The sequence below is a fragment of the Exiguobacterium sp. s160 genome (genome assembly GCF_018617575.1).
Classification (GTDB): Bacteria; Bacillota; Bacilli; order Exiguobacteriales; family Exiguobacteriaceae; genus Exiguobacterium; species Exiguobacterium aestuarii_A.
The window spans coordinates 1-57,671 of sequence record NZ_JACSKK010000003.1 but is presented as its reverse complement, the minus strand read 5'-3'; the positions used below and the strand labels follow the sequence as shown (position 1 = coordinate 57,671).

The following is a 57,671-nucleotide window of genomic DNA, read 5'->3' as shown; positions in this document are numbered from 1 at the left end:
GTAATTGTCTTTAAAGCGATACGCCGCTTTGTTCGACCAGACGAGCGTACCATCGTACATCCCGTTGAGCGTCAAACGGTGTGGGATGCGGTTGTAGATCCCCATCCATTTGCCCATTTGCCAGAATAGCAACGAACCGAGAAGAACGACCCCGATCGTCATGAACAACTCTGGTGTCAAACCATGCCAGAAATAGATGTGAACATCGACTTCTTGTCCTTGCGCAACGAGTGTCGGATAAATCGACTCGACGGCTGGTTTGATGAGCGAGTTCGACAGGACGTTCGGGAAGAACCCGAGACCGACAACGAGAAGCGCGAGGATGGCTGGCGAGATCAACATGCCAATCGGCGCCTCATGCGGTTTCTTCGGCAATTGATCGAACTTCGATTTGCCCATGAACGTCCGGGTAAACAGCATGATGCTGTAGATGAACGTGAACACACTTCCGATGAACGCGATGACCGGAAGTAAGATTCCAATCGTATCGAGTGCGAAGAAGTCGGCCGAGAAGACTTTCGTCGTCGCCTTCAAGAACATCTCTTTACTTAAGAAACCATTAAACGGCGGAAGACCTGCCATCGATAACGAACCGATGACGGCAATCGTGAACGTGATCGGCATGACAGTCATCAGACCGCCAAGCTTACGAATGTCACGTGTGCCCGTCTCGTGGTCGACAATCCCAGCCATCATGAAGAGCGAACCTTTGAATGTCGCGTGGTTGATCAAATGGAAGATTGCTGCAATCGTCGTGACCATAAAGATGTTGTCATCCATACCGTCATAGTGGAGCGCAGCCGCACCTAGACCGAGGAGTGACATGATCAACCCGAGCTGACTGACTGTCGAGAATGCCAAGATTCCCTTCAAGTCGGTCTGCTTCACGGCGTTGAACGAGCCCCAGAACATCGTAAACATCCCAACCCCGGCAATCGTCCATAACCAGACTGATGACTCTTGGAACACCGGGCTCATACGGGCCACAAGATAGAGACCCGCCTTGACCATCGTCGCCGAGTGGAGGTACGCACTGACCGGAGTCGGTGCTTCCATCGCGTCAGGCAACCAGATGTGGAACGGGAACTGCGCCGATTTCGTGAACGCCCCGAGCAAGATGAGAATCATCGCGACAAGGAAGAACGGACTCTCGGCGATGACGCCAGAGTTCGCGACCATATCACGGATGCTGTACGAACCAATCATCGACTCGAGTAAGACGATCCCCCCGAGCATCGACAATCCACCGAATACGGTGAGAAGCATCGACTTCTGTGCGCCGTAGCGTGAACGCTCTTTCTCATACCAGTAACCAATCAACAGGAATGATGAAATCGATGTGAGCTCCCAGAACATATACATGACAATCATGTTGTCCGAGAGAACGACCCCGAGCATCGCACTCATGAACATCAAGAGATACACATAGAAATGCCCGAGTGACTCTTTGTCCTTATTCAAATAATAAATTGAATATAAGACAACGAGTGCGCCAATCCCCGTGATGAGGAGGGCGAACAGTAGACTGAGTCCGTCAACGTATGCCGTGAAGTTAATCCCGAGGGACGGCATCCACGCAATCGTCTCTGTCACGACGTCCCCTGCACTCGTGATCGGAATAAATCCGGCGAAGTAGGTGACGAGCACGACCGGAACGATCAAGACGAACCAGCCTGTATGAATTTGCTTCATCCCCCGAAACAAGAACGGGATGAACGGTGCCGCGAGAAGCGGCAACAAAATAGCTAAATGTAACACCGACAAGAAAATTCCTCCTTCGAACAGAGTCGTACAATAGATTGAGCCGTAAAGTAAGGTCACTTGACTCCATCATGTCTTCCTCATGAGTATAGCGTAAATTTTCAGTCTGTTTCCATGATAAAAGCTTCCAGTCCGCGCACGCCCTCACTAAAATTCCGAATCTTTTAAATATGAAGGAAGCCGACGGAATTTCTTCAAAAAAAATTTGAAATCAGACGATATGTATCGGATTTTTCCGTAAATGAGGGTGTGTGGAATAACTCAACCTATTCCCTACTTGCCTGTCCTTTTCCTTCTTTTCCGTTCGACAAAACAAAAAAGCAGCCGATTTCAATCGGCTGCTACGCAATTATTGTGCTGTTGCGATAAACTCTTTCAATGCTTCTTTTGGTTGGAAGCCCATTGTTTTCGAAACAGGCTCGCCATCTTTGAACATCATGAGTGTCGGGATACTTTGGATTTGGAAAGCACCTGCGACTTCAGGGTTTTCGTCAACGTCGAGTTTCACGATTTGAACTTGGTCACCCATTTCTTGATCGAGTTCTTCGAGAACTGGCGCGATCATGCGACATGGTCCACACCAAGTTGCCCAGAAATCAACGAGGACTACGCCCTCTTTTACATCTTGTTCAAACGATTGAGTCGTTGCGTGTTTAATAGCCATTTGTAAAAACCTCCCCAATAAGATGAGAGAGTCCTGATGTAGAACTCTCATGCAATTCATGTTCAGAGTATACCACGGAGGGTAACAACCCCAAAACGTTTTGCTTATTAGCTATTGACGAGGTGCTTGCGGAACTCTTCTGTCAACATTGGGACGACATCGAACAAATCACCGACGATACCATAGTCCGCCACACTGAAGATGTTCGCTTCCGGATCCTTGTTGATCGCGACGATGACCTTCGCATTACTCATCCCTGCCAAGTGTTGGATCGCTCCAGAGATTCCGCATGCGATGTAAAGGTCTGGTGTGACGACTTTACCGGTCTGTCCGATTTGAAGCGCGTAGTCGCAGTAGTCGGCGTCACATGCTCCACGTGAAGCACCGACCGCTCCTCCGAGAAGTTCAGCCAACTCTTCAAGTGGTTTGAAGCCGTCCTCGCTCTTCACGCCACGTCCGCCTGCGACGATGACTTTCGCTTCCGCCAAGTCGACTTTCCCAGTCGCCTTACGAACGACTTCTTTGACGATCATCGCGAGGTCTTTCAATTCGACTGCTGGCGTTTCAACTGAGACGCTTGCACCTGCTTGACGCGCAAGTGCGTCGATGTTGTTCGGACGAATTGTGAAGAACATGACCGAGTCTTTGAACTTCACTTTCTCGAACGCCTTCCCTGAGTAGATTGGGCGAACGAACTCAGCGTCACGACCTGTTCCCTCGATAGAGACGACGTCACTGATGAGTCCGGCATCGAGACGTGCCGCGAGTTTCGGTGCGATGTCTTTCCCGAGAGCCGTGTGACCGAGGACGATCATGTCTGGACTTTCTTGTTCAATCAACTGACGGAGCACTTGCCCGTAGCCGTCTGGCGTATAGTGTTTGAGGCGATCGTCTTCAACGACGAGGACACGGCTTGCGCCATACTCCCCAAGTTCTTGCGCGAGTGATTGCACGTGATCCCCAATCACGACTGCCGTCACATCGTCTGTCAATTGCTTCGCCGCAGCGATGGCTTCGAATGATACGTTACGTAACGCGCCTTCACGCGCTTCTGCGAGTACTAAAGCTTTCATCTATGATCTCCCCCTTAAATGACTTTCGCTTCCGTGCGAAGAAGTTGTACGAGCTCGCTCACTTGTGTCGACATGTCGCCTTCAAGGATACGGCCGGCTTTCTTCTCCTCTGGTAAGAATCGTTCAATCGTCTCGATTTTCGCTTCGATTTCATCTTCATCGAGGTCGATGTCCATGAGTTCGAGTTCTTCGAGTGGTTTCTTCTTCGCTTTCATGATCCCAGGCAAGCTCGGGTAACGTGGTTCGTTCAACCCTTGTTGCGCCGTCACGAGAAGTGGGAGTGCGACTTCGATGACTTCTGTATCCCCTTCGACGTCACGTGTGACCGTAGCCATCGTGCCGTCGATTTCAAGAGCCGTGATCGTCGTCACGTAGTTCATGTCGAGAAGTTCTGCGACACGTGGTGCGACTTGTCCGCTACCGCCATCGATTGCAACGTTCCCTGCAAAGATGAGGTCTGCGTCTTGTTCTTTCAAGTATGTGGCGAGCACTTTTGAAATCGTGACGTGGTCCGCATCTTCGACATCGTCCTCGATCGAGATCCGAACAGCTTTGTCCGCTCCCATGGCGAGTGCCGTACGAAGCTCTTTGTCCGCGTCTTCCGGTCCTACCGTGACGACCGTGACCTCTCCCCCGAGTGCGTCACGTTTTTGAATCGCTTCTTCGACCGCATATTCGTCATACGGGTTGATGATGAACTCAGCGCCGTCTTCTTGAATTTCCCCATTCTCGAGCTGAATCGCTTCCTCAGTATCAAACGTACGTTTCAGCAAAACAAAAATATTCATGGTTGATCCCCCTTTAGTCAATTCTTTCCCATCATTCATGAATCAGCATTCATTTTTTGAGCTAGTGATAGGGCTCACTGTTAAGTAAGCCCCTTCTTTAACATATGGTGCACATTCGGAAGCGTCGACATCAAGTCATACTTGAAGCCGCTCGCCATCCAGCTCGTCACAACTTCATCGATTGTGCCGAAAATCATCTGACGGGCGAGTCGATAATCTAGATCCTTGTCGAACTCTCCTGTCTCGATTCCGTGTTTGACGACCGAATCGATCAAATTCAAATACGGTTTGAGCACTTCTCCGATTTTTTGGCGAAGCACCAAGTTCGACTGTCGCAGTTCGATTTGTGTCACGACGGCAAGGTCGTAATCGGCCGACAGTTGTTTTAAATGTGATTCGATCAACTGATACAACTGATCTCCGGCTGTCGTCTCGTTCCCGATTTGTTGTTTCGAGTAATCGATGAACAGCCCCATCTTCGCTTGGAACAACTCGATCAAGAGATGCTCCTTGTTTTTGAAGTACAAATAGATCGTGCCGTCCGCGACACCCGCCTCTTTGGCGATGGCTGTCACCTTTGCACCGTGATAGCCATGATTGGCAATTACTTTGACCGCCGCATCAATGATTCGGTCACTTTTCGAAATATGATTTGTCATTAACCCCAAGCTCCTTACCGCTGCAGAAAAATGAATGATGGTTCATTCATTTATTATTCTATCATGCGTACGCTTGGTGTCAACTGCTTTGTTTCACTTGTTTCGCCTTCTCTTCGTCGACGAGGACACGGCGTAAAATCTTACCGACGAACGTCTTCGGCAACTCGTCACGGAACTCGTACAGCTTCGGCACTTTATAGGCCGCGAGCTTCTCACGACAATGTTTATCGAGCTCTTCTTCGGTCACACTCGACCCGTCACGAAGGACGATGAACGCTTTGACCGTCTCACCACGATACGGGTCAGGGACACCGATACAGACCGCTTCCTTGACGGCCGGATGTTCGTAGAGCACTTCTTCGATTTCACGCGGATAGACGTTGAACCCACCTGCGATGATCATGTCTTTCTTCCGGTCGACAATATAGAAGAATCCGTCCTCACCCATATAACCGAGGTCACCCGTCGCGAGCCATCCATCTTTCAAGACGGCTGCCGTCTCCTCCGGCTTTTGCCAATAGCCTTTCATGACTTGTGGACCACTCAACATGATTTCACCGATCTCCCCGATGTCGGCTTCCGTCTCTCCGTCTGCTTTTACTATTTTAGCAGAAGTATCCGACAGCGGCGCACCGATTGAGCCGACAATCCGTTTATCCCATAAGAAGTTCGCATGCGTGACCGGAGATGTCTCAGACAATCCATATCCTTCGACGATGCGACCACCAGTGATCTTCTCGAACTCCTCTTGTACCTCAATCGGAAGCGGTGCCGAACCTGAGATACACGCCTCAATCGAAGACAAGTCATATTTTTTCAGTTTCGGGTCGTTCAAGATCCCGACGTACATCGTCGGAGCACCCGGGAAGAAGTGCGGCTTTTTCTTTTGAATCGTCTTCAGGACATCCGTCACTTCGAAGCGCGGCACGAGGACAAGCTCATACCCGTTCGTGACACCGAAGTTCAGACAGCACGACATCCCGTAAACGTGGAAGAACGGAACGACACACAAGACGCGCTTCTCATCCCCGCGATTGTATTTATAGAATAAGTTCGTGATTTGGTCCGCATTCGCCGTCAAGTTGAAGTGCGTCAACATGACGCCTTTCGGAAGTCCCGTCGTCCCTCCTGTGTATTGAAGAACCGCGACGTCTTCTTTTGGATCGATGTCGAGCGGCGTGACCGGATTAAAGTCTTTGTAGTCTTTAAACGGCGTCGAGCCGGTCGTATCGATCACGATATTATTTTCACGTTTCACTTTAATCGGATACAGCTTGTTTTTCGGGAACGGTAAGTAATCGGCGATACTCGTCGTGATCACGGTCTGAATCTCCGTCTTCTCACTGACACGAAGCGTTTTCGGATAGAGCAAGTCGAGGGTGATGACAATTTTGACGCCCGCATCCGTGATGAGGTTATCAAGCTCCCGTTCCGTATAGAGCGGGTTCGTCTGGACGACCGTCCCTCCTGCATAGAGAACGGCATAGAACGAGATGACATATTGAGGACAGTTCGGGAGCATGAGGCTGACGCGGTCCCCTTTTTCAAGTCCTTTCGCTTGGAGCATCGTGGCGAGTCGACGTGCGGCATCATCGATCTCCGCGAATGTCCACTCTTTCCCGATAAAGGAGACGGCCGTACGATTCGGATAATCCTTTGCTGCGCGAGACAATGCCTCATAGAGCGGCTTTACCTCGTAATCAATCGACTGGGGCATACCTTCTGGATAATCTTGTAACCACGGTTTGTTCATCGCTGTTCCTCCTTGGAAATGAATACTCATTCAGTTAACTCTATTATAATGCTAAGAAAACGCTTTCATCTACCCTTTACCCGATAATTTTCAGAAAATATCAAAAAAAGCGATTGGATTTGTCATCCAATCGCTGTCATACCCGCCTAAAATAGGAATCTTTTGAATCCAGCTGTTCCAACTTCTGATTCATCAGTTGATGCAACTCATTCTCGTGACGAATGTTCGAGAAATCCGTTCCGAACCACGCTTCCATCTCTGGCCGGGAGAAGGCATACGTCCGGTTCGGGAAAGCGAAGCGTACGATCTCCGCATTCGGAATGAGCGTGAAGTAAGTAGCCGCATTCCGAATCGCGAGGCGCTCTTGCTCCGCTCGCTCCATTTCTGGATCTTCATAACGGACGGTCAACCCATAAGGACGCTTCTTCGTCTGCAATTCGACCGAGCGATAACATTCGTGTAGCGGTAAGCTCCCGGCAATCCCGACGACGGCCGCATTATCCCCGACTTTCGAACCTCTATATTCAAAGGCGTTTGGTTCCGGATTCGTGCAACCTGCCAATGTGATGGCGAGAACGAGCAACAGACAGAAGCGTTTCATAGGTGTCCCTCCTTACGATTTGAGTTTTAAGTTGAAGCGGTAGAGCAAGCGTTTGGCGAGTAAGTGCGCCAGGAAGGCCGCAATCACGAAGCCAATCACATACAAGATCATGTTTTGCGGGTACGAGATGACCGAGAACAATACGCCACCTAACATCGCGAAGCAAATGACGATGACGATATGGATGAGCCACAACCAGCTCGAGAACATGAAGAAGCGTCCGTTGTTCTCTTGTGGTGCTTCCTTGAACATCCACAACCCGAGACCGAATGTGAGCACGATGTTCGCGATCGCAAGAATCGGGGCGTACGTGATAAAGTCATTCCACACCGACTGATCCGTATACACTGAATACATATCGACATTGAAAATATTGTTTAGCGGTGACAAAATTCGCATCGGGATACTTTCAAACGCTTCTTCAACGAACAAGAAGAGTCGATCTGGGAAAAAGGCATAGAGTGAACCTTGGACGAGGAGTAAAATCCCCATCGGAAAGATGAGCGCGACAAACGTCCAGATGACTTGTGAGATGGACTCTCCGCCAAACGATCCCATCCATAATGAGAGCGAGAAGAACGAAATTCCGGACAGCATCAAGAATAGAATCATCGCAATCACCTTGAACTCTTTCCCTTCCATCAAGAAGGAGTAATCGGAGAAGCGGATGATGAGGAACATCAACGCCCCACCAATCAAGGTCGATGTTACAATTCCTGTCGCACCGAGCACCCATTTCGATATGTATAGCTGGGTACGCGTGTACGGTAACGACATCGTGAAATCGGACATTTGGCTGTTGCGTTCACTTCCGATCAACACGGACGCCATGAGGGCACCGAAGATGACAAACAAGAAAATGACACCGCCTGACGGAATGAGTCCGTTCAGACCTCCGAGGTATCCGTATCCAGATCCATCCCCGAAGAAGTCTTCCGGCACCATCTCGTTCACATCACCTGTCACGATATCTGGGAAGTCGCTCGGGTTTTGTTTAATTTCAAGAATCTGTTGTTCGTACGCATACATATCCGTCCATACCGGCACTGTGAAGGCGACGATACCTAAGAAGACGAGCAAGATCCAAAGCAGCGACACTTGTTTCCAATCTTTTTTCAACAACACTTTAGACGGCATGAGCTTCTCCTCCTAACTGGATACGGAACACGTCTTCGAGAGACATCGGGATCTCTTCGATGAGCATCGGATTGTATGAATCGATGAACGCCTCGAGCTCGTCCGTCCGTTCTTTTGCCATGAATAGCACGACACGTCCTGTCACACTAATGATTTCGATATCTTTTCGTTCGAGCAACTCGACGGGGACATGATCGTTGAAGACGACTTGCCACTTGATGCTGAGGGCACGCGCCTCTTCGAGCGACATGATCGCTTTGACGCGCCCTTTCTCGATCATGATGATGCGGTCGGCGATTCGTTCGAGTTCGTGTAATTGGTGGCTCGAGACGATGATCGAGCAGTTCCGCTTCTCAACCTGGGCGATCATGAGTTTCAACACGTCTGACTTGGCGACGACGTCTAGACCGTCCGTCGGTTCATCAAGCAGGTAGTATTTCGCTTGGACGGCGAAAGCGAGTGATAACGTGACGAGCGCCTTCTGTCCTTTTGACAGTTGACGAATCTTTTTGTTCTCAATGTTGTAACGCGTCAACGTCTCACGGAAAGCGGAACGATTGAACGATGGATAGATTGATTCGTATAAGTCCGTCGCTTCGTTTACCGTATAATGTTTGAGCGCATCTGCCGAATCCGGTACGAAGATGACGTCCCGCTTCAATCCTGCGTCTTTAAAGATACTTTTCGTTCCATATAACACGTCTCCCTGGTCGGGGCGGATGATTCCGACCATTGTCCGGAGAAGTGTCGTCTTGCCGGCACCGTTACGCCCGACGAGCGCAACGATTTCTCCTGATTCGACGGTAAAGTCAATTCCGTCCAAAATCGTCTGACGGTCGATTTGTTTACTCAGTTGCTCAACTTTCAGCATTGGCTTCCCCTACTTTCTCATATTCGGTCCGCAATACGTCGATGGCTTCTTCTAACGGCACATTCGCATAATGGCAATCAATCGCAATCTTCTTGATCGATGCGATGACCGGTTCTCTTGATGCATCATCGTCTACCCAGTCTTCGGAGACGAACGTCCCGCGCCCGCGTCGCATCTCGAGGAGTCCGAGTCGCTCCAACTCCTGATACGCTTTACTGACTGTGTTTGGATTGACGACGAGGTCGGTTGCGAGTTCGCGCACAGACATCACCTTGTCTCCCGGACGTAAAATGCCGCGGATGACGAGCTCTTTCGTTTGATTGACGATTTGTTCGTATAGCGGTTCTGAACTCTTCATATCGATTTTGTATAACATGGGTCACACCCTCTCATAGTCAATGTCACTCTTTAAGTGTATTATATGTATTAGTACACGTAATTGCAATAGTATCTTGAGGGCACTTTCAGTTTACAGGGAAATGGAAATGATTTGAATAAGACTTTGGACCGAGGTTTCTCCTCGATATATGAGGTACATTGGGAAAGAGGTGACGAATGGATGAAAAAACGAATCGTGGCAGGCATTGTCGGCGGGCTTCTCGCTGCTAGCTTCTTTACGTATACGACACTTGAGAAATCCGAGGCACGAGATGCATATAGTACTTATGTAAAAGAAACGTATCAGGAACAACCCGACATCGAACTGTCACGGGATTGGAAGATGGGCGGTTATGTCGGGGAAGTGATATTGACGAAAGAACCATTCGCCGGCACTTATTTTCTCGAGACGTATGGTGACGGCTCGATCCATGACAATGTGCTCGAGACGTATTGGGAACGTGAGGCGGAACGAACGATTCACGAGCAGCTCGTATCGGAAGGAATCCTAAAAGAAGAAGAGACCGTCCGTGCGGAGGTGCCGATCGGTGTGTCCGATGAAACACAAGCGAACGTCAGCCCGACCCCGACGTCTATCTATGAAACGAATCCGGAAACGTATCTCGACGTCTCGATCATGTTTCATGAAGACTGGAACAACACGGACGAACAAAAACAGCGCATTCTCAACGTCATCCGCGAAATCGAGTCTGACGTCTACTGGATCCATTTCTCGTTCGACGGGAAGCCAGGTGGCAATGACGACTATACGGAACGGTATATGATGTTCACGCGTGAAGCGTCTGATATCGACCCGTCATTCCTCGACGTGCGGACGATTGAGGATTTGAACGCCTACGACCGTCTGTACGGATTCGACGAGACGACGTTCATGACAGAATATCAATTTGATGGCACTCCGATCGAAGACGAGACGACACGGTAATTTCGGTGTCGTCTTTTTTTGAGCGTTTGACTTTACACACAATCCGAAACATTGTATCGTTTGACAAGTCAACGATTGATAAGTCAATTGAGAAAGGTGGGACGCAATGGACCTACGTGAAATCAGCCGATTACTTTACCAAATCAAGTTGGCAGAACAAAACGTCGCATCGTCGTTCGAACGGGAAACGGGCTTCAGCCTGACCCGCTACGAGATGCTACAAGTCGTCAAAGAACGAGGCGTTTGTTCGCAACGCGAGATAAAAGAAGAAATGAAAATCGATAATGCCGCCATCACCCGACACTTAAAGATCCTCGAAGAAAAAGGATATGTCGTCAGAGAGCGGAACGCGGAGAACCATCGCGAGATGTTCGTCCGTGTGACAGAGAAGGCAGAGCAAGACCTCGGGCACTGCGAACGAGACGAACAAGCCAACCACCTCGTCTTACAAGCCTTGTCCGCTGAAGAGATTCACCAATTATCTGGGCTGCTTCAAAAACTGAACAGTCACGCCTAAACAGAGAAAGAAGGAATTCACCAATGGCAACTACATTCGAAAACAATACATTCAAAGACGTCATGTTCGGTCGTAAATCAATCCGTGTCTATGACGAGAACGTGAAAATCTCACAAGAAGAGATGCTCGAGATGATTCAGGAAGCAACAACTGCCCCATCATCGGTCAACATGCAGCCATGGCGCTTCGTCGTCGTCGAAAGCCCAGAAGCGAAAGAGACGCTAAAGCCGCTCATCAAATTCAACACACGTCAAAACGATTCATCTTCTGCGATGCTCCTCATCTTTGGAGACATGGAGTGCTACGAGTACGGCGAACAAATCTACGATCAAGCGGTCGCAGAAGGCAAAATGCCACAAGAAGTTCGTGACCAACAACTCGGCGCAATCATCCCTTACTACAAAAACCTCTCGAAACAAGAGATGAATGACATCGTGAAGATCGATGCAAGTCTCGCAGCGATGCAATTCATGCTCACAGCGCGTGCACACGGCTATGACACGAACCCAATCGGCGGTTTCGAGAAAGAGCAACTCGCTGAAGCGTTCGGTCTCGACAAAGACCGTTATGTGCCAGTGATGATCTTGTCTGTCGGGAAAGCCGCAGAAGAAGGTTACGAATCAGTTCGTCTTGACGCTCAAACGGTCACATCGTTCAAATAATTCACCACACAATCGGAGGAATCAACCATGATCTTAGTCAACGCCACATTCGATATCCAAGCATCACAACGCGAAAACTTCTTGCGTGACATCCAAGTCTTGATCGACTCATCAAAACAAGAAGCGGGCTGCGTCGGATATGACCTATACGAGTCAACGTCTGTCGAGAACCGTTTCGTCATGATTGAGAACTGGGAAGACCAAGCCGCTCTCGAGCAGCATAACCAAAACCCGGTCCTCATCAACTTCGCACAAAACGTCGCGAACTACGTGTCTGCGAAACCGGTCGTACAAGTAGCAGCAGTCAACTAATATGTCGACGCTCACCCTTGTGCTCGGGACACTCGTCGCCATCGAATTCTTCTATATCTTCTATTTAGAAACGATTGCGACAGCGTCTTCCTCGACGTCACGTGTCTTCCGCATGTCGAAAGACGAACTGACGAGAGACTCGGTATCGGTTTTATTCAAAAATCAAGGAGTGTATAACGGATTGATCGGGGTCGGGCTCTTATACGGGCTATACGTCTCCCCCAATTCGGTCGAGATTGTCACTATGATTCTGACCTATATTATTCTCGTTGCCCTATATGGCAGTATCACGAGTGACAAGAAGATTATCCTGACACAAGGTGGGCTCGCCATCTTGACGTTGATCTCGATGGTGATGTCATGACAGAAAAAGCGTTCGACCTGTTGAAAAGGTCGGACGCTTTTTTGCTTGTATCTACTATACTAAAGAAGAGGTGATGATTTTGAGATACACATGCCCATGTTGTGGCTACCAGACGTTAGAAGAAGAACCTCCAGGCACATACGACATTTGTCGAATCTGTTTTTGGGAGGACGACGGGGGTCAATTCGACGATCCCGATTATGAAGGCGGTGCGAATACGGTGTCGCTTCGACAGGCTCAACAGAATTACATACGATTTGGTGCGAGTGAACGACTTTTTTCTGACTCTGTCAGAAAACCAAATGAACGCGACAGAAAAGACCCAGACTGGAAACCGTATCCTAACAAGCTGACATAATAGTATAAGAGGTGACCTTAATCATTCATCTCATTGAATCTTCCCCCACATCGCTTCATCGACGACAAAGAACGATTCATGAGAACATACCGCGAGCACGCACGTATCCTCCGCATAAAACATCAAGTCTTCTGGAAGTTCTGGATGGATCCATCTGAACAATGAGCCACCATGCTCTTTTAGGAACTGTGCTGTCCGATAATTCATATGGAACGAATATAAATACGCCGCATCACCAGGCAGTCTTGTCGTCTCCCATTCACTTACGATGGTTCGTTCCATCAAATCCCAACGAACCTCTTCCGTCAGTACATCCATATACGCCAAGCGCTCTTCTTCAATCTCCATTCGGCGCCTGTCTTCCACGAACGCAAAGTGAGTGCAGTGCTCAAGCAAAGTATCGATGAGCGCCTCATAGCGCTTCCCCTTTATATCCTGAGTGATCATCAGCATGCTTCAAGTCTCCTAAGGCGAAGAAACAAAGATACCCGTCTCTTCCGTAATCTCGAACGAATCTTGATTCCATCTCACTTCAATCGTCCCGACTCGTTCCGGTTCTTCGATACTTCGATATAATCGCCTTACCTCCATGTCGAAAGTGAAAAAGCCACTGGACTGTTTCATATACCCTTCTTCATTCACATATGTATTTGTCTGATCCCCAATCAGCGTAAATGCGTCACAGCTCTCATCTTCACATTGTACCGAATATGTTCCCTCGAACCAGCTCACGAAGTCATCCATATCTGGACTTGTCGTATACATCGGTGTCACCCAGGCCCAAGCTACAATCAACACAATAAAACCGAAGAACAACCACTTTTTCATGCACTCTCCCCCACTTTCACTATCCAAAGTCTACCATATCCAAATCATCAAATAAAAAACCGCCCTGACCGAAGTCAGAGCGGAATCGTATTACAGGACGAAAATCGCTGCAGATACACCGACGACACCGACGAGCGCCATCGCATATACCGGCACACGTGGCATTTCACCATTGTTGTCGAGTGCTTTCCCGAACATGTAGAAGACGATCGGGTGCACGAGGAACGGCATCGAGAAGATGAGCGGGATAAGAAGCGACGCTTCCGTCCCGAACATTCCGCCTTGAACCGCTGCGAACAAGCCGAAGTGCGAGATCGCTGACGATTGTGCCATCGTCGTGTAATCAAATGCAATCGTGCTGAACGTCAAGATGACGAGACCACCGAATACGGCCATCATCTGCCATCCAAACGAGAATTGCATGAGCGCTTTGACTTCTTTGAAGTCTTCTCCGTTCGCCGCACGTAAGTTTTTCAACGCGAGCGCCGTGAGCGCGAGACCAATCAAGACAATAATCATCGTCGGCCAAATCCAGAGCGCGCCGTTGTCGGCACTGACTGCGAGGATTGAGAAGACGAAGATGTGTCCGAAGAACGGGATGTTGATCATGATTGGCGCACGTTTCGCCGCCACTTGACCGAAGTCCCCAGCCGTACACGCACCTGTGAGACCACTGTGCGAAAGCGACCCCGCCATACCTGGCGCGAGGTTACGGATATGACCCGTACGAGCGAACCACATGATGAGTGCGATTCCACCGAACATCCAGAACAACTGACCGAAGAAACCGTACACGAGAATCGAGTTCATGCCTTCGATGGCGAACGCGTCACCGATTCGTGAACCACCAACCATGAAGTTAGCAGCCAAGACGACCGGGATCCCTGCGAAGAGAAGTGCGCGGACAGTCGGTCCATACGTCCAGTTATGGAAGATGGCACCGAGTGCTGACGAAATCAACATCGCGAAGAAGATTTGCGGAAGTGCGATAATCGGCTGAACTGCTGTCGCAATCAAGAACGAGACGAACAAGATAACAAGCAAGAGGACTGTCTCGATGACACCTTTTTGCATGTATACTTTCTTGTCCTGAATCTGTGCTTTATGGTCGATGAGTAAGAACGACACAGCGAGACCGAGAAGTGCGAGGATTGGGTAGTAAAGCGCAATCCCTTCTGCCGTACCTGGCTCGATTGCCATACGGAAGAACCCTTCCAAACCGACGAGCAAGAAGAACGAACGGAGGATGAAGATGAACTGCGTACGTCCCGTTCCGAGGAACATCTCCTCTTTTGCAGGAACGACGATGTCCTCCATGTCGAGCTCTTGTTTGCTTAAGATTTTACGAAGTTCCTGTCCACCGACGAAGAACGAAACGACTAACGCGATGATTGTCGTCCGTGACAAGAAGTCGACGAGCGGGAATTCAGGAAGACCCGGTGTCGCGATGCCGAGCTCGACCATCCCGAATCCGAGACCGAGACCGAAGATGACGATGACGAGGATCGGCGAGAAACGCGTCCCTGCCACGACCATACGAGATAAAATGACCATTGGAATGATGAAGGCCATAAGCAACCAGAATTGGTTGATGAGTTGCATTTGAGATAATTGCTGTACAAGTTCCATTGACTAACCCCTAACATAATTTTTAGCACACAATATCGAAGTGTACAGGAATGAACATATTGTGACAATAGGGTGTGATGTTTTGTAAACATTGAAAGCGGAACCAAGTGAAATTGGTCCCGCTTTCGTTAGTTATTGAATTTTCTGAGACCCCAAATGCCTTTATTTCCTGTGGAATAAAAGAGGTCCTCTTTCCCAGTAAAGCTCGCTGAATCACTGGAATGCGCACGAATCTGTTTATTAACGTGCCCTTTCCAATCTTTATAGCGATCGAGCTCGAGTTGATAATACGATTTTTCGACATATGCATAAATGTCCTTTAAAGATGCCGTCCCACCATGGTGTTGGAGAGCGAATTGGATTTTGCGTAGTAATAGGCGTTTCACATCTCTCATCTCCTTATATGAAAAGTAATTATGTATACCTAATTTATCCATACCCTTTCTAAAAAAGTTACAGGTTTTTAGGTGTATTTCCTTTATAATAGGAATATAGACCTGAATATCTCATGTTTGGAAGAAAGGAAATCGATATGACTCAAAAGCGTTACTCAAGTGAATTAGAAATTTTAGAAGAAGTATCTTCTCATCATCAGCTATCACCTAGTCTCCTTCAAAATATTCTCACCACTTCAAAAGCTAATTATTATGGTGAAGCTACGTCTCCGACTAAACGCCAAAAAGAATTAGAAGAAGAATTGAAATATCTAATTAAAAAAGGGAACTCATTAACACATTCCACATCATCCAATAAAAAATCTGGGTTGAAACTTGTTCGTATTCAATTAAATAATTACAAAACATACTTAAATTCTCAAACAATTAACTTTGATACACATACAGATGATAAAAACATCGTTTTGATTGGTGGTTTGAATGGCGCTGGAAAAACAACCATTTTAAAAGCAGTTCGTTACTTATTATATGGCAAGCGTGGCATGACCGATACGGAGTTTCAACAACAGTTTACAAATACGATTAACAATTCATTCTTCGAACAAGGTGGTCGCGAAGCTAGTGCTTCTCTCGTTTTCGAACCTGGAGACGGGCATCATTACGAAATTAAAGTCGTTTGGCAATACAATAGTAAAAAACAAGTTGTGTCTGAAAGCAAGACGTTCAGTAAGCGAACGATTGGTGCAGCTCGTCCAAAACGTAATGAACAGATTGGTTCACACAACGTAGATGATTTCAACCGTACCATCGATAAATTAATCCCATTTGAAGCTTCTCAATTCTTAATTTTTGATGGGGAAGAAATCCGACGCATTATTTCTTCTAGAAATTCTGCCGACTTTAAAGCGACAATCAGACGAATGAACGGAATGTCTTATTTTAACGAGTTAAAAGGTGACTTAGACAAAATCTATTCAAAGAAAGTCAACGAGTTAGCTACCGCTCAGAAAAGTACCGAGTTGTTAAAATTCAACAAGAAAATAACTACACTCAAAGAACAATTACATGAGCTTACAGAAAAACGAAATAAAGCCGAGAGTCGAGTATCAACATACAATAAACAACTCGATCACTTTAAGAAACTTCGAAACGAGAAGCTCATGCAGAACAACGAGTCGAGAGAACAATTTGTTTCAACCATGAGTTCTTTAAGAGCACAGCATACTCAAGTATTGGAGCAAATTTCTAAGTTGTTTTTTGAGAAAGGGATTCAATCATTTGCATCTAAAAAAATTGATGCGTTAAAAAAACGACTTACTCTAGAACAACAATTTACATCTGATCAGCAACGCGTGGAACAGATTTTAGCACCTTATCAGCAATTTATGTCTAAACTACTCTCAGAGCCAATCGATCCACCATTGACTGAAGAACAGCTGCATCAGGTTGAGGAAATTGGTAAGAATATTTGGTTATCGAAGGAGAATTATAAAGCTTCTACCACTTCAGAAAATCAGCAAATTTGGCACGACCTTTCGCCAAATGACCGTAGACTGATTATGAATGTAGACGCATCTCGCACTAAGGAAATGATTGTTGAACTAATCAAGAAAGAAAAAAATCTTAAGCATTCAATTGATCAGCTCCAGCAGAAAATTGATTTAGCCCCTTCTGCAATCAGTGTTGACGAAGAAGATAAAAAGATTCAGGAAATTACTGAGGTGCTCGGTAAAACTAAGAGCATTTATCTCAACATTAAAAAGAAAGAACAAGAGTGCATTCAAGAAATTCGTTCTCTGGAATCAAAACTAAAAGGAACAAAGTCTACTGCAACAAATGCAATCGACTTAGCTGATGATGTACAGCTTTATGGAAAAATCAAAGAAGCAATTGATGAGTATTCAACAAAAGTACTAGACTGGAAAATTGATTTGATTAGTGAACAATTCGATCAGATGTTGAACAAACTTATGAGAAAACAAGATGAATTCGGTCGTGCTTTCGTTGATCGCCGTAAAATGATGATACGCATTGAAAATGAACGCGGCGCTGAAATTTCAGTCGAAGAACGTTCAGCCGGTGAAATGCAAATTATCTCATCTGCATTTATTTGGGGAATGATCAAAGCAGCTGATTTAGATTTACCGATGATTATCGATACGCCACTTGGTCGTTTAGACAGCTATCATCGCAAAAATCTAGTCGAACATTTCTATAAACATCTCAGTAAACAAGTTGTGATTCTCTCAACTGATACGGAAATCACTCCGGAATATGTAGAGTTGATGAAGGAATACACTTCAAAACAAATCATGTTGGACTACAACCAAAAAGAGAAATATACGCTTATTCGCGAAGGTTATTTCGAATTAGTGAAAGGATAAGATTATGGATTCTAAAGGAATTAAATTGTCACAAGTAAGTAAGAATCGAATCGATACCATTATTGGACACATCGAACATTACGTTCCGAAAGACACGAGGCCATTTGTTGTAAAACTAAGTCTGATGCACGGAATTGAAAATCACTCCGTTTCATCTGTACTCCCTACCGAATTGAGTTCAAGTGCTTGGGATATGGGCTCAATCATTAATGGGAATGACTACTTACTCGCTAAACACCTTATCATCAACGAACTGCAAGAAGAAATCGATGATGAGAAAGTTATTCGAGACCATATGAAACGTTTCATTGAGTTAGGTGTGAAAGACATTGCTTCGTTGCTCGAATCAGATGATGCAATTTTTGAAGAAGAATTTTTAATTAAACTTCTTTCCGTATAATCTCAGCGATTTCGCTGAGATTTTTCTTACGAAAATTTCTAATTTTTGTTGAGCTGTTCGCTTTTTTCATACGAACACTTATGTTAGACTTTTTGTATAAAAACATTGTATTTATTTAAAATTACGTACGTAATTTTAAATAAAGGAGGATAATTCATGGATCCTAATTTCAGCTATAACTTCCCCGCATTACGAGGAAAACAGGCAGAAAAAGAATATTTCGTCGTTATGTGTCCATTAAAACTGATTCCAAAAATCTTCTTATTCGATGAAGAGGAAGTCCCGCCACAATATCGCTCACAGCGGATTTTGAATAAATCTAGAGTTCCAGACATTACAAATTACATTGTAGATCAGTCTAAGGACTATGTATTTTCATCCCTTACAGCTTCCATTGATGGTGAAATTCAGTTCACTCCGTTTACAGATGAACCAAACTTTAAAGACTTAGGCAAACTCTCGATAGCACTGGATTCCCGTTTTTTAATTAATGATGGTCAACACCGAAGAGCAGCGATTGAAGAAGCTTTAAAAATCATGCCTGAATTAGGTAATGAAACAATTTCTGTTGTATTCTTTCATGACGAAGGTTTAGAACGATCTCAACAAATCTTTTCAGATTTGAATCGACATGCCGTTAACACGACATCATCTATCGGTATTTTATATGACCATCGCGACCAGTTGTCGCTCCTAACTAAAGAAATCGTTGAAGAGATTCCGTTGTTAAAACGATATACAGAAATGGAGAAAACGTCCCTCTCCAAGAATTCACCAAAACTTTTAGCGTTAAATCATATTTATAATGCAAATAAACGACTAATTAATAAGAAAAAAGGTGCTCTTTTAACTGAAGAAGACGCATTGAACATCAAAACGTTTTGGCTAACTCTATGCAATAGTATTCATGAATGGGAACAAGTATTTAATAAAGAAATCTCCCCTCGTGATTTACGTATGATTTCAATTGCGGGTCAAGGTTTATTTATCGAAGCAGCGGCTGAAGTTGCGCGCTCTTTAATTGAACAAAAACCTGATACATGGACAGCCTACCTTACAAAATTTAAAGATATTGATTGGAGCCGTTCAAACGAAAAAGATTGGAAAGGTCGTGCCTTTAACGAAAACGGCAGAATTTTAAAGAACAACTACACTATTCGATTGACTGCCATACGAATAAAATCGCTAATCGGCATCAAGCTCACGAAAGAAGAGAAAGATTTCGATCAACAAAAATCAAGCATGAACGTATTATGACTGTTTTGGCACGAGAGGATGACAATTTATGACACAAGGTATTATTAGTAACTTATTTACTCAGCATGAAGGAGATACTGTTTCTAGACGCTCCATCGATTTGATCAAACGTGTTTATTTAAATGACACACGTCCATGGGTGGTCGGATTTAGTGGCGGAAAAGATTCTACACTAACGACTCAACTCATTTTCGAAGCGTTGCTAGAGCTTTCACCAGAACAGTTGCATAAGAAGGTATTTATCATTTCTTCTGACACTTTGGTAGAAAACCCACTCGTCGTTTCCATGATTAACGGCTCTTTACACCGCATGCAGGAAGCCGCTTTAAAATATAATCTCCCGATCGAAACACAAAAAGTTAAACCACTTACAGAAAAAACTTTTTGGACGAATATTATCGGACGTGGCTATCCTACTCCAAACCAAACGTTTAGATGGTGTACAGATCGTCTTAAAATCGACCCTGCTAACCGCTTCATTAAAGATAAAGTGTCAAAATACGGCGAAATTATTATGGTACTTGGTGTCCGTTCATCTGAGAGCACGAGCCGAGGCCAATCAATAAAAGACCATGAGATTTCAGGTAGCGAATTGATGCGACACACATCACTAGCGAATGCTTATGTATTTGCCCCAATTAAAGAATTTGTTCTAGATGATGTATGGAGCTACCTTCTTCAAAACCCAGCTCCGTGGGGAGAAGACCATCACAAGTTGCAGAAAATGTACATGGATTCAAGTAGCGAATGTCCATTAGTCGTTGACCAAAACATTAAAGAAAGTGCTGGTTCTTGTGGGAATAGCCGTTTTGGTTGCTGGACGTGTACGGTTGTCAATCAAGATAAATCGCTTACTGGTTTTATTCAAACTGGTGAACATGACTGGTTAAAACCATTATTGAAGTTCCGTAATAAAATGGTGCTCATTCGTGACGACCGTTCTAAACGAATGCATAAACGAATGAATGGTGCCTTCTATTTATTAGAAGTTCAACATGAAATCAAAGAAGATGGAATCTATATTGTTCAAAAGAAAAAAGGCGGTCGTGCTGCCACTTCTCATAAAGTAGTTGACCGAATTGAAGATTTGACTGATGAGTCTGTTCTTGTCGTTCCTAAAGCACAATTAAGTCAATTTATCGCAAAACACAATATTGACTTGAGCAAACCTGAAGAGTTTAATATTCAGTTTGTCGTTACCGAAACAAACGAGGATGGGCAATCTGTATACTCACACCTTGGTCTTGGTCCTTTCACACTAGCTACTAGAACTGAACTAATGCGCGACTTATTGATTTTACAACGTGATTTAAAAGTTCCAAATTCAGTCGAGTACAAATTAATTCAGGATGATGAGTTACGAGCAATTCGTCGCTTATGGCTCCGTGAAGGTGATTGGAACGATACGTTACCAGAACTTTATCGCGAAGTATTCGGCGTCGACCTGGATTGGGAACATGATGATCGTCAGATTCTAACAAGTGACCAAGCGAATGATTTAGAACTTCTTTCTCAAAAGCATGGTCTTGATTTCAATATGGTTCAAAAACTATTTACAACAGCAAATGATTTTCTAGGTGTAAAGGTTAAACGAGGATTTAATAAAGATGTCGCTGCGCTATTGAGCCAAGACTATTTAACCCTTTACAAAGAGCAAGGAGTTTTAGAGAGAGATGAAGATTGAATCGATTGTCTTAAAGAATATTGGAGCATATAAAAATCAAACATTTGATTTCAAGAATGAAAACTCTAATAAAAATGTTATTTTAATCGGCGGGAAAAATGGAGCGGGTAAAACAACCTTTTTAAACGCACTTCGCACTGGATTATATGGTAGTCAGGCGTTTGGGATTAAAGCACCCACTCCATCTTACTTCAAAGAAATTGAGAAATTAATCAATAGCGAAGTAAGAGATCAACGAGAAAGATATAGTACCACTAAACAAGTTTCAAAAATCCAAATTACGTTTACAACAACAACGAATCAAACAACATCACGCTATTTATTTGAACGATCATGGGGAATCGACGCTAAGAATATTAAAGAATACTTTAATATCTATCGTGATGGAAATACCTTTGCACTAGCAGAGAAGGATAAGAGTCAAGTCTATTCATTATTCTTAGAGCGTACTCCCCTCTATTTGTTTAATGTCTCATTATTTGATGGAGAGACAATTAATCAAATTATTAATGAAGGGAAACTATCTGAGTACCTAGATGATTTGATGAAAAGTGCATTTAAATTAGAGATTCCAGATTTATTAACGGAAACAATCGAATCACTTGTACGAGACGAAGCCAAGACTAAGCTATCTAAAGATAAATCAAAACGTTTAGATGCGCTTAAAAAACAGCTAAGTGAATCCGAACAAAAATTGCAAAACGTTCAAGTCGATAAGTCTCAGCTTCTTCAGAATATCGAAGTTAGTGAAGCAGAAATCACTGCCTTCTCTGAATCGTTACGCGCACACGACGTGATTAGTAAAGAAGAAGAAGCAAAATTGAAAGAGGAAATAAGAAACCTAGAACAAGAACGACAGAAATTAAAGCAGTCTACGTCAGACTTTTTCAGTGAGTACTACGCTTTTTCTATCAATCATCACTTGCTTGAAAAAGCTGCAGAACAAGTAGAATCAGAACTATTGATAAGAAGTGTAGAAGATTTAGAAAAAGTCTTCACCGATGAGTTCTATAAGAATGTTTCACGTAATTTAGGAGGATCTGTAGAACATGATTCACTGAAGAATGAGTTCAATGCGGCTTTAAAAACGGCTGTTCCGAAAACGGAAATTATTCATGATGCCTCGTTCGGTTCGAAGGCAAAAGTTGAAAATATGATTTCTTCAGTAAACGCTCAATCTTCCTCACCTCTCTTGGCAAACATTAATCGCGATGACGAAATCATAGAGGAACTGAAGACATTACGAAGAAAACTAGTGATTAGAGAAGAGAATCATGCAGATTTTGAAAAACAATTTGAGGAATTGAATCAACTCAAAGTTAGTCATCTTCATTTGAACGAGCAGTTAGAACGTATTGTTAAACTTGAAGAAGAGCTCCAAAATCAGTACTCGATGTTAGTGGAAGAAAACGCCTCACTTCAACAAGAAATCGAGAAAATCACTTCAAAATCGAGCTTATTATCGCAAAACGCTACTTCAATATTAGCTTTACTAGAAGACTTCAAACTTCAACAGCGATATAAAGTCATTCGGAGTGTTGAAGAAAATGCGTTACGCATGTTAAAAACATTGATGCGTAAAGAAGATTACGTAGATAAGCTATCGATTCTACCCGAAGATTTCTCGTTAACTTTGTCATCTAAGGACCAGTCTCAAATTTCTGTAGCTACGCTATCTTCTGGTGAGAAACAGATTCTACTTCTTTCATTAATCTGGGCAATTTTCAAAGTTTCCGAAAATCAAATGCCATTTATCTTCGATACTTTGTTAGGCCGATTAGATCGAGATCACCGTTATAACATTTTACGTAACTTACTTCCTAACTTTGGTGAACAAGTGTTAGTGCTATCTACAGACTCAGAGATTAGCAAAGATTACTATGATGTACTCAAACCATCGATTTCTAAAGAGTATAGTCTTCAGTTTGATAATGAACATTTAGAAACACGAGTCATTCCATCGTATTTTGAATTTGAAAACGCGCAGGTGAAAAACTCATGAACTACCGTCTTAAATTAACTGAACAAACGCATCTCTATTTTAAAGAGATTGCAAACTCAACTCATATCACACCAAACATCCTAGCTCGTTTCGCCGTTGGAATATCATTAAAAAACGAAAAAACTCCATCAAGCGTTAAAGGTCAGCCCATTTCTAATTTTGAAATCAATCGTGCCACCTTAACGGGAGAACACGACGAGATGTTTAAAATGATGATTCTTCAACATGCTAAACGCCATATTGAAGAAGAACGATATTTTCCAGATTATTTTAATGCACATATTACTCGAGGTGCCGAAGAGCTTTATCAAATGTTCCAATTTTCTAGAAGTACCAATCAATTCTTAAGAGAGTTATTGGCTCTCCAGGAGGGATAACATGCTTTATCTAGACAACAGCTCAACGACACCTGTGTATCCAGAAGTACTTGAAGAGATGCTCCCCTACTTTCTTGAAGAGTTCGGAAATCCTTCGAGCAAATATTATTCACTGGCAGAAAACTCTAAAAATGCTGTTGAACATGCTCGAGAACAGTTAGGTAAATTTCTTAACTGTTCTTCTACCGAGCTGTACTTTACTTCAGGAGCGACCGAAAGTAACAACTGGATTTTAAAAAGTGTAAGTTCATCTTTACCAGATCATCAAGTGATTACTACGGTAGCTGAACATTCATCTAATTTGGAAATCGCAAAGTATTTGAATGAGCAGCTTAACATTCATGTTGAATACTTGTCAGTCGATCAATTTGGTAGAATCAATTTTTCTGAATTAGAGTCTCTACTAAAAAAACGCCCTACTTCACTCGTTTCAATCATCTGGGGAAATAACGAGTTAGGATCTTTAAATGACATTCAGAGAGCTTCTGAACTAGTTGCTCAATATGGTGCACTCTTTCACACCGATGCCACACATGTCGTCGGAAAGATGAGAATCAACCTGTCAGAACTTACGAACGTTCATTTCTTATCCGCTTCTGCGCATAAGTTCAACGGTCCAAAAGGTATCGGCATTGCTTATGTACAAAAAGATGAGGATGGCATCCCAAGGAAATTGACACCACTGATTCATGGTGGTGGTCAAGAACAAGGCATTCGAGGTGGAACACTTGCTGTTCCCTTAATTGTTGGAATGGGAAAGGCAGCAGAAATGCATCAGGCATCTCTTTCTAAGAACATTCAAAAATTGCAAAAACTTGAACACCAATTGGTTCAACTTTTATCTCAAAAATTCGGATCGAACATACGCTTCAATAGTGATCATACTGATAAAATACCGGGAATTGTGAATGTTCAATTTATCGGGATTAATAATGAAGTACTCGTGAAACAACTAGCGCCTGTCATGGCGGTCTCAACTGGATCTGCATGTAGCTCCAGTAAACCAAGCCATGTACTTCAAGCGATTGGATTAACATTAGATGAAGTACGATCATCCATTCGATTTTCACTATCATCAAACATTGAGTCAAAAGACTTAGAGATTTTCAAAGAACTGTAAGTAAACGACCGGCTTAAATTAAATTTAAGCCGGTCGTTTTACGTTCAAATATTATTAATTTTGAAGGTTTCAAGCATTTCTTCTCTTGGAATATCCTTTTTCCCATCTATAATAGATTGTCGGATTTCTTCAATCGAATACGATCCACCACTTATACCGTACTGTTCTGGTAAATTAAGCAACAGAATATCGTCATCAACTCGTTCAATAGATGAAGTTGTTTCTTCTGTTCTAAAAGAAACGACAACTCCTTTATTAAAGTATTCGGTTAGTTCATTTGAAATCTCATACTCCCCTTTCATCAATCTTTCGATGACTGAGAGTCGATCCTGCTCGAAGTCATAATTTCTCTCTCGCTCGCTCCACAACTTTCCTTCAAATAGTTTTTTAGCATTTGCTAAGAAGAGATGTGCAAAGAACATGCGATAGTACTGTTGAGAGAATGTAGTTTCTGTCTCACCCACACCCAATTCAAAATCGAAGAGAGATTTTGTTCGAACAACTTGGTTTCTCGCTTTATCTATGACATTACTCAAGTTTCTACCGATTTTCACTTCAATTGGATAGAAGTGCATTTTTAACTTACCGTCCGTTTCCTGCATCCCGATCAAAAGTAAATCGTCTGAATAACTACCTGATTTCCCTAACGCTTTCACAGTGAAAGGTGAATTTGCGTGGTTTAACCCGATTGCTTTCGCCACACGCAAAATTTCCTCAAGGGAAATCGGAACCCAAGTAATATCATCGGTTGTGAACATCGCCAATGAATACTTGACGGCTGCCAACAAACTGAATTTTTCACGACTCTTATGCACGTTACGTGCTGTTTCATTACTTAAACCTTGTTGAATCATTGAAAGTAACCATTCTCCGTTGATGACGTTGAACGTTTGAATAATTTCTTTAATACTCTCATCCGTATTCAAATCCGGTTTCTCATGATTCAAGTAATCTTTAATCACGGCTTGATATTGTGCTGTTTTCTTCGTGACGGTAATAGCATCATATCGGTAAGAAGACGACTGATCATTATAATGAATGATAATCAATTCATTATCCGGATTCCCTTGTTTAGAAGAAAAATAGCCTAAATCAACAGTAGGTTCAATTAATGTGACCCAGTGTGAACTCTCATAAATATTTTGCAACTTATAGCCGTCACGTGCATCTGTAATACTAGCCAGTGCTGTAACGCCATGTGCAAATGAGCTACTCCCGTTATCTTTCATGTGTACGTTTAATTCATTAAATGATTTGGCACATCGTAGTAACAAGTCATCTTCTTCAATTGCATAACCTCGAAGACCGAACCCCATGCTAAACTGACCATCTTTGACTGTTGGTGCAAGTGTCGAGTACAAGCCGTTCATGGCGTTACCACTCTTGATATACTCCATTTTGTCTGTGATGACTTGTTCTTCACCACTCATTTTATAGAAGCTGATATGAGCATAGTCAAAATCATTAAAGTGCTCATTTTGAATATGGTAGTGATTAATCAGCGACTGAATTTTCTCCGCTACTTCTTGAGGAGAGAGAATGAAGTTTTTAGGAATAAGTGCGTATAGATATTCAAACTGTTCCCAGTCATCATCCATAAAGTCTTTTGCTGCAAATTGATCGAAAGCACTTCGATATCGACCTGAATCGCAGTAAAGTCTCACTTCTACAGGAATGACTTCATCTCTGTTTTTTTCATAGCTATCTTTTAGTTGTCGGAAAATCCATTCAACAATGCCTTTTAGCACCATTTCATCATTACGAATTTCAATCACATTTAAATATAATGGTGCTCTAGCGACTTGATTTTTCTGATTAAAGAGTGACGTAAAATGATCGACAAACTGATTTAGCTTTTCTTTAACCACTTCGGATAAAAAGCGATCGGCTTCAGCGACAACAACTTCTTCTTTTGCTCGGAAAACCATCCATTCTGGCAAGTCTGATTGGGATTCTGCCTTGTAGGCTTTACCTTCAAACCATAGATATGGAGCTAGTGCATCGGCACGTAGACGTTTCAGTACACTTTCCGAGATTTCCTCTTCACCAAGTTGATTATTTAATTCTAACTGAAATGCAACATTCACTGGATGGAATGGAGTAAAGTAAACAATCTGTTCTTTTTGGTTAAACAGTACACCTAATCTTAAAATCGAATGCCCCACTTCAAACAATCGATCTGCTTCTTGAATCGATTCAATCGCCTTTACATACGCTTGAACGTAATTTAAAGCAACTCGTTTGTATTCATCGTCCCAGTAAGCCAACATGGGCACAGTTTTTTTAATTTTAAAGTGGTTCAAGAACAGATTATATGCTTCTCTTAATTCATAATATGGTCCGAATTCCAAATCAATAGGACTGAGGACGCCTGCCGAAAGAATAGCAGTCTGCATACTTTGATTGACCCATTCCATTTCGTAGTCCAAAAAGTCTTTATACTCGTTTTGTGGATAGTAAATTTGATTCTTCAAAATCAATTTCCCATCCGTACTAAGTACAATGGATGCTCGCTTTTCACGCTTTTCTTTATACAATCGGATATTTGGAATCGGGTGTGGCTTTGAAGCATCAACACTCAATTTAATATTAATTGGTTGCGATTCTCCAACAACTAGTTGCATAAACTGATCTTCTTCAAACAAATCCTGATCAAAGTGATACGTCACATTAGGTTCCTCTGATACTTTAACCAGAGATTGTTCTTGGAAAATAGGTTCGTGTGAGCCGTCCCCTAAACGTAACTCGCCTTCCTTATTACCGAGAGTCAGATATTCGGTATCATTCTCTTTTAAACGCTTCACTTCGTATGTTCCAGCGTAATCTTTAAGAACTTCACTAGAAAACGGGAAAATCATAATATTTAGCTCTGAATACAATGTATTTTCATTTTTCACTTTGTACTTCACAGTACATTGCGCAGTATTTTGAACTTGATTTGAAGTTATTGTCAAATTAAGATTGTTCGTTTTCACATTCGAAGTTACTTCAAGTAACGGATTACAATATTCAATTTTGACTTGCGACTGTTCTAAGCTCTTTCGAACACCTTTACCTTCAATAAGATATTTAAACTTTAAGCTGATTTCTTTTTCATGAGACGGATTAAAAATTGCAATGTAACGTATACGTTTTCCTGTTTTAGTCGTTTTATGTGGTCGATCCCACACCGCTACTGAAGAGTGATCATTAACATTTGTAACTTCCTCAAGTTCAAATACTTTTTTATTTTTTTCTGCTTTGAGTTTGATTACTTCTTGTAATGTTAATTCATTCCAGTGATCATGTTTAAGTTTATTGACACCTTGTTCGTTAAATTTTTTCGGTAATTGTGCTTCAGTCGTTTCATTGAAATGACTCTCTTGTACAAATTCATACAAATCTCTGTTCTCACGAAGTCGTTCACGAATCTCTTTTTTGGAGGACGTTTGGATAAACGAATCAAGCTCCTGGTCGTGGAAGAACCTTAACTTCAGAAAATCTTTTTTTGAAAGTTCTGTTTTTTGCATGAGGGAGAGAATTTCTTCAAAATCAAAGAAAGAAACTCCTTTAAATGAGTTAAACTCTTCTTCAATTTCCTGCAAGTGAAAATTAATCACTTCAACTAGTGCGCCCTTATTTTCAGACATTTGCTTAAGTTCATGCTTAAGTTCTTCTAAAATCTTTTGAGGATTTAATGGCATTCCTTCTTTTTGAAGATTTGCACCACCACCATCGATACTATCAAGTTGCCCGTGATAAATGACGAGTAATGAGCGATTTATTCCTTCTTCTTCTTGTTCACTAACCAAGTTTCGAAGTTTGACGAAAAAATCAGGTTGAATTCCTTCGCTTTGAGTAGCAATGATTAACTCACTTGTCCCGTAGTCAATCGTAATCGTTTCATATTCAGTAACTCCGTTTAACTTATATTCAAAAGCTTTAACCTGATCTTTCGCTTCCTTCTCGAGATAGTCTTTTAAATATTGAACATGACTCTCTTCTTCGAGTTGCAAAAAATACTTATCTCCAGGCTTAGGCGTATTTACTAAAAAATGGCCATTTATTTTTTTCGTAACATACTCATAAAATTGGTTTGACATACTGCGCCTCCCCACTATCGCTCTTCTTATCGATAACATTAATTTTTTCTAATAGTTGTAAAAGGGCAGTTGATGATTCATTATCAAAGTTGATGCCTCTTTTACTTAATCTTTCTAATAGTTCTACAAATGTGATTCGGTCATTTTTACAACTCACAGCGCACATCAGAATTAACATCTCCTGATTCAGAGACAATACATATCCAAGACGCCCACGACGCTTCGTAAAGTGCGATTTAGCAATATTTTTTGCATGATCTCCATAACGAGACTGTGCTTCTTTCGGAGTCGTCAGCTTCATCGCATTGAATAGTTGTTTAGCTGCTTCATTGAAGGTTTGAGTTTCATTCACATTATTCTCTAAACCTGCATAGGTGAGAATTCGCTCAGTCTGCAAATCAATATCTTTCAAAAATTGAACTTGATCAACATCACTAAGCATGTTGAAGTGTTGAAAAATTTCATCATACGTCATGATTTTAGATTTTTCATTCTCTAATGATTGGTTAATAGAGTTACAACTCAACTGAGCCATCGTCAACTCATGAACAAATAAATTTTCACTCGCACTCGTTAGCAGCCCCATACCCGAGTTCATTGTTTTTCTTCTTGATGTAACAGTCGTTTCGTTATGAATTGTGTAGTACATTTTTGATGGATGATTCCAGTTAGACGTCTCAAAGTTATTAATCTTTATTGTCGTTTGAGAAACAATAAAGTGTAGGTAATACTTCAATAAATTGTTAATTTCTTTCAAAAAATATTGCGGATGTTCTGCCAAATAGACAAAATCCTCACCTAATAGTTTTATTGGTAATGAAGAATAAAGGGCATGCTCTGCTTTATATTCTTTGTTCGTTAGATTCGGCAATAAATTTACAATCATTTTGTCTAACAAAGTTTCATTTTGGCCTGCTTTAAAAACCTGTTTAATCTTTTCGATTTGCACTTCATCTAACGCATGTTGCGTCAAATCCGCTAGAAAAGTACCTAACTTTTTCTTCGTCGCAGGATTGCCTTGGATGTACATGAACATACTTGGATGGGTAACGTTCAATCCTCCATCCCGTTGTAAAAGTAATTCACTAAAGAAAGTATGAATTTCATCTTCATGCTCCGGTTGATTCTCGACTCGCTCTAATACACCTTCTAAAAGAAAGTCCGTATTGAAAGACTTAGCTGACAGTTCTACATTCAGAAGTCTTCTAGAATAAGCACCGATTTCCTTTTCCCAATCGGAAAGAGCGTTTTTAATTGAATCACTCTTTCCTGTTGTGAAAGGGAGTATTTGATAAAAATTCGAAGTTTGTCGCTTCGTGATTTTTTTCCGACTTTTGTCTAAGACAATGACTTGTTTTTCATCGAAAATTTTCTCTGGTAATAATCTCATTATTTACACCTGCTTTCACAACTTACAATTTACTAAATACGATTTTTTCTTCATTACTAAATGGGTCGGCTTCTTGTTTTAAAACGAAGGTTTCTCCAGTTTGGACAACATAAATCAACACTTCTTCGTTGTTTGTATTGTGTGTGCGAATCGCATTTGCGAATTCACTGAATCGGATGGCATCATCGAAATCAATCTTAGAAGGTTGATATCCTTTATCTATTTTCGAAATCAAACTGAACATCTTATAATCGATTTCTAGCTTAATTCTTTGTTTGCGCTCACCCACTGCAAATTGAATAAATAAAGAGTTTCTGAATTGAACCACTTGCTCTTCATTTTTTATCGCCATACTGATTGGATCCAATGTAAAACTAACTGGTTTTGCTATACGATAACGCTTTGAAATTTTTGCATTCGTATCAAACAAATATTTTTTTTGATCTTTTTTAAATCCAAACCATAACATAAGTGCATTCTCAAATTTCTCGTAGAGAGTTTTAAGTTCGTATTTTTGACCAGTGTAATAAGCAAATAGATATTTTGAGAATGATTCAACCGTTGTCTGTGTAATATTCATTTCTCTCGGGTTAGACAAATACAGTAGTCTTAGTAATGATTGTGTGTACTCGGTAACCAATTCACGATCTAATAGATCAAGTTCATATGTTTGACGAGTCAATTCGTCAAATCTAGAGATAAACCCACTCACATCTGACTCTAAATTGATTTGAAGAATGATTTCATCTATCTCTTCGGAACGAGAAGCAACCGGATCTTCATTTCTTAGCATGATTGATATAGGTGAGTCATTTTGAGCTGTAAATATTTTTTGATGAAGACCGTGAATAAGTAACGTCTCAAGCACAATTTTTTGTTTACTAATATTAGTCCAATTTCCTGGAATCATAATTTCGTATATTAAGTTAAAAAATTGGCGCATAGATAAAACTGCTTTTTCTTTTAAAAGAGAACTTGCGATGATGTTTACGAAGTTGCGTCTCATTTGTTGATTACCCATAAGTAAAAAATTGCGGTGGATAATCGAATCGATTCCTCTCTTCACATCTTCTTGATAGGCCAAATAAAATGGGTTTTCTTCATTTGGATCGAACATCTTTGATAGAATGCCCATTAAGAAATTCGATTCTACGCCACCTTTAGTAAGTTCATACATTGGATAATCTGAGAAACTGACCATGGAAAAATGTTCATGTTGCGTTGCTTGGGAAATCTCATTCTCAAAAATACCTGATTGCTCAATATATGAAATCAATGAATTGAACGTGTAATGGTTGTCGAGTGAACTCGCGAAGTCATATAAAAACTTATGTAGTACGCCTAAGTTGATTGCCAGTACAAACTCTTCCGAACCCTCTTGTAAATGTTGATCAGAAAACGGAATTAACTTCTCAAGTAAAGTTTCCATTGCAGTTTTTCGCGGAGAAAGGCTTTCTGTCGCATCATTCCAGATTTTATTTTTATATCGATTCATTAATTCAGGTTCAGCAGATTGAAGATGTGAAAGAATATGCGATTTCCCATCTCCTACACTACCGATTAAAAGCGTTAACCGTTTTTGTGCAGGTTGTTGCAACATCTGAATCAATCTATTTTCGATTGGACGTTCTACGTGTAAGTATTGTTTTAAAGAACTTAATGGAAGTTCTGCACTTTCAACCGCCTCTTTTGAAGATTCATTTAGTCTGGACATCAGATTGTATAGATAACTATCACTATCTTTTTCAATTTGAGGTAAGAAATCAAATAGTTTATTTGATTCTTTTTTCTCCACACTTATTTTTTCAGTAGGTTCCTCTTTAGGTGAAACAGAACTGAGCGCTTTTAGTTTTTCCTCTAGTTGCGCTTCTAAGATTTTTAAAATATCATCATGCCCTCTGCCATTACTTTTTTCAGCTGGATGAGTAGGAGGAGCGTATCTAGGTATAGATGGTGGATTTTCATAACTAAGGACGTACGATTCTACAATGTTATATAAACTCGACCAGATTTTCGGGAGAATTTCGTGTGCCTCTTTTGTGAATAATTCATGGGCCGCACTATTTCCGTTCCTACGGACATAATGAAGATCTGAAGCTAATTCCCGGTCGATGATTTCTTCAGATTGCAACAAACGAATGTTATCGTTTAAATTGTATGTATTTTGCAAACCGCTCACTTCTAACCACTCATTCACGATTGCTTCAATCATTTTTCTGGCATTCAGAAGAGCAAAATCTGTTTCTTTAGAATAGTATTTATCTTCTACAATCTGTGCCAACTCTTCCGCTTTCGGATTAATTGGTTTTAGAAATGAGAAAAAATATTCCATGTCATTCATTCCTTTCAATCACCTTGATAACTTTTTTATTAACTATATTCTTTATTATATCTATAATAAGGGTATATGGTAGGTTTTACCTACTCCTATATATGATAAAGGAGCTATTATATGGATTCAACAATTCTATTCCCTTCTTTACCTAAATGGTTTACACCACGAGACTATCAAATTGACGCCATACAAAGATGGACTGAAAACGGATATCACGGTTTGCTGGAAATGGCAACGGGAACCGGAAAAACGCTGACAGCTCTCACAGCCATTACAAAGCGCTTTGAGGAAACCCAACGTTTAGCAGTCGTCATTCTATGCCCTTATCAACATTTAGTAGATCAATGGGCAAAAGATGCCGAATCTTTTGGAATGGATCCAATTCTATGCTATGGTTCAAAATCTCAATGGACATCACTCTTGTCCGGGAAAATTACTCAATATAATTTTAAAATAAAAAATTTTATATGTGTGATCACTACCAATAACACATTTAAAAATGCTCATTTTCAAGCTCATCTCAGTCGAATATCCGATGGTGGAATGATTGTTGCAGACGAGGCACATAACTTAGGTACAAAACAATCTCTTCAGTCACTTCCACCAACATTCAAAAATCGATTAGCACTGAGCGCTACTCCAGTAAGACACCATGATGATATCGGAACGGAACAGTTATTAAATTATTTTGGTGGGTCAATATATAAGTTTACTTTGGAAGAAGCGATTAAAAAAGGGTTTTTGACAAAGTATTATTACTACCCTCACCTAGTCTCTTTAACAGAAGATGAACTGGAAATTTATCATGACCTTACGAATAAAATTTCGAAATTAATTAACCTATCTGATCAACAATCAATCGAAGCCACTGGAAATAACACTGGTGCATTAGAGATGTTATTAATTAAACGAGCTCGATTGATTAATTCAGCTCAACAAAAAGATATTTTATTGAAAAAACAGCTCAAAATGCAAGAAACGCTTAACCATACAATTGTCTATTGTGGCGACCATTCAAAGGATGATCAACGCCATGTAGATCACATTGCACAATTTTTACATGACGATTTGAACATATCAGCGAAAACCTTTACGTCAACTGAATCAAAAGAACTACGACAGACGCTATTAAAGGAGTTTTCTGATAATACGATTCAAGCACTTGTCGCGATCCGTTGCCTAGATGAAGGCGTAGACGTTCCTTCTGCTGAGACCGCTTATATTTTAGCTAGTACGACGAATCCAAAAGAGTTCATTCAACGTCGCGGACGAATTTTGCGAAAACATCCTGGGAAAGAATATGCTTATATTCATGATTACATCGTCATTCCACGACCTCTGACAGAAATTGATTTACTAACAGATAAAGAATTTAATATTGAACGTCGATTATTGATGAATGAGCTAAAGAGGGTAAATGAGTTCGCATCAATATCTGAAAACCATTATCAAGCACTTCGAATTTTAAATCCGATAAAAGAGGCTTTCAATCTTGTCGACCTATAAACTAACGAGAGGTGATCGTGATGAATTCAAATCAATCAAACAGCGAAAATGATGTATATGCATTACTAAGCGAGTTGTCAGAAACAGAACAGCAAATTCTACAGAATATTATTCGTTTAGAAAAAGACTACTTAGATAAAGAAGGTTCATTTACTGCTGCGCAATTACCCGATGAATTTTCTAAACTAATTAAAAAGGAGTACATCTGACATGATTCTTAAGCAAGTCATCATTGAAAACTTCCGCCAATACTACGGGCAGAATACGATTGAATTTGCACATGGATCAGGAAAAAATGTTACTGTCATCCATGGCGAAAATGGAAGCGGTAAAACAGCATTACTCACAGCTTTAATTTGGGGATTTTATGGACGAGAACTCAAATTACCGAACCCTGAATCTATTTTTAATAATAAAGCTGTGCAAGAGAGCACAAAGAATCAAGAAGATTTGATTACAGCAGTACAAATTAAATTTGAACATAATGATTATGAATACGTATTACGACGTACTTTACACGCAAAATTTGATCATGAGCACAATATTCTTAATCTGCCTAAAAACAAGACAATCAATCAAAAAATCGAATTGACCAAACGCAATATCGATACGAATCAATCCACAAAAATTAAAGATATTTCATACGAAATTAATCGCATTTTGCCATATAAATTGCATACCTTCTTCTTCTTTGATGGTGAACGAATGGATCATCTAGGAAAGAAAGAGGCATATACTGAAATTCGTGATTCAATTAAACGAATGATGGGATTAGAGTTATTTGATAATTCAATCGAGCATTTAAGCAAAACCATTATTAAACTTCGTGATGAGGTATCCAAAAACGTCAAAAGTGAATTAAGTGATAAATACTTGCGCATAAATCAACTTGAAGATGAAAAGATTAAAAAGAAACAAGAACTCACTGAGACACGACAAGAACTTGCTGCTGCTCAGAGTGAATTAAAAAGTATAGAAAATGCATTACGTAATGGGGAAGAAACAAGAACCTTTCAGGTCACGCGAGATCATCTAATTGAGTCAATTACAGAAACAAAAAATGCCTTTGATGAGAAACTAAAAGAGTTGAGAATCCTACTATCTCGGTCAAGTCATTTAGCTTTTTCAACCTTACCAATCAAAAGATTTCAGCGGATTGCTCATACAAATGACCAAAGTACGATCGAAAAATTGATTCATCCTGATTTAATCCCGACTTTACTATCAAACGGGAAATGCTTATGCGGACACGAACTTGAGACGACAACAATCGCATCTTTAGAAGAAGTTCAACAAGAGGTCATAAATCTATCTAGTTCAAAAAATGAAATGGACCAACTTTATTTCCAATTAAGCGGATGGGAAGTTGCTAGAACTCATTTTTACACAGAAATCAAAAGGCTTGTTGGTGAGCGTGAAGAATTAAGAGAAACACTCAGAGGTTTGGAAGAGGAGTTACGAGAAATTGAAGAACGTATGAAAGCCAACTCTCGTAATATCGAAAATTCATCTAATCTAATTGAAAGAGAATCATCAGTTCGGACTGCAATCGTAAAAGCAGAGGCGAATATAGAAAATTTAATCCGCTCCATTGACGACATCTCAAAAGAAGAAGATCTCTTAAATAAAGAAGTTAGTAAACTGACTAAAGCAGAAGAAAGACAGTTAAAACTCCAACTTGCTTTGGAGTCTGCTACAAAAGTAAAAAACACTTTGATTGGTCTATTAAAACTGAGAGAGTCTCAAGTGAAAACTGAATTGGAAGAAAAGATTAAGCTCACCTATTCTCAGTTATTACGAAAAGATTATCCAATCTCGCTTACTGATAATTACGAACTCCTCGTTTCAGATGTAAACGGAGGTAGTATCGGTTTATCACAAGGAGAATCACAAATTACGAGCCTTGCTTTTATCGGAGCCATTGTTGATTTAACACGAGAGTATAAAGACAAAGAAAAGGGCCATGCTTTAGATGAAGATTTGAAACTAGGAAATATTTTCCCTCTTGTAATGGATTCTCCATTTGGAGCACTTGATGCAGATCATCGGTCTCGTGTGGCAACGAATTTACCGAAGCTATCTGATCAGGTAGTTGTCATTGTATCTACTTCACAATGGCGTGGAGAAGTAGACGAAGCTATTAATCATCGGATTGGAAAGTCATATAAATTACTCAACTACACCAATGGGGATACAGGAGAATACACTGAGATTGCGGAGGTAATGTAATGGCAAAACGTTCTGTGCGTCGGGATAGCACGCAAGATCATATGTACGCAACGTTAAAAGAAGATGCTCAACTATTCGAAACTTATAAAGATGCTTTTATGGCCGCTTTGCTGTTTGGTTATAGCAATGAACGAAGAAAAAAAGTAAAGCCAGGTCCTGAAATTTTGTTAGGCATTTTTTCAGAACAAGATTTACAACTCATGAAATTGATTATGCATTTAGAAAATACATTTGAACGGTTCTCAGTCGACAATGATTCTGAGGATGAATCAGAGGTGACACTCGAAAACTACGAGATTATCGAGGAATATGCTGCGGGAGGATTAGATGCTCTTTATCAAGAGCTAGAAATCTTCTTGAGCGATCCAGAGTCTGCACAAAATGCTTATTTAGATTTAATGATTGAATACGAAAACAAAAAGTTCAATACTGAAGATTTAATCAATGAACTTCCATTTAATTAATATTAGCCGCCTACAAACTTCTCACTTATTTGTAGGCGGTTTTTTCATTCTAATATTTCTTCCAAAAATAACCCTTTATCGAATCCACCTTTAAGTTCTCGTTTGTTTCTTCGAATTACCTCTAGCTCCTCGAAGGATGCACCATGCATTTTACCAAGTGCATAAGCCAGCTCTAATATATCCGCTAACTCCTCTAAACATTCCTCATCAATATTTGCATCTTCATATTCTTTTAACTCTTCATAGAGCTTTAATCTCGCCTGCTCAAACTTCTCAGCTTGATTCAAGTGTTTAACGATCACTCGTTTCCCCTCTGCCTGAATTAACTCCGGCACACGATCACGCACTAATTTATTATAGTTCATGATTGCTTCCTCCTACTCCACCACCTCAAACGCCTTCACATACGCCACATGATCCAACATCACAATCAACTCGTCCTCAAATTGTACGAATCCATCGCTCGCATGCCGAAACGATTGGTAAATCGACTCCAATGCCTCATATCGTGTATCAGCTTCCACCATATACGTCAGTACTTCTTCATTGATTAAATGAAATTCGATTTCGAATGATTTCATCTTCTCTCCTCCTCACTCTTCTATACCCGTTCCCCATTCGAAAAAAATACAGCTATACATTGGAATGTTTTTCCTCTAATCTGAAAATAGTCAGAATATTACGTCCTCTTACATATTTTCACTAAATATTAGGTAAAGGAGAGAATTTACGGTATGGCTTATCACTTCACATGCGAACACTTAACAAAACGGTTTGATACGGGTGACGTCAAAACGGTCGCCTTACAAGACATCAACCTCCGCTTCGAGCACGGGGATTTCATCTCCATCATCGGACCATCGGGGTCTGGGAAGTCGACTCTCCTCAGTCTGATCGGTACACTCGACCGTCCGACAGATGGCACCCTACTCTTCAACGACGAACCGATTTCGACGCTATCTGCGAAACAACTCGCCGATTTCCGCTTCGACAACATCGGCTTCATCTTCCAACAGTTCCACCTCATCCCGACACTGACGGCGCTTGAGAACGTCATGTCTCCGCTCTTCGGACGAAAAGTCGATTACGACGTCCATGAACGTGCGCTCGAATTATTGAAAGAAGTCGGTCTCAGCGACAAAGTCGATTCGTTACCGTCCCAACTGTCAGGCGGTCAGCAACAGCGCGTCGCCGTCGCCCGTGCCCTCATTCATCGCCCGAAATGGCTCCTCGCCGATGAGCCGACGGGGAACCTCGATACACACACGGGTGACGTCATTTTTGATTTATTGATCCGATTGAATCGCGAGAACGGATGTGGCGTCCTCTTCGTCACCCATGACCCGGAACTCGCCGACCGAGCCAACCGAAAAATCGAGATGCGCGACGGGCAGGTCGTCGCCATGAGCGACGTCCATCATGCTTAAGTTCATCTGGAACTCATGGTGGCGGAATAAAGAACGGTTCATCCTGCTCATGGTCGGGATGCTCATCGTCAGTACCGGGCTCAGCTATCTTCTCGGGGTGACCCAGGCGAATAACGGGACGGTCGTCAACGAGCTACAGAAACGTTGGGACTCGTCTTATCACATCGTCGTCCGTCCGGAAGGCAGCCGAAGCGTGACGGAGGACTTGAACCTGCTCGAGCCGAATTATATGAGCGGACTCGAAAGCGGGATCACGCGCGAACAATACGAGACGATTCAACAGATTGCCGACATCGATGTCGCGGCACCGATCGCCATGATCGGGTCGACTTATTCAAGCTCGTTCACGCAAACGCATACGTTTGATAAAGCGGGTCTTTATCGCCTTAAGATGAACACACTCATCGATACGGGCATTGAAAAAATCAATGACTTCCAAGACTTGAAAGCCTACTTTTGGGTAGGATGGATGCCGAACGGCGATACCACCCACATCGGCATCGGTCCGACCGCCCTGAACGAAGAGTTTCCACTCAATTATGGGAGCGACGTCATGCTCGCCGGGATTGACCCGGTCGCCGAAGCGAAACTCGTCGGGTTAGACGATGCCGTACAAGCGACAGAGTTCAGTCGTTACTTCAATGAAGAGGATGTCCCAGAGCCTTACGATGAAGAGGTCACGACGATCCCGATTTTGATGAGTACAAAAGACTACGTCGATGCCTCGATCAACTACACCATCGAAGAAGTCGATGCCGATACGAGCGACGCAGAAAAATTCATCAATACGTATTTAGAGAACGGAAAAGAGGAATACCTGGATAGATTGGAAGGGACAAAAGTCGCCTCATACGACTTTACAGCACAACAAATGCACGACAACATCACGAAACACATTTTAGAAGGAAAACCGCAGCCACAAGACCCTCGTCTCACCATGGAATATACGTGGATTGCCGAGAAGGCGTCACCACTCGTCTATGAAGGTGTGACGAGTCCGTTCCCGAAACGTTGGCCATATTCGTATCAAATCAAGCCGTTCCTCGCTGAGGGGCGCGTCGCTTATGGTCAAGAAAGTATGTATCGCAAGTCCAATTTATACGCGGAAGACCTTAACGATGTGCCGAAAGTGAGATATAACTACATCGGACTATTCGACCCATCGAAACTGAAGCTGTCGAAAGACCCGTTGACGGAACTGCCGATGGAGACATATTTCCCGGCAAGCGCCGAATGGGTCATGAACTCGAAAGACGAGCCGGTCAACCCACCGACGACCGTCAAACCGACGAATAACCCCTATAGCTTCTTGACGAAACCACCGTCGATGTTGACGACACTCGATGCGGCGTTCGCCATCTCCGGTGACAAGGCCATCTCGGCCATTCGCGTCAACGTGAAAGGCGTGGACGTCTTGAACGAAGAAAGTGAAGCGAAGCTCCAAGCAGTCGCCAAAGAGATTGAGGACAAGACCGGTCTCATCACCGACGTCACACTCGGCTCATCTCCACAATACGCCGTCACCTATCTCCCTGGATTAAAAGGAGAAAGTTCGCTCGGTTGGATCCAGCAGCCTTGGATTAAAATCGGGTCGTCGATCACGATTTTCCAAGAAGCGAAACTCGGCTTCTCCGGTGTCGTCGCGAGTGTCATCCTCGTCGCGATGTTGTATGTGTTTAGCTCGAACATCATCATGTTGTACGCACGGAAGAAAGAATTCGCCATCCTCTTGTCGCTCGGTTGGCGTCCGAGTCAGCTGTCGAAACTGTTATTCTTAGAAGCCACAATCCTCGGGTCGATGGTCGCGCTCATCTCGTGGATGATTCTCGGGACGTTCCTTTGGACGGCAGCGGGCTCGACATCAATCACACGCATCCTATTGATTGGCCTAGCCGGTCTCTTGATTTACTGGCTCGGGACACTCATCCCGATTCGACTCGTCCGTCGCATCAAGCCATATGAGACGATGCAGTCCGGTGAAGTCTCAAAAGGACGACGTCTTGGCCGCTCACGCTCAAGCGTCGGTATGAGCTTGAACCAACTCGTGACGTATTGGCCACGGACGTTGTTGTCGATTCTTGCCATCGCCTTACCGACGAGTCTCTTCGGTTTCTTCTTGTTCGTCACGTTCCGTCTCCAAGGCGTCTTATATACGACGTGGATTGGGGAGTTCGTGGCACTTGAAGTCGGGACGATGCATTACGTCGCCATGGGGGTCGCCTTACTAATCGCGATGCTTACGACGACCGAGATCATGTGGCAAAACGTCTCTGAACGAAAACCACAACTCGCCGTCTTGAAAGCGCTCGGTTGGCAGAATACGTCCATCCGTCGTCTCGTCTTGACAGAAGGCGCGTTGACCGGATTCTTCGCCGGACTACTCGGTGTGACGTTCACCATCATCATCGTCACCATCATGTATCAACAGTTCCCGACGTCAGAGCTACCATTCTTGTTTGCGACCATCCTCATCCCAGTCGTGACAGGCGTCTTAGGTGCACTGCTTCCTGCCGAACGTGCTGTCCGCATCACACCGGCTGAAGCCATCGGTGGGCATGTGGTCAACCAAAAACAAGTTGAGAAACGCTTCCGCTTCGTCCTCGGAACGACAGCGACGGCACTCGTCGTCGGAATCATCAGCTTGTTCGTCTTTACGTCACCAGAAGTCAAGCCGGTCACGGAAGAGGCGAAATCGACACCAGCCCCGACCGCACAGACGACGGGTGCGAAACAAGCCGACTTGAAAGACACGAAACCGAAAGAAGCCAAAGCCACCACACCGAAAGAAGATGACCTTCAAAAAATCATGAACCTCGGTACGTTCCAAACGTTTATTGGGGATCCACAAATGAAAAAACGTGAATTCCAAGTGGGTGAACCCGTTTACGCTTCTCCGAACGGAACCGAACCGGAAGATGGCAAACGATTCGTCAGCCTACCGATCTCGTTGTATGACAAAGATAAGGGCTATGGTGGCTATGCGGACTATCGTCCGAACGGATTCCGCATGTACACGCCAGATGGCACAGAATACAGTCCGGTCGACATGGTCAACCACAATAAGAAAGCGTTCCAAGGCGGCTTCCGTTACAAGCCAGGCGAGAAGTCCGAAATTGATTTAGTCTTCCTCGTTCCAGAGAATGAGAAGACACTCGTCTTGTTCGCCTCGAGTGATGCCATGCCGAAAACCTATACCGTCAAAATTGATGTCCCTTAAATAAAACAACGTCGCCCCGAGTCGGGACGACGTTGTTTTTATTCAGCTTCTTCTACGATTTCGACACGTACCCCCGTGTCCCCGACTTTCCCTAAATCTTCTACGGTCGGGTCTTCATACGCCAGGACATGAAACTCCTGCTCGATTGTGCGGATGACATAATGAGAGAGCGTCCCCCGCTCGCTGTTCACTCGATTTGTTCCCATCCCTTCATGTACGTATGACATGAAACGAGACGTCGTCAGCTTCACGATTGGGTGGTCGTTCCATAATCCTTCTTCCTTCAGACCGTGCTCTTCAAGTGTTCCAAGAAAGAGCGCATACTGTTCGAACCGAATCCGGATACGGTCGCGCTCAGCGTCCCATGTGAGAAGCATCGTCGGGTCTGAAGCTCCAAAGAACGTCCACTCTAGAGGATAATACGCCTCATTCTTCATTTGAAAGGATTCCGTGTCGAGTACGTAATCCGTTGCCGTCATGAGATTGTGTAGATCAATCATTCATTCGCCCCCTAATCAAAAAGCGATGCCTCACGACATCGCTTTTCTCCTCAATAAAAGATATACCACAGCGCCGCTGCCACTAAGAACAGCCCGGCCCCGATGAACAAGATTTTTGCCAATCGTTCGTATACCATGTCTTCACCTCACCAATGCCGCGCCGACGACGAGGGAGACCCCAATCGACAGCAAGAATGCCAACAACCCGACGGCGATATTTCCTTTTTGAATCTCGTCGTTCACCTTCAGCGTCGGTGTCAAAAATTCAAACAACCAGTATGTCGCGAGGAGCAAGATGAAGCCGAATCCTCCACCGACGAAAATGTCGATCGTGCTATCATGATAGCTCTCGACCACACGGAAGATGTTGGCGAGACCGACAATCTTCCCACCTGTCGCCAAAGCGACGGCGATATTTCCTTTTTGAATCTCGCGCCAGTTGCTGTATGGCGTCGTCACCTCGAAGATGGCAAGGCCGACGATAATCATCAGTCCCGCCATCGAATAGAGGCCGAACGATTTCAGCATGATGGCAAACGTAATCGTACCCATTCCCCGACTCCCCTTACTTCAGTTCGACGACCGTGACACCGAGTCCACCTTCACCCATTCCTCCTGGGCGTTGACTCTTCACGTGACGATGTCCTTTTAAAAATTCTTGTGTCGCCTGACGCATCGCTCCTGTACCTAAACCATGGATGATGCGGACGTTGTCATAGCCTGACACAAGTGCTTCATCGATATACTTATCTAGACGCATGAGACCCTCCTCGACACGGACGCCGCGGAGGTCGAGCTCAGACTTTGTCGAACTCTGACGTTTGAGCGAGCTTCCTTTCGATTGAAGCGGCTTCTCTTTCGATGGACCGATCTTCTGAAGGTCGTCCGCTTTGACGTTCACTTTCATGATGCCGACTTGGACGTTGTACTCATTGTCGTTGATTTGTTTCACGATGTAGCCTTTTTGGTTGAACGTCGTCACTTTCACTTCTTCGCCTTTACTGAACGTACGTTTCTGTTGGGCTTTTTGTTTCACTTTTTGGATCTTTTTCTCTTGAAGCGTCGGTTTGGCCGACTCGAGTTCTTTCTTCGCCGCGATAATCTCGTGCTCTTTGACGATGCCCTGCTCCCGAAGCTTCTTCAAGCGGTCGATGACTTCGTTCGCCTGACGCTTCGCCTGTTCGACGGCCTTCTCGGCTTTCGCCTCGGCCGCGCTGTACAAGTTGTCGCGTTCGCGTTCGAATTCGGTCATCTTCGCTTCAAGCGCTGCCTGTTCTTCTTCGAAGTCATGGCGTTTGACGATGAGTTCCTGTTCGAGCTGTTCGGCGCGTTGTTTCGCCGCTTCGAGCTCGTTGATCATCGATTCGACCGACTCGGCGTCACTACCGACGTGGCTTCGTGCCTTGTCGATGACTTGCTCGGACAGTCCGAGGCGACGGCTGATCTCGAAAGCGTTCGAGCGACCCGGCACACCAATCAAGAGGCGGTACGTCGGGCTGAGCGATTCGATATCAAACTCCATCGAGGCGTTCATGACACCTTCACGGTTATAGGCGTATGCCTTCAATTCCGAGTAGTGCGTCGTCGCCGCGACACGTGCCCCGCGACGTTTCACTTCATCGAGAATCGCGATGGCGAGGGCGGCCCCTTCTTGTGGGTCCGTCCCGGCACCGAGCTCATCGAAGAGGACAAGTGACATGAAGTCGATCTTGTCGAGCATGCCGACGATGTTCGTCATATGCGAGCTGAACGTCGAGAGACTCTGTTCGATTGATTGCTCATCACCGATATCAGCATAGACGGCGTCAAACACAGAGAGCTCTGTTCCGAATTCTGCCGGCACGTATAGACCTGACTGTACCATCAACTGTAGGAGTCCAATCGTCTTCAACGTGACCGTCTTCCCGCCGGTGTTCGGTCCGGTGATGACGAGCGACGTATAGTCTTCCCCGAGCTCGACCGTGATCGGCACGACCTCATCTTTCGGGATGAACGGGTGACGTGCCTGTTTCAACTTGATCTCCCGGTTGTCGTTCAACTTCGGTTCGGTCGCTTTCATCTCTTGTCCGTAAGCGACTTTCGCAAAGATAAAGTCGAGTTCGGCCAACACGTCGAGGTTCGTCATGATCGCATCATGGACCCCACCGACTTCGTTCGAGAGCGCACTCAAAATCCGATCGATTTCGGCGCGTTCCTTCAAGCGAACTTCTTGAATCTCGTTGTTGATCGAGACGATGGCTTGCGGCTCGATGAAGAGCGTCTGACCGGAAGCCGACTGGTCATGGACAATCCCGCCGAACGCTTGACGGTACTCTTGTTTGACCGGTACGACATAGCGGTCGTTTCGAATCGTGACGATGGCGTCTGAGAGCATCTTCGCGTTGTTGCGGAGGATGTTGTCGATTCGTGAACGGACACTACCTTCGTAGCTACGGAGCTGTGTGCGAAGTCCACGGAGTTGTGAGCTCGCCGAGTCTTGGACCGTCCCTTGGTCATCGATCGCATGACGAATCGACTGTTCGACTTCGATGAGCTTCGTCAACTTGTCCGCATACTCATCCAGACGTGGGATCCGAATCTCTTCGTTGTCCTCGTGCAGCTTCTCGAAGAAGTTCTTCACTTGACGCCCGCCATACATGACGGCGGCGACGGCGAGCAGTTCGCTCGTCGAGAGGACCGAGCCGATGGCAGCCCGCTTCACTTCCGCGCGGACGTCTGTGAGTCCACCGAGCGGCAGACGATCTCGGAGACGCACGACCTCGGTCGCTTCTTTCGTCACATTCAAATTCGAGAGTACCCGGTCGTACGAGTAGTCCGGTTGCATCTTGAGCGCCAAATCTTTCCCGAGCGAGCTCGACGCGTGTCCGGCAAGCTGTTGGCGCAATTTTTCATATTCTAATACGCGTAACGCGTGATCCATCTAGCATGTTCCTTTCTATCGCTTCGCCGCGAAGAACGCCTTGGCGTCTTCAAACGAGAAGCAGTTGATAATATCCGATGGTTCGAGATAGGCTTTCCGTGCGTGTAACACGCCGAGTGCCATATCTTCCATCATGTCTGGGTGGTGTGTGTCGGTGTTGATCATTACTTTGACGCCTGCCGCCTTCGCCTTCTTCAGCGTCGATGCCGTCAAATCGAGACGGTTCGGGTTCGCGTTCAACTCGAGCGCCGTCCCCGTCTCTTTTGCGAGGGCGATCAACTTGTCCTCGTCAATCGGATAGCCGTCGCGGCGACCGATGAGTCGTCCCGTCGGATGCGCGATCACATTGACGTATGGTGAACGGCAAGCGTTCTCGAGACGTGCCATGATCTCGTCGACGGATTGGTCCATCTTCGAATGGATCGAGGCGACGACATAGTCGAGCGTCTCTAAAAATTCTGGCTCGTAGTCGAGCGTCCCGTCAGGACGGATATCCATCTCGACGCCACGCAACACGTTCATCTCATGTGTCTTTGCGGCTTCGCGAATCTCCTCACCTTGTGCCTCGAGTCGTTCTTCGGTCAAACCGTTGACGAACGTCAAATACTTCCCGTGGTCGGTAATGGCCATCCATTCATAGCCGCGCCCTTTCATCGCCACGACGATCTCATCGACGGTCAACTTCCCGTCCGACCAGACCGTGTGCATATGCGCGTCTGCCTTGATGTCCTCAAGCGTGACCAGTTTCGATAAGTCGTGCTCAAACTCGGCGTGCCCTTCCCGAAGTTCAGGTGGGATGAACGGGAGTCCGTACCGTTCGAACAGCTCTTCTTCTGTTTCAGGTTGCCACAGCCCGTCTGCCGTTTCGACTCCGTATTCCGAAATCGACTCCCCTTTCGCTTTCGCGAGTTGGCGCATGCGGACGTTGTGGTCTTTTGAGCCTGTGAAATGGTGAAGCGTCGCGGCGAATGCGCCCGGTTCGACCATACGGAAGTCGACCGACACCATTTCCTCACGTTCGAGGACGAGCGATACTTTCGTCTCCCCTGCCGCGATCACTTCATTGATGAACGGTAAAGCGAGTAGTTTCTCCCGAAGCGCGATCGGCTCCTCGGTCGCAATGATAAAGTCGAGGTCTTTACACGTCTCTTCTGCTCGACGAAAGCTTCCCCCGACTGAATGACGCAAGACGAGTTCTTCCTTTTCCAACACATCGTTGATCTCTTCGACAATCGGTCGCATCACCGCATAGGCCAATCGTTCCGGACGCGACTCGAGGTTCTTCGCTGCGGCGAGTAGCTTCTCGACACTCTTCGCCCCGAATCCCGGGAGAGATGCCGCCGTCCCGTCTTCAAGAACACGGATGAGGGACTCTAAATCGATGACCCCGACTTCACGGAGTTTGGCGAGTTTCTTCCCGCCGAGCCCTTGAATCTTCAATAGCTTCATCAAGCCGAACGGGATTTCTTTTTGCAACGCTTCGAGCACTTCACTTCGACCTGTATCGCGATACTCCTCAAGGACGGCCGCCGTCCCTTTGCCGATCCCTGAGATGGACGTCAAGTCGTCGATGTCCTCGAGCTCGAGGTCCGTGTTCTCTAAAGCCGTTGCGGCCTTACGGAACGCATTGATTTTAAACGGGTTCTCCCCTTTGATTTCCATATATTGCGCGATTTTCTCGAGCAACATCATCGCTTCTACTTTATTCATATGCTTCCCCCTCTTCACACAGAAAAGACCGAGATACAAGCACTAGCTTGCATTCCGGCCTGTCGTGTCACAACATCTTATTTGAAAACCAATCTGATAGATATGGCGTGTCTTGAATGATAAATGTCGCAAGCGACGAATTGTCGACAGCATTTTGAACGCCTGCCATCGGCACGAACGCAATCACCCAAAGGATGAAGAATGTGATGACATACGCCTCGAAGAATCCGAGGACTGCTCCGATCAACCCTTTTAATTGGCGCAAGATCGGCAAGTCTGTCAAGAAGTCGAGCATCGCCAAGATGAGATGCAATACAAGTTTCGTAATGAGGAACAAGACGACGAACCAAAAGACGTTATAAAACGTCATCTCAATCCCTGAAAGCGAGTTGAGGTCCAAGACGCCGCCAGGGAGCGTTCCATCAAGCTGAGACGGATACGGGATCCAGAGCTTGAACGCTTCGGCTAAATCTTTATAGTACGTGTTGGCGACGAGAAAACTGATGATGAGCGCGACCCAATGGCCGAGCTGTAGAATCGCGCCACGACGGAAGCCGTTGACGATTCCAATAAACAAGAAAAACAGTATAAGTAGCGTAACCATGGATTGATTTATTCTCCCATATTTCGTTTAGTTTTGACGTGGTCGCTCGCGATTTGAATCGCAGCCAAGACCGCTGCCTGACGAGCATCTAAATGAGGGGATTGTTCACGAATCTCGCGGATCTTACTGTCGACCAAAAAGCCTACTTCCCTCACATGATCAGCGGGTTCTTCGCTCACGATCGTATAGTCTTGACCCGCAATGTGAATCGTTGTTCGTTGTAACTGCACGCGCACCCCTCCTTTACGTCTGTCAGCATTAATCATAACATCGTTTTTATATTAGGAAAAGGAGAAGCCCCTTCCCTTGATATGTACAACATTTTCTATTACCCTTCTATGAAGTTGTCAAACGTCTTTCTTCAGGAAAATTGCAAGAGATGGTGGCAACATTTCGTAAAATGTGCGAAAATATCAACTATTCAAACAAACAGAAAGGGTGATTGATTTGAAATTACGCATTGGCCTCTTAGGTCGCATCATCATCGCGATCGCTTTCGGGATTCTGCTCGGGAGCATCGTACCAGAAAGTCAGAACTGGATCGTTCGAACGTTTGTGACGTTCAACACGGTCTTCGGGCAGTTCTTAGGCTTCGCTATCCCACTGATCATTCTTGCTTTCATCATCCCAGGAATCGGGGAACTTGGAAAAGGAGCAGGAAAGTTAGTCGGACTCACAGCACTCATCGCTTACGCTTCAACAGTTGTCGCAGGGACGCTCGCATACTTTGCAACGAGCAACTTGTTCCCGCAAATTTTGTCACGGTCGACGGAAGGAGCCGAAAACCCAGAAGAAGCCTTATTGAAAGGGTTCATGGAATTTGAGATTCCACCGGTATTCGGTGTCATGACCGCACTCATTTTAGCTTTCGTCATCGGGATCGGGATTGCCGCAATCGAAAGCAAACGGTCACTCGACCTCGCCATGGATTTCCGCGATATCATCGAGCTCTTAATCAGTAAAGTCATTATTCCATTACTCCCATTCCACATCGCCGGAATTTTCATGAACATGACGTACGCTGGTCAGGTCGCTGAGATCCTCTCGGTGTTCTCGCTCGTCTTCGTCACAATCATCGTCCTTCATATGACGATGCTTATGATTCAATATTCAATCGCAGGTGGTCTCAACAAAGAGAATCCGTTCAAGTTGCTCAAGACGATGATGCCGGCTTACTTCACAGCCATCGGGACGCAATCATCGGCTGCGACAATCCCAGTCACGCTTCGCCAAGCGAAGTTGAACAATACGGATGAGGGTGTCGCGAACTTCGTCATCCCGCTCTCGGCAACAATCCACTTGTCAGGCTCGACGATTACACTCACGTCGGTCGGTGTCGCGCTCATGTACTTGAACGGCATGCCGATGTCATACGCGATCGTCCTTCCATTCATCCTCGCACTCGGTGTGACGATGATTGCAGCACCTGGTGTTCCAGGTGGAGCAGTTATGGCATCTCTCGGATTGTTCGGCTCGATCCTCGGGTTCGACGCGACGATGCAAAGCTTGGTCATCGCACTCTACTTGGCGCAAGATAGCTTCGGGACAGCTACAAACGTCACAGGCGACGGTGCCATCGCAAAAATTATCCACTACTTCAAACACAACACGAAACTTCTCGACAACACAGCGTCGAAGCAAGAAGATATCGCATAACGTACAACGCATAAACGGGCAAGCCATCAGGTTTGTCCGTTTTTGTCTACATCGAATAGGAGAGATACATATGGAATGGATTGAATGGAAAGACCCGAATCACTTCGCTGACCGCGTCATGGATGCATTGTTAAAAGAAGAAGCCAAGAATAGCCTCATGATCGGCGTATTAAATAACGTGATTCAAGGCGTCTATGAGACGTTTCATCAATTCACCGTCGAAGAGAATGGTGAACTCCTCGCCATCCTTCAAGTGACACCGCCCCATCCGCTCCATTACATTGTCGTGGACTCGGAACGGGAGGAAGAACTCCCTGCCTTCATCATCCAGCACCTTCTCGAAAACGAGATCTCGTTCATCGAGGTGGTCTCAGAACGTAAGCAAGCCGAACGGTTCGGGAAAGCGTGGCAAGAAATCACATCTGGGACGAGTGAGATGTTCATGTCACAAGGTCTTTATCGACTCGACGAGGTGGAAGACATCGAGATGGCGAAAGGTCACATGCGAAAAGCGACAACAGCCGATCAAGCACAACTCGAAGCCTGGTATAGCGCCTTTGAAGCCGAGTCGGGACTTCGTTCGTCACCACCTGAAAAAGTGACGAAAGCAATCGACACGATGCTCAAGAATGATGACGCCGTGTTCTGGGAAGTCGATGGACAGCTTGTATCGTGTGCGAAACGCTCACGTCCGACCGAGAACGGTATCACTGTCTCCTTCGTCTACACGTCACCTGACGCACGTGGAAGAGGTTATGCGCGAAGTCTCGTTGCAGACCTTAGCCGCCAGTTACTCGAGACGAAATCGTTCTGTGTCCTCTATACGGACTTGACGAACCCGACCTCAAACAAAATCTATCAAGAAGTCGGGTATGAACAGATCATGGACTCTGCCTGGGTCCGACTCGCTAGATGAAACGAATCGCCTCCCCTATACTATTAGGTGGAGGCGATTTTTCATGGCTAGATTCCGAATTGTTTTACGTGCACTTGGCGTGGCACTCCTTCTTTATATGTTAATCGTCGGTGGACAGAGCGTCCTTGATGACCCGAACATCGATACGCTATGGCTCAGTGTCATCGGTGCCGCACTCCTGACGTTTATCGTGTATCAGGCAACAAAAAAGTGATCGACGCGTTCGTCGATCACTATCTTTGTGTTGATTAGAAGAATGATGCTGGGTTGACTGTGCCGCCAGCGCTTGATGATGACCATGAGTAACCGCCACGGTGAATCTCGAAATGAAGGTGTGAACCTGTCGAGTTCCCTGTGCTACCCATGCCGCCAAGGTTTTGACCTTGTGACACGCGTTGACCTGCTTTAACTGAGACCGAGCTCATGTGTGCGTATACTGTCGTCCACACTTGTCCGTTGATGACGTGTGTGATCATGACGTGGTTTCCGTATGCGCCACCCCATCCAGCTCGTGTGACTGTACCAGTAGCTGCCGCATAGATTGGCGTACCAACTCCTGCAGCGATATCAAGGCCGTTGTGGAATGTGTAGCCGTTTACGCCGCTCGCTGGTCCCCATCCTTGTGTGAGGCGACCGCTTGCCGGACGTTGGAACATCCCGCCGCTCGCTGGTGCAGAGGCTACAGGTGTTGATGTTGATGCGCTAGAACCACTGTTGCTTGAGTTTGCACTTTGTTGCTTCTTAGCAGCTGCTGCTTCTGCCGCTGCGCGACGTGCTTCTTCTTCAGCACGACGTTGTGCTTCGATTTCTGCTTGAATCGCTTTCTCTTGAGCTTTGAGCGTATCTTCCATCTCTTGTAGGCTCATGAGTTTTGATTCGAATTTCACTTTTTCAGCTTCGAGTTTCTTGATTTTCGCTGCACGCTCTTTCATTTTTTGATCGAGCTCTTTTTGGCGTTTTTCAAGTTCTTCTTTTTGCTTCACGAGTGAATCGCGCTCTGCTTTTAATTCAGCTTGTGCTTTTGCAAGTTTCTCTTTCGTTGCTTCATATTCTTCGAAGATCTGTTGGTCGTTCTCTTGAATCGTACCAGCTGTAATCATACGTGTGATCAAGTCACTAAAGTTTTTTGAACCGAAGATGAACTCAGCCCAGTTGACTGATGAACCACCGTTCTTTTGCATCGTCGCCATACGGTCTTTCATGAGTTCTTCTTGTGCTTTCATTTTTGCTTCGTATTTTTTGATTTGCTCTTGAAGCTTTTGAATTTTTTCTTCAGTTGCACGGATCTCAGCTTTTTTCTGAGCGACATCGTTGATGACGTCTTGGAGTTGAGCATCTAACTTGTTGATTTCTTGTTGCTCTTTGCTGATGGCTTGCTCACGTGATTGAATCGAAGAGTTTGCTTTCGACTGCTCGCTGCTATTCTTTTGTCGTTGTTCTTGTACTTTCTTCTGCTTCTCTGTAAGTGAGGCTGCATAAGTCGGTGACGTTCCGCCGATCAAGAGTGCGCCTAGAGTGACTGTGGCTGCAAATTTCTTCAAGTTACCCAATGTGCTTCCCTCCGCTGATTCCTGTGTATTTTTTATCTATAATCGTTCAAGTATTTTCTATAAGATAAGTTGCGATATTTCATTCGCTCTGTGACTCATTATAGCAATCTAAACCAAAAGTTATTTTACACTTATATTTCATTCGTATGACATTGACCTAATTTAGGTTTTATCCCTTAAAAAACGTGGGTATAGACAATATTTTATTTGGTTTGTTGTCACAAAATAGTTTTTAAAATAAGAAAAGCACTTTGAGAAAGCGCTTTTCACATAACAACCTATATCATTTTTTGACTACCTTAATGCCACATATCCGGCTCGTTTCCCTCGTTTTCGTTTTAAACGAAGTAATAAGAAGCCACCGATGAGCACGACTCCAGCAATTGCCCCACTGCTGTCCAATAGGACATCTTGCAGTAACGGCGTCCGCTCCGGTGTCAAACTCTGATGATACTCATCAAAGATGGCGACCGTATTGGCGAGCGTCCAAGCGAACAATAGATTCAGCCCGGCATGAAGGCTCGTTCTCGAAATCGCCTTGACGAACAAGGCGCCAAGAGCGAAAAAGGTGACGAAATGTGCCGTTTTCCGCATCAAGAACTCGATGAGACCGACTGTCCCTAACGTGTCGAGTGACACTTCTTTTCCTGCATAGACAAACTCGACGTTCGCTAACGTCGGCTCAATCCAGCTCCAATCGAATCGCTCGAGTGGCGAAACGATCGACTGATCTGAGTAAGGTGTTGCACTCGAGAAGAATAATCCAATCAAAATGAGCGCGATCCATATAAATTCATTTTTTAAAAGTCGCATAACACCGTTCCTTTCTACAACGAGTTTCATTATACGGATTGTACTTCACGAAATATGTAACAGCGACATCATGATTTTATAACAATTTGATTGCACGCAACGCGTTCAAAGTCGAGATAGCGGATTTCTCTTGGTATACTACAGAAAAAAGGGGGATTCAATATGATTTATGATTTTGAAGCATTGGACATGAAAGGTCAGTTACAACCGTTAGCTACATATAAGGGAGACGTCTTACTCATCGTCAATACAGCGAGTAAGTGTGGATTCACGCCACAGCTCGAAGGTCTCGAGTCGCTATACAACTCGTATAAGGGGCAAGGTCTTCAGATTTTAGGTTTCCCTTGCAACCAGTTCGGACATCAAGATCCGGGCTCAAACGAAGAGATTCAAGAGTTCTGTCAACTTAACTATGGCGTATCGTTCCCGATGTTTGCGAAAGTCGATGTGAACGGAAAAGACGCGCATCCACTCTTCACGTATCTCTCCAAAGAGGCACCTGGGCTGCTCGGATCGAAGGCGATCAAATGGAACTTCACAAAGTTTTTAGTCGACCGTGATGGAAACGTCGTTGAACGCTTCTCGCCACAGACGACACCGGCCGAGATTGAGGATGCGGTCAAAAAACTCATCTAACACAAAAAGGATGGCTCCGAGGTGGAGTCATCCTTTTATCTAGGGGTAATGAAGTTGATCGTATAGAACGGACTGTTCTCATCGTTGTAGGCGAGTCCGACGGCAGCATGACTGAATCGTGGTTGCATGATGTTCTCACGGTGCCCTTTCGAATTCATCAGCCCCCAATGCGCATGGAACACGCTCATCTGCCCCATGGCCAAATTCTCTCCGGCCATCGAGTATGACAGTCCCGCTTCATCCATTCGGTCGAACGGGTCGCGGCCTTCCGGGTCCGTATGACTGAAGAAGTCGTTCTCCGCCATGTTCTGACTGTGCGCCCGAACGACCGGATAGAGTGGCTCATAATCAGCGAGCGCACTCAAGTCATATTTTTCACGGTCCCAGTTCATCAGGATTCGCATCAACTGTTCGTTCGCGACGGTCCCTTCCGCAGAAATATCACCGTAGTACCCATCACTCGCCTCTTCCACTCGGCGGTCAACCGACAAGACCCCTTTCAAGCGGTCATCGTCATGTTGGTCGAAGAAGAGCGTGACATATTGCCCATCAATCGCAAACACCGAAAAGGATGGATCGTCCGGGATCAGGTAGCGATTCAATCCTTTGTTGTAGGATGTCACTTTCTCAAAGCCGATTTCCTCGACTTGGTCACGTGTCGTCTCATCAAGCACGAGACCGCGATACGTGCTTCCTGTCTCGAACTGATAAAACCCTTTTTTGGCGCCGTCCTCGTCAATGAGTTCAAGGCCACGATCTCCGCCACGTTCGACCAGGTACCAATCATGCCCGGCATATTGGCTCGTAAACTTCGGTGCATCCGTCGCACGTTCCGTCGCCACCTCAGACTCGACCTGAATGCTCGTCGGGGCAGAGACGTTCGGCATTTCATATTGCCAAGCCATATACAATCCAATCCCCATCAAGAGGATGATCAATTTTCGAAACATGGCTCCTCCTTCCTTACTGCTCGCGCTGACGCTCCCCGAAATCGTGAAGTCTCTCCTTGATATCGGTGAGCATCCCCATGTATGCGACATATGTCGCTTCGTCTATATTTAGCATACCACTGACTTGTAACGGCACATCTGCTGCCTGCTCACGCAACGCGCTGCCACGATCGGTCAAACGGACGATGACTTTTCGCTCATCGTCTGTCGCACGACTCTTTTCGACATATCCGATTTGAATCAATCGTTTCACGAGGGGGGACAACGTGCCCGAGTCGAGTGTCAGCCTCATTCCGAGCTGACGCAAATCGATGCCATCCTCTTCCCATAAGACGAGCATGACCAGATACTGACTATATGTCAGGTTTAGCGGTTCTAAAATTGGGCGATATAAACGGGTAAGCTCTTTTGAAGCGGTATACAATTGAAAACATATTTGGTGTTCGAGTTTTAAAGTTTGTTCCATACGTAATCCTCCGTACTCTTCTTTAGCCAAGCATATCACTTGCGAAACTTTTTGACTGCTCTATAATTTAAATTGTGCACAACTTAATTGTTTAAAATGAAATGGAGGAATTGAATCATGAAATCACTATTCACAGCATCAGCAACTGCAATCGGTGGCCGCGAAGGTCATGTGAAATCGACAGACGGCGTCATTGACATGGACGTCTCAATGCCAGGCGCGAAACACGTCGACGGTGCGACAAACCCAGAACAACTTTTCGCAGCGGGATATGCGGCTTGCTTCGGTAGTGCCCTCAACCTCATCATCGGGAAAGAACGTGTGAAGACAGACGGATCGAGCGTCACAGGTCATGTCACATTGAACCAAAACGATGAAGGGTTCTTCATTTCAGTCGAGCTTGAAGTCGAAATCAAAGGTGTCGACCAAGCGACAGCAGAACGCCTCGTTGAAGAAGCACACCAAGTGTGCCCTTATTCAAAAGCGACGCGTGGCAATGTCGATGTGAAATTGACAGCCAAAGCAGCATAATCATCCATCCCGCTCTTCAGGAGCGGGATTTTTTTTGCTTAACCCTGCCTATCGGAGTAAGATAGAGACACAATTAAGAAAGGAGGGAGCACTGATGAAAAAACGTAAATCAACTTTTGTGTTGATCGCACTCGGTTTCTTGCTGTTCACGGCGACGTATAATGGGCTGACCGTCCAAACGTATGAGGTGATATCTAAAAAGCTGTCTGCTGACGAATCGCTTCGCATCGTGCTCCTTTCTGATCTACATAGCGCCTCGTACGGCTATAAACAATCGATTTTAATTGATCAAGTCCGTGCGCAAAAACCGAACCTGATCGTCATGCCTGGTGACCTGATCGATCGCTATCGTTCTCCTGAACCAGCTTTCGAACTCGTCGAAGGACTCGCCGGCATTGCGCCGATGTATTTCGTAACCGGGAATCATGAGATTGATGACTCCGCTGACTACATTCGTCATGATGCCAAGAACGTATTCCGCTCTCACGGGGTGACCGTTCTCGAAAACGAGTGGGAACCGATCACCATCAATGGAATCGAACTCGTCATCGGTGGGTTAGAAGATCCGTTACGAACGTATGCCGAAAATATTTATGGAAGTTGGGAAACGGACGTCACGACAGCAATGCAAGATTTTGATTCAACCAACACGTTCAACCTGCTCCTCTCCCATCGAGCCGAAATGGTCGACACGTATGCCGACTTACCGTTCGACCTCGTCTTGTCCGGTCATGCCCACGGCGGACAAGTGAGGATCCCATATTTATTGAACGGTTTATTCGCCCCTGACCAAGGATTTTTCCCGAAATACGCGGGCGGTCTTTATGAACACGAAACGTTCACCCACGTGATCGGACGAGGATTCAATTATAGCTTTAACGTGCCTCGCATCTACAACCCACCAGAGATTGTGGTAATTGACGTGCACGGCAAATAACGGACACTCAAATGAGTGTCCGTTTTGCTTACCAAATGATACGTTCCTCGCAACATTGTCGCTCACGTTCGACTTGCACCGTTGAGCGCTCGAACGTCCCATATTTACGAATCCGTTCCGTCACTTGACGTAACACGGCCTGGTCGTCCGTGTCTTCTCCGATCAACACATGGCACGTCGCCGCATGCTCACTCGATGAGATTGACCAGACATGCAGGTCGTGTACTTCTTTCACCCCTTCGACTGTGGCAATCTCTGCTTGCATCGCCCGGACATCGATTTGTTCCGGTGACCCTTCCATCAGGATGTGAATCGCATCGCGCGTCACGCGATAACCGCTAATCAAGATGAGGATGGCGACAAACGCACTCGCGACCGGGTCCGCCCACGTCCATCCGAACAACATGATTAAGAGTGCTGCCGTGATGGCACCGACCGATCCGAGTAAGTCTCCGAACACGTGAAGCAACGCACTCTTCACGTTCAAATTATCTTTCTCTCCGCGCATCAAAATCCAAGCGGCGAGGATATTGACGAGTAGTCCAATGATGGCGACCACGAGCATTCCCCCACTCAAAATTTCTGGTGGAGCACTCAATCGCTGATATGCCTCGAATAAGATATAGATCGAGATGACGAGTAAGGTCAGCCCGTTAATGAATGCCGCTAAAATTTCAAAGCGTCGATATCCAAACGTACGGTTCGGTGTCGCCGCCTTCGCCCCGAATCGAACAGCTAGGAAACTGAGTCCTAAAGCCGCCGCATCTCCGAGCATATGACCCGCATCGGATAAGAGTGCCAAACTGTTCGTCCATAGTCCGCCGATGACCTCGACGACCATGAACGTCGCAATCAACAGAAAAGCGAGGAACAGCGCACGCTGATTCGTGGAATGATGATGGTGATGGTCGTGATCATGATGATGTCCCATAACTGACGCCTCCTTCTACTTCTTATCTTATTCCATTTTCCCGAAACATTCAAACGTTCATTTGAATGAAACATCATAAAAAAACGGGAGATTTCTCTCCCGTCAGGCTGTTGACGAACCAAATCGCCACGTGCGATTTGGTTCGTCTTTTTTATGTCCAACGAGCTCGAGGCGCTCTGCCCGACAAAAAATTGAAGAGATGCTATGTAGTCGGTCCTTTCTGGCCAACAGATTGGCCAGCTTCTTCATGTTTTGTGCGGTGGCTGCCACCAGATTGGCGCGCTGGACCTTCGCGGTCCCCCTGTAGAAGGTGAAGCGGAGCCCATGGAGTTCTTTCCCGTCGGCGAACGAGCGCTCCACGGTCTGCGGTCGCAGCCGGTAGAGCGATTTGCCCGACGTGGACAGGCGGTTCTCGTTCACCTGCTCGCGGTAGTGCTCGTCGACGTGGCGGGTGATGTCCCGTCGGTGCGTCCGGCTGGACGTGCACTTTTCGAGGAGCGGGCAGTTCTGACAAATCGAAGGGTCGGAGACATAATGGTGATAGCCGTGACGGTCCGTCGTCTGATAGGTGAGGCGCTGTCGCGCCGGACAGAGATAAGCATCCTCTTCCGGCAGGTACGTGTACCGGGTCTTGCGGAACATTCCTTTCTTCCCGCCGAAACGCCTCCGGGCGATGACCCCGAAAACACCCCGTTCGACGTTCGACGAGCGCCTTCGCGATCCCGGTCGTGAAGTAGCCGGCATCGAGCGCGACCGCCTCGAGCGGGAAGCGGAAACGTTCGAGGACATGGTCGAGCCGATCGAGGTAGACGGTACTGTCCGACACATTTCCGGACGTGACGTGTACGTCGACGATGAAATTGTGCTTGGCGTCGACCGTCCGATGGGCCAGCCAGAAAAAGCCTTCCGGCTTCTGGTCGCGATACATGTAACCCGCATCCGGGTCGGTCCGGCTCACCTTGACGAGCCGGCGCTCCCTCT

General features: G+C 44.7%; 56 protein-coding genes and 1 pseudogene (1 of these 57 running past the window's edge). 25 read left to right on the top strand and 32 right to left on the bottom strand.

The genetic code is table 11. The annotated features are described in order from the left end of the window. From KNO86_RS08645 to KNO86_RS08600, 10 genes are all read right to left on the bottom strand, one after another. Window positions 1-1,764, bottom strand: the 5' portion of a protein-coding gene (locus KNO86_RS08645; RefSeq protein ID WP_214695238.1) for a Na+/H+ antiporter subunit A. It extends 678 nt beyond the left edge of the window; the window shows 1,764 of its 2,442 coding nt (coding positions 1-1,764); it begins with the start codon at window positions 1,762-1,764; its stop codon lies off the left edge, out of view. A gap of 346 nt (window positions 1,765-2,110) precedes the next feature. Beyond that, window positions 2,111-2,425, bottom strand: a complete 315-nt coding sequence (trxA, locus tag KNO86_RS08640) for a thioredoxin (RefSeq protein ID WP_015881090.1) — start codon at window positions 2,423-2,425, stop codon at window positions 2,111-2,113. A 107-nt stretch (window positions 2,426-2,532) separates the two neighbouring features. After that, entirely contained in the window at window positions 2,533-3,498 is a 966-nt protein-coding gene (locus KNO86_RS08635) for an electron transfer flavoprotein subunit alpha/FixB family protein (protein ID WP_214695236.1), read from the bottom strand. Between the two features lie 14 nt (window positions 3,499-3,512). Continuing rightward, window positions 3,513-4,286: an electron transfer flavoprotein subunit beta/FixA family protein gene (locus KNO86_RS08630; protein ID WP_214695234.1), complete on the bottom strand. Its 774-nt coding sequence runs from the start codon at window positions 4,284-4,286 to the stop codon at window positions 3,513-3,515. 80 nt (window positions 4,287-4,366) lie between these two features. Beyond that, window positions 4,367-4,945, bottom strand: a complete 579-nt coding sequence (locus KNO86_RS08625; RefSeq protein WP_214695232.1) for a fatty acid metabolism transcriptional regulator FadR — start codon at window positions 4,943-4,945, stop codon at window positions 4,367-4,369. A gap of 79 nt (window positions 4,946-5,024) precedes the next feature. Next, a complete protein-coding gene (locus tag KNO86_RS08620; protein WP_214695230.1) occupies window positions 5,025-6,698 on the bottom strand; it encodes an AMP-binding protein in 1,674 nt (557 codons plus the stop codon). Window positions 6,699-6,834: 136 nt separating this feature from the next. Further along, the gene (locus tag KNO86_RS08615; protein ID WP_214695229.1) at window positions 6,835-7,299 is read right to left on the bottom strand and encodes a DUF4825 domain-containing protein; all 465 of its coding nucleotides are present in this window, start codon (window positions 7,297-7,299) and stop codon (window positions 6,835-6,837) included. Between the two features lie 12 nt (window positions 7,300-7,311). Continuing rightward, window positions 7,312-8,436 carry an ABC transporter permease subunit gene (locus tag KNO86_RS08610; RefSeq protein ID WP_214695227.1) on the bottom strand — a complete coding sequence of 375 codons (1,125 nt, stop codon included), beginning with the start codon at window positions 8,434-8,436 and terminating at the stop codon, window positions 7,312-7,314. Then, window positions 8,426-9,307, bottom strand: a complete 882-nt coding sequence (locus KNO86_RS08605) for an ABC transporter ATP-binding protein (RefSeq protein ID WP_214695225.1) — start codon at window positions 9,305-9,307, stop codon at window positions 8,426-8,428. Before KNO86_RS08605 ends, KNO86_RS08610 begins: the two co-directional genes overlap by 11 nt. Next, window positions 9,294-9,683: a GntR family transcriptional regulator gene (locus KNO86_RS08600; protein WP_214695224.1), complete on the bottom strand. Its 390-nt coding sequence runs from the start codon at window positions 9,681-9,683 to the stop codon at window positions 9,294-9,296. Before KNO86_RS08600 ends, KNO86_RS08605 begins: the two co-directional genes overlap by 14 nt. 183 nt (window positions 9,684-9,866) lie before the next feature. Here KNO86_RS08600 and KNO86_RS08595 point away from each other — a divergent pair, with 183 nt between their 5' ends. From KNO86_RS08595 to KNO86_RS08570, 6 genes are all read left to right on the top strand, one after another. Beyond that, window positions 9,867-10,631, top strand: coding sequence for a hypothetical protein (locus tag KNO86_RS08595; RefSeq protein WP_214695222.1), 765 nt, complete (start codon window positions 9,867-9,869; stop codon window positions 10,629-10,631). A 106-nt stretch (window positions 10,632-10,737) separates the two neighbouring features. Then, window positions 10,738-11,148 carry a MarR family winged helix-turn-helix transcriptional regulator gene (locus tag KNO86_RS08590; protein WP_214695221.1) on the top strand — a complete coding sequence of 137 codons (411 nt, stop codon included), beginning with the start codon at window positions 10,738-10,740 and terminating at the stop codon, window positions 11,146-11,148. A gap of 23 nt (window positions 11,149-11,171) precedes the next feature. Next, entirely contained in the window at window positions 11,172-11,810 is a 639-nt protein-coding gene (locus KNO86_RS08585; RefSeq protein ID WP_214695219.1) for a nitroreductase family protein, read from the top strand. Between the two features lie 27 nt (window positions 11,811-11,837). After that, window positions 11,838-12,122 carry a putative quinol monooxygenase gene (locus KNO86_RS08580; RefSeq protein WP_026826548.1) on the top strand — a complete coding sequence of 95 codons (285 nt, stop codon included), beginning with the start codon at window positions 11,838-11,840 and terminating at the stop codon, window positions 12,120-12,122. A gap of 1 nt (window position 12,123) precedes the next feature. Then, window positions 12,124-12,486, top strand: coding sequence for a DUF1304 domain-containing protein (locus KNO86_RS08575; protein ID WP_214695218.1), 363 nt, complete (start codon window positions 12,124-12,126; stop codon window positions 12,484-12,486). Window positions 12,487-12,565: 79 nt separating this feature from the next. Continuing rightward, complete coding sequence (locus tag KNO86_RS08570) at window positions 12,566-12,844, top strand: CPCC family cysteine-rich protein (RefSeq protein WP_214695216.1); 279 nt, start codon at window positions 12,566-12,568, stop codon at window positions 12,842-12,844. Window positions 12,845-12,874: 30 nt separating this feature from the next. On the opposite strand, the gene KNO86_RS08565 is transcribed toward KNO86_RS08570, so the two are convergent. The 4 genes from KNO86_RS08565 to KNO86_RS08550 form a co-directional block, all read right to left on the bottom strand. Beyond that, window positions 12,875-13,297, bottom strand: coding sequence for a stage III sporulation protein AH (locus KNO86_RS08565; protein ID WP_251126974.1), 423 nt, complete (start codon window positions 13,295-13,297; stop codon window positions 12,875-12,877). Window positions 13,298-13,309: 12 nt separating this feature from the next. After that, window positions 13,310-13,672 carry a hypothetical protein gene (locus KNO86_RS08560; RefSeq protein ID WP_214695215.1) on the bottom strand — a complete coding sequence of 121 codons (363 nt, stop codon included), beginning with the start codon at window positions 13,670-13,672 and terminating at the stop codon, window positions 13,310-13,312. Window positions 13,673-13,762: 90 nt separating this feature from the next. Next, window positions 13,763-15,301, bottom strand: a complete 1,539-nt coding sequence (locus KNO86_RS08555) for a hypothetical protein (RefSeq protein ID WP_214695213.1) — start codon at window positions 15,299-15,301, stop codon at window positions 13,763-13,765. Between the two features lie 128 nt (window positions 15,302-15,429). Next, complete coding sequence (locus tag KNO86_RS08550; protein ID WP_251126973.1) at window positions 15,430-15,696, bottom strand: hypothetical protein; 267 nt, start codon at window positions 15,694-15,696, stop codon at window positions 15,430-15,432. A gap of 137 nt (window positions 15,697-15,833) precedes the next feature. Between KNO86_RS08550 and dndD (KNO86_RS08545) the strand changes: the two genes are divergently transcribed. From dndD (KNO86_RS08545) to KNO86_RS08515, 7 genes are all read left to right on the top strand, one after another. Beyond that, a complete protein-coding gene (dndD, locus tag KNO86_RS08545; RefSeq protein WP_214695210.1) occupies window positions 15,834-18,080 on the top strand; it encodes a DNA sulfur modification protein DndD in 2,247 nt (748 codons plus the stop codon). A 4-nt stretch (window positions 18,081-18,084) separates the two neighbouring features. Beyond that, a complete protein-coding gene (locus KNO86_RS08540) occupies window positions 18,085-18,480 on the top strand; it encodes a hypothetical protein (RefSeq protein WP_214695208.1) in 396 nt (131 codons plus the stop codon). A 156-nt stretch (window positions 18,481-18,636) separates the two neighbouring features. Next, window positions 18,637-19,737 carry a DNA sulfur modification protein DndB gene (gene dndB, locus KNO86_RS08535; RefSeq protein WP_015881068.1) on the top strand — a complete coding sequence of 367 codons (1,101 nt, stop codon included), beginning with the start codon at window positions 18,637-18,639 and terminating at the stop codon, window positions 19,735-19,737. A gap of 28 nt (window positions 19,738-19,765) precedes the next feature. Then, the gene (gene dndC / locus KNO86_RS08530; protein ID WP_214695206.1) at window positions 19,766-21,421 is read left to right on the top strand and encodes a DNA phosphorothioation system sulfurtransferase DndC; all 1,656 of its coding nucleotides are present in this window, start codon (window positions 19,766-19,768) and stop codon (window positions 21,419-21,421) included. Then, on the top strand, window positions 21,411-23,423 hold the full coding sequence (dndD, locus tag KNO86_RS08525) for a DNA sulfur modification protein DndD (RefSeq protein WP_214695204.1): 2,013 nt from the start codon (window positions 21,411-21,413) through the stop codon (window positions 23,421-23,423). Before dndC ends, dndD (KNO86_RS08525) begins: the two co-directional genes overlap by 11 nt. Beyond that, window positions 23,420-23,800: a DndE family protein gene (locus KNO86_RS08520; protein ID WP_015881065.1), complete on the top strand. Its 381-nt coding sequence runs from the start codon at window positions 23,420-23,422 to the stop codon at window positions 23,798-23,800. The genes dndD (KNO86_RS08525) and KNO86_RS08520 overlap by 4 nt, the downstream gene beginning before the upstream one ends. Window position 23,801: 1 nt before the next feature. Further along, window positions 23,802-24,920 carry a cysteine desulfurase family protein gene (locus KNO86_RS08515; RefSeq protein ID WP_214695185.1) on the top strand — a complete coding sequence of 373 codons (1,119 nt, stop codon included), beginning with the start codon at window positions 23,802-23,804 and terminating at the stop codon, window positions 24,918-24,920. A gap of 44 nt (window positions 24,921-24,964) precedes the next feature. On the opposite strand, the gene dptH is transcribed toward KNO86_RS08515, so the two are convergent. From dptH to dptF, 3 genes are read right to left on the bottom strand one after another with little or no spacing between them, the layout of a single operon-like run. Next, complete coding sequence (dptH, locus tag KNO86_RS08510; RefSeq protein ID WP_214695183.1) at window positions 24,965-29,002, bottom strand: DNA phosphorothioation-dependent restriction protein DptH; 4,038 nt, start codon at window positions 29,000-29,002, stop codon at window positions 24,965-24,967. Next, entirely contained in the window at window positions 28,983-30,392 is a 1,410-nt protein-coding gene (gene dptG, locus KNO86_RS08505) for a DNA phosphorothioation-dependent restriction protein DptG (RefSeq protein ID WP_214695182.1), read from the bottom strand. Before dptG ends, dptH begins: the two co-directional genes overlap by 20 nt. 22 nt (window positions 30,393-30,414) lie before the next feature. Next, entirely contained in the window at window positions 30,415-32,733 is a 2,319-nt protein-coding gene (gene dptF / locus KNO86_RS08500; RefSeq protein ID WP_214695180.1) for a DNA phosphorothioation-dependent restriction protein DptF, read from the bottom strand. A gap of 111 nt (window positions 32,734-32,844) precedes the next feature. Between dptF and KNO86_RS08495 the strand changes: the two genes are divergently transcribed. The 4 genes from KNO86_RS08495 to KNO86_RS08480 are packed head-to-tail and all read left to right on the top strand — an operon-like array spanning window position 32,845 to window position 36,926. After that, complete coding sequence (locus KNO86_RS08495; RefSeq protein ID WP_214695178.1) at window positions 32,845-34,233, top strand: DNA phosphorothioation system restriction enzyme; 1,389 nt, start codon at window positions 32,845-32,847, stop codon at window positions 34,231-34,233. 20 nt (window positions 34,234-34,253) lie between these two features. Next, entirely contained in the window at window positions 34,254-34,442 is a 189-nt protein-coding gene (locus tag KNO86_RS08490) for a hypothetical protein (protein WP_214695177.1), read from the top strand. Window position 34,443: 1 nt separating this feature from the next. After that, entirely contained in the window at window positions 34,444-36,462 is a 2,019-nt protein-coding gene (locus tag KNO86_RS08485; RefSeq protein ID WP_214695175.1) for an AAA family ATPase, read from the top strand. Continuing rightward, on the top strand, window positions 36,462-36,926 hold the full coding sequence (locus tag KNO86_RS08480; protein WP_214695173.1) for a hypothetical protein: 465 nt from the start codon (window positions 36,462-36,464) through the stop codon (window positions 36,924-36,926). Before KNO86_RS08485 ends, KNO86_RS08480 begins: the two co-directional genes overlap by 1 nt. A 44-nt stretch (window positions 36,927-36,970) precedes the next feature. Here KNO86_RS08480 and KNO86_RS08475 read toward each other — a convergent pair whose 3' ends face one another. Next, the gene (locus tag KNO86_RS08475) at window positions 36,971-37,291 is read right to left on the bottom strand and encodes a nucleoside triphosphate pyrophosphohydrolase (RefSeq protein WP_214695171.1); all 321 of its coding nucleotides are present in this window, start codon (window positions 37,289-37,291) and stop codon (window positions 36,971-36,973) included. 12 nt (window positions 37,292-37,303) lie between these two features. Then, on the bottom strand, window positions 37,304-37,507 hold the full coding sequence (locus KNO86_RS08470; RefSeq protein WP_214695169.1) for a hypothetical protein: 204 nt from the start codon (window positions 37,505-37,507) through the stop codon (window positions 37,304-37,306). Window positions 37,508-37,660: 153 nt separating this feature from the next. On the opposite strand from KNO86_RS08470, the gene KNO86_RS08465 reads away from it, so the two are divergent. Then, entirely contained in the window at window positions 37,661-38,353 is a 693-nt protein-coding gene (locus KNO86_RS08465; RefSeq protein WP_214695167.1) for an ABC transporter ATP-binding protein, read from the top strand. After that, the gene (locus KNO86_RS08460; RefSeq protein WP_214695165.1) at window positions 38,346-41,570 is read left to right on the top strand and encodes an FtsX-like permease family protein; all 3,225 of its coding nucleotides are present in this window, start codon (window positions 38,346-38,348) and stop codon (window positions 41,568-41,570) included. Before KNO86_RS08465 ends, KNO86_RS08460 begins: the two co-directional genes overlap by 8 nt. Window positions 41,571-41,608: 38 nt before the next feature. On the opposite strand, the gene KNO86_RS08455 is transcribed toward KNO86_RS08460, so the two are convergent. From KNO86_RS08455 to zapA, 6 genes are all read right to left on the bottom strand, one after another. Further along, on the bottom strand, window positions 41,609-42,070 hold the full coding sequence (locus KNO86_RS08455) for a hypothetical protein (RefSeq protein WP_074032731.1): 462 nt from the start codon (window positions 42,068-42,070) through the stop codon (window positions 41,609-41,611). A gap of 141 nt (window positions 42,071-42,211) precedes the next feature. After that, window positions 42,212-42,622: a DUF350 domain-containing protein gene (locus tag KNO86_RS08450; RefSeq protein WP_214695164.1), complete on the bottom strand. Its 411-nt coding sequence runs from the start codon at window positions 42,620-42,622 to the stop codon at window positions 42,212-42,214. A gap of 13 nt (window positions 42,623-42,635) precedes the next feature. Then, window positions 42,636-44,990 (bottom strand): endonuclease MutS2, encoded by a 2,355-nt coding sequence (locus tag KNO86_RS08445; RefSeq protein ID WP_214695162.1) that lies wholly within the window; start codon window positions 44,988-44,990, stop codon window positions 42,636-42,638. A 15-nt stretch (window positions 44,991-45,005) separates the two neighbouring features. Continuing rightward, window positions 45,006-46,700 (bottom strand): DNA polymerase/3'-5' exonuclease PolX, encoded by a 1,695-nt coding sequence (gene polX, locus KNO86_RS08440; protein ID WP_214695160.1) that lies wholly within the window; start codon window positions 46,698-46,700, stop codon window positions 45,006-45,008. Between the two features lie 67 nt (window positions 46,701-46,767). Continuing rightward, on the bottom strand, window positions 46,768-47,304 hold the full coding sequence (locus KNO86_RS08435; protein WP_074032727.1) for a CvpA family protein: 537 nt from the start codon (window positions 47,302-47,304) through the stop codon (window positions 46,768-46,770). Window positions 47,305-47,312: 8 nt separating this feature from the next. After that, the gene (gene zapA / locus KNO86_RS08430) at window positions 47,313-47,534 is read right to left on the bottom strand and encodes a cell division protein ZapA (protein WP_015881047.1); all 222 of its coding nucleotides are present in this window, start codon (window positions 47,532-47,534) and stop codon (window positions 47,313-47,315) included. 217 nt (window positions 47,535-47,751) lie between these two features. On the opposite strand from zapA, the gene KNO86_RS08425 reads away from it, so the two are divergent. The 3 genes from KNO86_RS08425 to KNO86_RS08415 all read left to right on the top strand — a co-directional run bounded on the left by KNO86_RS08425 (window position 47,752) and on the right by KNO86_RS08415 (window position 50,090). Continuing rightward, window positions 47,752-48,960: a dicarboxylate/amino acid:cation symporter gene (locus tag KNO86_RS08425; RefSeq protein ID WP_251126972.1), complete on the top strand. Its 1,209-nt coding sequence runs from the start codon at window positions 47,752-47,754 to the stop codon at window positions 48,958-48,960. Window positions 48,961-49,030: 70 nt separating this feature from the next. After that, window positions 49,031-49,876: a GNAT family N-acetyltransferase gene (locus KNO86_RS08420; RefSeq protein WP_214695156.1), complete on the top strand. Its 846-nt coding sequence runs from the start codon at window positions 49,031-49,033 to the stop codon at window positions 49,874-49,876. Between the two features lie 43 nt (window positions 49,877-49,919). Next, entirely contained in the window at window positions 49,920-50,090 is a 171-nt protein-coding gene (locus KNO86_RS08415; protein ID WP_214695154.1) for a hypothetical protein, read from the top strand. A 34-nt stretch (window positions 50,091-50,124) separates the two neighbouring features. On the opposite strand, the gene KNO86_RS08410 is transcribed toward KNO86_RS08415, so the two are convergent. Both KNO86_RS08410 and KNO86_RS08405 read right to left on the bottom strand, forming a co-directional pair. Further along, entirely contained in the window at window positions 50,125-51,426 is a 1,302-nt protein-coding gene (locus tag KNO86_RS08410) for a murein hydrolase activator EnvC family protein (protein ID WP_214695152.1), read from the bottom strand. A 294-nt stretch (window positions 51,427-51,720) separates the two neighbouring features. Then, entirely contained in the window at window positions 51,721-52,239 is a 519-nt protein-coding gene (locus KNO86_RS08405; RefSeq protein WP_214695150.1) for a VanZ family protein, read from the bottom strand. Window positions 52,240-52,401: 162 nt separating this feature from the next. Between KNO86_RS08405 and KNO86_RS08400 the strand changes: the two genes are divergently transcribed. Next, window positions 52,402-52,875, top strand: a complete 474-nt coding sequence (locus KNO86_RS08400) for a glutathione peroxidase (protein WP_214695149.1) — start codon at window positions 52,402-52,404, stop codon at window positions 52,873-52,875. Window positions 52,876-52,910: 35 nt separating this feature from the next. Here KNO86_RS08400 and KNO86_RS08395 read toward each other — a convergent pair whose 3' ends face one another. Both KNO86_RS08395 and KNO86_RS08390 read right to left on the bottom strand, forming a co-directional pair. Beyond that, complete coding sequence (locus KNO86_RS08395) at window positions 52,911-53,825, bottom strand: CAP domain-containing protein (RefSeq protein WP_214695147.1); 915 nt, start codon at window positions 53,823-53,825, stop codon at window positions 52,911-52,913. A gap of 13 nt (window positions 53,826-53,838) precedes the next feature. Beyond that, a complete protein-coding gene (locus KNO86_RS08390; protein WP_214695145.1) occupies window positions 53,839-54,291 on the bottom strand; it encodes a MarR family winged helix-turn-helix transcriptional regulator in 453 nt (150 codons plus the stop codon). A 117-nt stretch (window positions 54,292-54,408) separates the two neighbouring features. Between KNO86_RS08390 and KNO86_RS08385 the strand changes: the two genes are divergently transcribed. Together KNO86_RS08385 and KNO86_RS08380 are read left to right on the top strand one after the other, a co-directional pair. Then, window positions 54,409-54,822 carry an organic hydroperoxide resistance protein gene (locus tag KNO86_RS08385; RefSeq protein ID WP_074032719.1) on the top strand — a complete coding sequence of 138 codons (414 nt, stop codon included), beginning with the start codon at window positions 54,409-54,411 and terminating at the stop codon, window positions 54,820-54,822. 94 nt (window positions 54,823-54,916) lie between these two features. Next, window positions 54,917-55,759, top strand: a complete 843-nt coding sequence (locus KNO86_RS08380) for a metallophosphoesterase (RefSeq protein WP_214695138.1) — start codon at window positions 54,917-54,919, stop codon at window positions 55,757-55,759. Window positions 55,760-55,787: 28 nt separating this feature from the next. Here the strand turns inward: KNO86_RS08380 and KNO86_RS08375 are convergent, their stop codons facing one another. The 3 genes and pseudogenes from KNO86_RS08375 to KNO86_RS14815 all read right to left on the bottom strand — a co-directional run. Then, window positions 55,788-56,690 carry a cation diffusion facilitator family transporter gene (locus tag KNO86_RS08375; RefSeq protein WP_214695136.1) on the bottom strand — a complete coding sequence of 301 codons (903 nt, stop codon included), beginning with the start codon at window positions 56,688-56,690 and terminating at the stop codon, window positions 55,788-55,790. Between the two features lie 102 nt (window positions 56,691-56,792). After that, window positions 56,793-57,332, bottom strand: coding sequence for a transposase (locus KNO86_RS14820; protein ID WP_353047691.1), 540 nt, complete (start codon window positions 57,330-57,332; stop codon window positions 56,793-56,795). A 112-nt stretch (window positions 57,333-57,444) separates the two neighbouring features. Next, window positions 57,445-57,618: pseudogene (locus KNO86_RS14815) on the bottom strand (IS5/IS1182 family transposase); the annotation flags it as partial. Between the last annotated feature and the right edge of the window lie 53 nt (window positions 57,619-57,671).

Bases quoted from the DNA above. Each gene is read 5' to 3' on its own strand.
- KNO86_RS14820 (WP_353047691.1), bottom strand. From the start codon at position 57,332: ATGTTCCGCAAGACCCGGTACACGTACCTGCCGGAAGAGGATGCTTAT.
- polX (WP_214695160.1), bottom strand. From the start codon at position 46,700: ATGAATAAAGTAGAAGCGATGATGTTGCTCGAGAAAATCGCGCAATAT.
- KNO86_RS08400 (WP_214695149.1), top strand. From the start codon at position 52,402: ATGATTTATGATTTTGAAGCATTGGACATGAAAGGTCAGTTACAACCG.
- KNO86_RS08610 (WP_214695227.1), bottom strand. From the start codon at position 8,436: ATGCCGTCTAAAGTGTTGTTGAAAAAAGATTGGAAACAAGTGTCGCTG.
- KNO86_RS08580 (WP_026826548.1), top strand. From the start codon at position 11,838: ATGATCTTAGTCAACGCCACATTCGATATCCAAGCATCACAACGCGAA.
- KNO86_RS08615 (WP_214695229.1), bottom strand. From the start codon at position 7,299: ATGAAACGCTTCTGTCTGTTGCTCGTTCTCGCCATCACATTGGCAGGT.
- KNO86_RS08565 (WP_251126974.1), bottom strand. From the start codon at position 13,297: ATGCTGATGATCACTCAGGATATAAAGGGGAAGCGCTATGAGGCGCTC.
- KNO86_RS08475 (WP_214695171.1), bottom strand. From the start codon at position 37,291: ATGAACTATAATAAATTAGTGCGTGATCGTGTGCCGGAGTTAATTCAG.
- KNO86_RS08465 (WP_214695167.1), top strand. From the start codon at position 37,661: ATGGCTTATCACTTCACATGCGAACACTTAACAAAACGGTTTGATACG.
- KNO86_RS08605 (WP_214695225.1), bottom strand. From the start codon at position 9,307: ATGCTGAAAGTTGAGCAACTGAGTAAACAAATCGACCGTCAGACGATT.
- KNO86_RS08575 (WP_214695218.1), top strand. From the start codon at position 12,124: ATGTCGACGCTCACCCTTGTGCTCGGGACACTCGTCGCCATCGAATTC.
- KNO86_RS08420 (WP_214695156.1), top strand. From the start codon at position 49,031: ATGGAATGGATTGAATGGAAAGACCCGAATCACTTCGCTGACCGCGTC.
- KNO86_RS08380 (WP_214695138.1), top strand. From the start codon at position 54,917: ATGAAAAAACGTAAATCAACTTTTGTGTTGATCGCACTCGGTTTCTTG.
- dptH (WP_214695183.1), bottom strand. From the start codon at position 29,002: ATGTCAAACCAATTTTATGAGTATGTTACGAAAAAAATAAATGGCCAT.
- dndC (WP_214695206.1), top strand. From the start codon at position 19,766: ATGACACAAGGTATTATTAGTAACTTATTTACTCAGCATGAAGGAGAT.
- dndD (WP_214695210.1), top strand. From the start codon at position 15,834: ATGACTCAAAAGCGTTACTCAAGTGAATTAGAAATTTTAGAAGAAGTA.
- KNO86_RS08520 (WP_015881065.1), top strand. From the start codon at position 23,420: ATGAACTACCGTCTTAAATTAACTGAACAAACGCATCTCTATTTTAAA.
- KNO86_RS08555 (WP_214695213.1), bottom strand. From the start codon at position 15,301: ATGGAACTTGTACAGCAATTATCTCAAATGCAACTCATCAACCAATTC.
- KNO86_RS08585 (WP_214695219.1), top strand. From the start codon at position 11,172: ATGGCAACTACATTCGAAAACAATACATTCAAAGACGTCATGTTCGGT.
- KNO86_RS08405 (WP_214695150.1), bottom strand. From the start codon at position 52,239: ATGCGACTTTTAAAAAATGAATTTATATGGATCGCGCTCATTTTGATT.
- KNO86_RS08625 (WP_214695232.1), bottom strand. From the start codon at position 4,945: ATGACAAATCATATTTCGAAAAGTGACCGAATCATTGATGCGGCGGTC.
- KNO86_RS08620 (WP_214695230.1), bottom strand. From the start codon at position 6,698: ATGAACAAACCGTGGTTACAAGATTATCCAGAAGGTATGCCCCAGTCG.
- KNO86_RS08390 (WP_214695145.1), bottom strand. From the start codon at position 54,291: ATGGAACAAACTTTAAAACTCGAACACCAAATATGTTTTCAATTGTAT.
- KNO86_RS08395 (WP_214695147.1), bottom strand. From the start codon at position 53,825: ATGTTTCGAAAATTGATCATCCTCTTGATGGGGATTGGATTGTATATG.
- dndD (WP_214695204.1), top strand. From the start codon at position 21,411: ATGAAGATTGAATCGATTGTCTTAAAGAATATTGGAGCATATAAAAAT.
- KNO86_RS08480 (WP_214695173.1), top strand. From the start codon at position 36,462: ATGGCAAAACGTTCTGTGCGTCGGGATAGCACGCAAGATCATATGTAC.
- KNO86_RS08550 (WP_251126973.1), bottom strand. From the start codon at position 15,696: ATGAGAGATGTGAAACGCCTATTACTACGCAAAATCCAATTCGCTCTC.
- dndB (WP_015881068.1), top strand. From the start codon at position 18,637: ATGGATCCTAATTTCAGCTATAACTTCCCCGCATTACGAGGAAAACAG.
- KNO86_RS08415 (WP_214695154.1), top strand. From the start codon at position 49,920: ATGGCTAGATTCCGAATTGTTTTACGTGCACTTGGCGTGGCACTCCTT.
- KNO86_RS08450 (WP_214695164.1), bottom strand. From the start codon at position 42,622: ATGGGTACGATTACGTTTGCCATCATGCTGAAATCGTTCGGCCTCTAT.
- KNO86_RS08490 (WP_214695177.1), top strand. From the start codon at position 34,254: ATGAATTCAAATCAATCAAACAGCGAAAATGATGTATATGCATTACTA.
- KNO86_RS08435 (WP_074032727.1), bottom strand. From the start codon at position 47,304: ATGGTTACGCTACTTATACTGTTTTTCTTGTTTATTGGAATCGTCAAC.
- KNO86_RS08600 (WP_214695224.1), bottom strand. From the start codon at position 9,683: ATGTTATACAAAATCGATATGAAGAGTTCAGAACCGCTATACGAACAA.
- KNO86_RS08560 (WP_214695215.1), bottom strand. From the start codon at position 13,672: ATGAAAAAGTGGTTGTTCTTCGGTTTTATTGTGTTGATTGTAGCTTGG.
- KNO86_RS08630 (WP_214695234.1), bottom strand. From the start codon at position 4,286: ATGAATATTTTTGTTTTGCTGAAACGTACGTTTGATACTGAGGAAGCG.
- KNO86_RS08445 (WP_214695162.1), bottom strand. From the start codon at position 44,990: ATGGATCACGCGTTACGCGTATTAGAATATGAAAAATTGCGCCAACAG.
- KNO86_RS08455 (WP_074032731.1), bottom strand. From the start codon at position 42,070: ATGATTGATCTACACAATCTCATGACGGCAACGGATTACGTACTCGAC.
- KNO86_RS08635 (WP_214695236.1), bottom strand. From the start codon at position 3,498: ATGAAAGCTTTAGTACTCGCAGAAGCGCGTGAAGGCGCGTTACGTAAC.
- KNO86_RS08590 (WP_214695221.1), top strand. From the start codon at position 10,738: ATGGACCTACGTGAAATCAGCCGATTACTTTACCAAATCAAGTTGGCA.
- KNO86_RS08385 (WP_074032719.1), top strand. From the start codon at position 54,409: ATGAAATCACTATTCACAGCATCAGCAACTGCAATCGGTGGCCGCGAA.
- trxA (WP_015881090.1), bottom strand. From the start codon at position 2,425: ATGGCTATTAAACACGCAACGACTCAATCGTTTGAACAAGATGTAAAA.
- KNO86_RS08485 (WP_214695175.1), top strand. From the start codon at position 34,444: ATGATTCTTAAGCAAGTCATCATTGAAAACTTCCGCCAATACTACGGG.
- KNO86_RS08495 (WP_214695178.1), top strand. From the start codon at position 32,845: ATGGATTCAACAATTCTATTCCCTTCTTTACCTAAATGGTTTACACCA.
- KNO86_RS08515 (WP_214695185.1), top strand. From the start codon at position 23,802: ATGCTTTATCTAGACAACAGCTCAACGACACCTGTGTATCCAGAAGTA.
- KNO86_RS08595 (WP_214695222.1), top strand. From the start codon at position 9,867: ATGAAAAAACGAATCGTGGCAGGCATTGTCGGCGGGCTTCTCGCTGCT.
- KNO86_RS08460 (WP_214695165.1), top strand. From the start codon at position 38,346: ATGCTTAAGTTCATCTGGAACTCATGGTGGCGGAATAAAGAACGGTTC.
- KNO86_RS08470 (WP_214695169.1), bottom strand. From the start codon at position 37,507: ATGAAATCATTCGAAATCGAATTTCATTTAATCAATGAAGAAGTACTG.
- dptG (WP_214695182.1), bottom strand. From the start codon at position 30,392: ATGAGATTATTACCAGAGAAAATTTTCGATGAAAAACAAGTCATTGTC.
- KNO86_RS08375 (WP_214695136.1), bottom strand. From the start codon at position 56,690: ATGGGACATCATCATGATCACGACCATCACCATCATCATTCCACGAAT.
- KNO86_RS08540 (WP_214695208.1), top strand. From the start codon at position 18,085: ATGGATTCTAAAGGAATTAAATTGTCACAAGTAAGTAAGAATCGAATC.
- dptF (WP_214695180.1), bottom strand. From the start codon at position 32,733: ATGAATGACATGGAATATTTTTTCTCATTTCTAAAACCAATTAATCCG.